This window comes from Phaeobacter sp. JH204B (genome assembly GCF_048055755.1).
Taxonomy (GTDB): domain Bacteria; phylum Pseudomonadota; class Alphaproteobacteria; order Rhodobacterales; family Rhodobacteraceae; genus Phaeobacter; species Phaeobacter bryozoorum.
This window is the reverse complement of the sequence record NZ_JAYMXF010000012.1, coordinates 170,630-228,300: the sequence shown is the minus strand read 5'-3', so window position 1 is coordinate 228,300 and position 57,671 is coordinate 170,630. Positions and strand designations below refer to the sequence as shown.

The window sequence follows — 57,671 nt, the reverse complement described above, 5'->3', positions numbered from 1 at the left end:
GCCGCTGGCGGAGATTACCCGCGACATGGGCAAGACCGGTGGACCGATCTCGGGCCATTTCGAGGCGACGCCCGAAGGGGCCGGCGTCTCCTTTGCCACCCATATCGTCGATGCGGAGGTGGATCCCGAAACCGGCAAGACCGCTGTGACGCGCTATACGGTCATTCAGGATGCGGGCAAGGCGATCCATCCCACCTATGTCGAAGGTCAGTTTCAGGGCGGTGCCGCACAGGGCATCGGCTGGGCGCTGAATGAGGAATATATCTACGGCGAGGACGGGCGGTTGCAGAATGCGGTGTTCCTCGACTATCGGATCCCCGTCGCCTCGGACCTGCCAATGATCGACACGGTGATTGTCGAGGTGCCGAACCCCGGTCATCCCTTTGGCGTGCGCGGTGTCGGCGAAACCTCGATCTGTCCGCCTCTCGCGGCCATCGCCAATGCAGTCTCTGCGGCGGCGGGGGTGCGGTTGCATGCGCTGCCGATGTCGCCACCGCGCATTCTGGCCGCCCTGGATCAGCAGCGCGCCAAGACGGGCTGAGGCGCCGCAATGGCACCTGAGTACAGCACCACAGGTCAGGGCGCGGGCACACCGCGCCTGACCGTACACCTCTGGTCGGGCCTGCGACGGTTTGCAGATGGGCAGGACGCAGTGGAGGTTCAGGCCGCCACAATCGGCGGGATGATCGCAGCGCTCAAATCTGCCTATCCCGCACTTGCACCGGCTCTCGACGCAGGCGTATCCGTTGCCGTGGACGGCCGGATCATTGCTGCCAGTCTTGATGAACCGCTCCGGCCCCAGAATGAAATCTACCTCATGCAGAGGTTGCGCGGCGGCTAGCTGCGCAAGAGGATTGCACTTTACCGCCAATGCGCTAGGACGGCATCAGCGGCGGCGCTGGGCCAGCCATCAACGGAGGACACCGCAGTGAAGGTCAACGGCACACATTATCGCTCGCTCTGGTGGGACGAGGATCAATCGGTTCTGATGATTATCGACCAGCGTTGGCTGCCCCATGAGTTTCGCATTCAGCCGGTTGCAACACTGGATGATTTCGCGACCGCCATCGTCGAGATGCGGGTGCGTGGCGCGCCGCTGATCGGAGCCACCGCCGCCTATGGCATGGCGCTGGCGGCCGAGCTTGATCCTTCGGACGGTGCGCTGGAGGCCGCTTGGGAGCAGCTCAATGCGACCCGCCCCACTGCGATCAACCTGCGCTGGGCGCTAAACCGCTGCATGGAGGTCCTGAGTCCCCTGCCCGAGGATGAGCGTGCTGACGCCGCACTGAAACTGGCCCATGCAATCGCCGATGAGGATGTTGAAATCAACCGGCGCATCGGCACTTACGGGCTGACCCTGATCCGTGAGATCGCACAGAAGAAACCCGCAGGTGAGCCGGTGCGGCTGCTCACCCATTGCAATGCAGGCTGGATCGCCACGGTTGACTGGGGCACCGCCACCAGCCCGATGTATCAGGCCCATGATGCCGGAATTCCGATCCATGTCTGGGTCGATGAGACCCGCCCGCGCAATCAGGGCGCGCTGACCGCCTGGGAACTGGGCAGCCATGGTATTAGCCACAGCTACATCACCGACAATGCCGGCGGTCATCTGATGCAGCACGGACAGGTCGACCTGGTGATCACCGGCACCGACCGCACCACGCGTCAGGGTGATGTCTGCAACAAGATCGGCACCTATCTGAAGGCACTGGCAGCCCATGACAACGGGGTGCCCTTCTATGTCGCCCTGCCCTCGCCGACCATCGACTGGACGGTGACCGATGGCGTTGCCGAGATCCCGATCGAGGACCGCGACAGCCGCGAGGTAAGCCATGTTCAGGGCGTGCTTGATAGCGGCGACATCGGGCTTGCGCGTGTGACACCGGACGGCACGGTCTGCGGCAACCCGGCCTTTGACGTGACCCCCAATCGGCTGGTCACCGGGCTGATCACAGAGCGCGGCATCTGCGATGCCTCTGCCGAGGGGCTGGCGGCGCTGTTCCCCGATCTTATCCGCAAGGCCGGGTGACTGCGCCATGACCAGACCCGCCCCGGATGACAGCCGCGCCCTGCGCCAGTCGATCATTGATGCCTGTCTGGAGATGAACCGGACCGGCATCAATCAGGGCACCTCCGGCAATATCTCCCTGCGGATCGCCGGGGGTGACATGCTGATCACCCCGTCCGGCATCCCTTATGAGGCGATGAGCCCGGAGATGATCGTCCGAATGCCGCTTGCGGGCGGGCCTGATCCCGAGGATGCACAGCCGGCCCCGTCGTCGGAGTGGCAGTTTCATCAGGCGCTGCTTGCGGCGAAGCCGGAGGCGATGGCGGTCGTCCATGCCCATCCGGCGCATTGCTGCGCTCTCGCCGTGAACCACATGACGATCCCGGCCTGCCACTATATGGTCGCGGCCTTTGGCGGAGATGACGTGCCGCTGGCGGATTACGCGCTGTTCGGTACGGCTGAATTGTCGGATCATGTCGTCCACGCCATGGCCGACCGCCACGCCTGCCTGATGGCAAACCATGGGGCCCTTGTGACCGGTGATACGCTGGCGCGGGCGATGTGGCGCATGGTGGAGCTGGAGAGTTTGGCGCGGACGTACATACTGGCCCGCAGCATCGGCACACCAAAACTGCTAAGCACGGCGCAGATGGAGGAGGCGCTTGCTGCCTTCGCCACCTACGGGCTGAAACAGGCCTGACCAGCCGAGTCGCCATTGCGCGATAATCGAACATCTTCCCGGCCCGGTCGAACGACCAGCGGGCAAGATGACCGCTGTCACGCCATTCCTCCCAGTTAGATGGCAGTTTTTGGGCCTTCGTCCGTCTTATCCCGGAAACGGGCGTAAATTCCCTTGCGTTAGCGCAAAAGATACGACCTCATATCAGGGAATTAGGAAGAAATATGACTGACCCTCTGATTTTCGACGGCCACAACGATGTTTTGCTGCGATTGCACAATCGCGATATTTCATCCGGCGTGGACGGGTTCCAAGGCAACGGCGGGCGCCAGATTGATCTGGCCAAAGCGCGCACGGGCGGCTTTGGCGGCGGCTTCTTTGCGATCTATATTCCGGATGGCCACAGTCTGGATAGCGAAGACGAGATGATGGCAGACAGCTATGATATGCCGCTGTCGGCGGCGATCAGCTGGCCCGATGCCGCCCCTGTCGCGCTGTCGCAGGCGTCCCTGCTGTTTCAGCTGGAAAGCGACGGCGCGCTGAAGGTCTGCCGCACAACCGAAGATATTCGCGACTGCCTCTCGACCGGGATGATGGCGGCGGTGCTGCATATGGAGGGCGCGGAGGCAATTGATCCGGATTTCCACATGCTCGACCTGCTTTATCAGGCCGGGCTTCGCTCAATCGGTCCGGTGTGGAGCCGCCCGACAAGGTTCGGCCATGGCGTGCCCTTCCGGTTTCCGGGATCACCCGATACCGGTCCGGGGCTGAGGGAAGATGGCAAACGGCTGATCCGGCGCTGCAATGATCTGGGTGTTATGATCGACCTGTCGCATCTGAACGAGGCCGGTTTCTGGGATGTGGCCAGGCTGAGCGCAGCGCCGCTGGTGGCCACCCATTCCAATGCCCATGCGCTGACGCCGCACAGCCGCAACCTCACCGACCGCCAGCTGCACGCGATCCGCGACAGTGACGGGATGGTCGGCCTGAACTTTGCGGTCGCCTTTCTGCGCGAAGATGGTCGGATGGACGAAAACACCCCGATTGACCGGATGCTGCGCCATATCGACCACCTGATCAGCCAGCTCGGCGAGGATCGGGTTGGTTTCGGCTCGGATTTCGACGGGGCCACCGTGCCGCGGGAGATCAGGACCGTTGCAGGCCTGCCCGCGCTTCGCGCCGCTCTGCGTCACCACGGTGTGGATGAGACGTTGATGAAAAAACTATGTCACGACAACTGGCTGCGGGTTCTGGATGCCACCTGGCGCAGCCCGAAAACGGAGGCGTGCAGCTGACCGGTGCGCACCCCGGTTCAGACCCACACAACAACAAGACGCTGACAACAGCGCGATATTCCAAGATCAAAAACACAATAGGGAGTTAAAGATGAAAACCATTCATACCCTTCTTGGCACCGCCGCGCTGGGGCTGGCGATTGGCCTCACTCCAATGGCGACCATGGCTGAGACGCCCGCCAATATGCTGGTTATTGCCAACCGCATTGACGATATCACCACGCTGGATCCGGCGCAGAGCTTTGAATTTGCGGGTGCCGATGTGATCCGCAACATCTATGGCAAGCTGGTCAACTTTGACCCCTCCGATCTGGACGCAGGCTATCAGCCCGATCTGGCCGAAAGCTGGACCGTCTCCGAGGATGGCCGCACCATCACCTTTACCATGCGCGAAGGCGTGACCTTCCAGTCCGGCAACCCGGTCCGGGCCGAGGATGCGGCGTTTTCGCTGAAGCGCGCGGTCATTCTGAACAAGACGCCCTCCTTCATCATCACGCAGTTTGGCTTTACGCCCGAAAACGTCGATGAAACCATCAAGGTTGATGGCAATACGCTGTCTATCACCACCGACAAACGCTATGCGACCTCCTTTGTTCTGAACTGCCTTACGGCGACCATCGGCGCCATCGTCGACAAGGAACTGGTCATGGCCAATGAGGTCGATGGCGATATGGGCAACAATTGGCTGACCACCAATTCGGCAGGCTCCGGCCCCTACAGCCTGGCCAGCTGGAAGCCGAAGGAAAGTGTCACCCTGACCGCAAACCCCTCGTATTATGGCGGTGAGCCAGAAATGAAGCGCGTCATCGTGCGCCACGTTCAGGAAAGCGCAACCCAGCGCCTGATGCTGGAACGCGGTGATATCGACGTGGCCCGCGATCTGACGCCCTCGGATGTGGACGGTCTGGCCGGTGTTGAGGGTGTCGAGGTGCTGCGCGAAATGCGCGGCCGCCTGATGTATGTCTCCTTCAACCAGAAACACCCGGAACTGTCGAAGCCGCAGGTCCGTCAGGCGCTGAAATATCTCATCGACTATGACGGGATGGAAAACAGCTTCCTGAAGAACTGGTATGTCGGTCACCAGAACTTCCTGCCGAAGACCTATCTGGGCGCTGTGGACGAAAACCCCTTCTCGCTCGATGTGGAAAAGGCCAAGGCGCTGCTGGCAGAGGCCGGTGTCGAGAATCTGGAGCTGACGGTCGGTGTGCGCGAGGCGCAGGAACGGCTGGAAATTGCACAGTCGCTGCAAAACACCTTTGCACAGGCCGGGATCACGCTGAACCTTGAGGTTGGCACTGGCAAACAGATCTTGGGCAAATACCGCGCGCGGGAACTGGATATCTATCTGGGCGCATGGGGCCCGGACTATCCTGATCCGCATACCAATGCGGGGACCTTTGCCTATAACCCGGATAACTCGGACGAAGCCAATGCAACCGGTCTTCTGGCCTGGCGCAACGGCTGGGACACCGGCGGGCTGACGGAAAAGGTTGCCGCCGCCGTGGTCGAGGGCGACACCGACAAGCGCGCCGAGATGTACCACGAAATTCAGGCAGAGTTCCGCGACACAGCCCCCTTTGCCATCATGTTCCAGCTGATCGAACAGGCTGGCATGGCCGACAATGTCGAAGGGCTGAGCCTCGGCGGGGCGATCACCTCCGTCGCCTACTGGGACGTGACCAAGTAAAATGGCGAATTTCGCAACAGAAACGGAGCGGCGGCCCTGGCTGCCCCTCCCCCCCTGGGCGCGCGGCACACTGGTGACGCTGTCGTCCATCGCCGTCACCATGCTGGGCCTCTTGTTCGTGACCTTCCTGATCGGTCGGGTGATGCCCATCGATCCGGTGCTGGCCATCGTGGGCGAACGCGCCACCGAGGAGCAGTATAATGCCGCCTACCGTGAGCTGGGTCTGGACCGGTCGCTGGCTATTCAGTTTTTCTACTATGTCACCGATGTGCTGCGCGGTGATTTCGGAACCTCGCTGCTGACCGCGCGGGATGTCTCCTCTGATATCGCACGCGTGTTTCCGGCGACCTTTGAACTTGCCACTATTGGCATTCTCTTCGGCTGCATTCTGGGCGTGCCGCTGGGGGTCATCGCCGCCGTACGCCGGGGCAGCTGGATCGACCAGATTGCCCGCGTGATTGCACTTGTGGGCTATTCCATGCCGATCTTCTGGCTCGGCCTGATGGGGCTCTTGCTGTTCTACGGCATTCTGGGCTGGGTCGGAGGCCCCGGACGTCAGGGTATTTTCTACGAGGATATGATCCCGTCGGTCACAGGCATGATCCTGGTGGACTCGCTGATTGCAGGTGACTGGGGCGCGTTTCGCGACGCGTTTTCTCATATCGTGCTGCCCGCCGCGCTGCTCGGCTATTACAGCCTTGCCTATATCAGCCGCATGACGCGCTCGTTCATGCTCGAACAGCTCTCGGCGGAATATATCACCACCGCCCGCGTCAAAGGCATGAGTGAATGGGCCGTGGTCTGGACGCACGCATTTCGCAATATCCGCGTGCAGCTGATCACCGTGATCGCCCTCAGCTATGCCAATCTGCTTGAGGGATCGGTTCTGACCGAAATCATCTTTTCCTGGCCGGGGATCGGCAGCTATATCACCACCGCGCTTTTGTCGGCTGACATGAATGCGGTACTGGGCGGTACAGTTGTTGTGGGGCTCGTGTTCATCTGCCTCAATATCTTCTCCGATCTTCTCTACAAAGTCTTTGATCCGAGGTCGAAATGAGCCTGTCATCGCAAACCCCGGCCCCTCAGCAGGGCCTGCGCGCCTGGCTGCTGACCGACACGCCGAGATCGCGGCGTCAGGCCCGGCTGGCGGCGCTCTATCAGGGCTGGCTGTCGCTCAAGCAGAACCATATGGCGATGGTCGGGCTGGCCATCCTGATTTTGTTGATCTCCATCGCGCTGCTGGCGCCGGTGATGGCGCCCCATGACCCATATGTGCAGAATCTCGCCAATCGGCTGCAACCGTTGGGCAGCGAGGGGCATATTCTGGGCACGGATTCCCTTGGTCGTGATATCCTCAGCCGGTTGATCCATGGCGCCCGCATCACCCTCTATATCGTGGCGCTGGTGGCGCTGATTGCACCGGTTGCGGGCCTTCTGGTTGGCACCGTCTCCGGCTACGTCGGCGGCTGGGCCGATATTATTCTGATGCGGATCACCGATATTTTCCTGGCGTTTCCACGGCTGGTGCTGGCGCTGGCCTTTGTCGCTGCTCTTGGCGCCGGGATCGAAAACGCGGTGCTGGCGATCTCGCTCACTGCCTGGCCGCCCTATGCACGGATGGCGCGGGCCGAGACACTGACGATCCGCTCCTCCGACTATATCAGCGCGATCCGCCTGCAAGGCGCAGGCCCGCTCAGGATCATCATCAAACATATCTGGCCACTCTGCATCTCCTCGCTGATCGTTCGGGTGACGCTCGATATGGCAGGCATCATTCTGGCCGCCGCCGGTCTGGGATTCCTCGGCCTTGGCGCCCAGCCACCAAGCCCGGAATGGGGCGCGATGATCTCCGAAGGGCGCCGGTTCATCCTCGATCACTGGTGGGTGGCCACCATGCCCGGTCTTGCCATTTTTGCCGTTTCGCTGGCGTTCAACCTGCTCGGAGATGGCCTGCGCGACGTATTGGACCCAAAGGACAGCGCCTCATGAGCCCGCTTCTGGATATCGAAAACCTCTGGGTGCGGTTTCCCACCCGCAATGGCATCTTTGACGCAGTGCGCGGTGTGTCCTTCTCGCTCGGCCGTGAACGGCTCGGCATTGTTGGGGAAAGCGGCTCCGGCAAGTCAATGACCGGTCGCGCCATCCTACGACTGATCCGGCCTCCCGGCATCGTCGAAGCGGATCACATCAATCTGCACGGCGAGAACCTGCTGGCAAAATCGGAGCGCGAGATGCGCAAGGTTCGCGGCGAACAGATCTCCATGGTGATGCAGGATCCCAAATTCTCGCTCAACCCGGTGATGACCATCGGCGATCAACTGATCGAAGCCCACCGCCTGCACAGCAAATCCACCAAGACCGAGGCCTATGCCAAGGCCTTGGAAATGCTGGAGGCCGTGTCGATCCGCGACCCGGAGCGCGTGATGACCGCCTACCCGCATGAGATGTCGGGTGGCATGGGGCAACGGATCATGATTGCCATGATGCTGATCCCAAACCCGGAAATCCTGATCGCGGATGAGCCGACCTCGGCGCTGGATGTCTCGGTGCAGGGACAGGTGCTGTCGATCATGGATCGGCTGGTGAAGGAACGCGGCATGGGGCTGATCTTTATCAGCCACGATCTCAATCTGGTGTCGCAGTTCTGTGATCGGGTGCTGATCATGTATGCAGGCCGCATCGTCGAGGTCTGCGACGCCGATCAGCTGCACGAGGCGCAGCACCCTTATACACGAGGTCTGCTCGGCAGCCTGCCCCGATTTGATGCTCCGCGTCCTCGGCTTGAGGTGCTGCAACGTGATCCCGCCTGGCGGGATGCGCCCAGCGTGGAGGGTCGCAGATGACAACCGCCTTGGAAATCAACAATCTGAACGTCTATTTCGGCGACCGCGGCGCGCTGGTCCATGCCGTCAAAGCGGCCTCTCTCCGCGTTGAGACAGGTGCCAGCTTTGGCCTTGTCGGGGAGAGCGGGTCGGGAAAATCAACTATTCTGAAAGCCATCACCGGACTTGCGCCGCAATGGAACGGTGAAATCTCGGTCGAAGGCACCCGACTTGGCCCGACCCGCGACCGGGAGTTCTATAAGACCGTTCAGATGGTGTTTCAGGATCCCTATGCCTCGCTGCACCCGCGTCAATCCGTGGATCAGGTGCTGTCGGAGACGCTGCATCTGCACGGGTTCCGCGACATCGATGCACGGGTGGAACAGCTGCTGCAGGATGTTGGCCTTGGGCCGTCGTTCCGCTTTCGCTATCCGCACCAGCTGTCCGGTGGTCAGCGGCAGCGCGTCGCCATCGCCCGCGCGCTGGCCCCACGGCCGGATATCCTGCTGCTGGACGAGCCGACCTCGGCGCTGGATGTCTCGGTACAAGCGGAGATCCTGAACCTTCTCAGCGATTTACGTGCCGCGCATGGGCTGACCTTTGTGATGGTGTCGCATGACCTCGCGGTCGTTGCGCATATGTGTGATGCGGCGGCGGTGATGCAGCATGGCGAGATTGTAGAGGTGCTCAGCATTGATGCCATGCGCGCCGGGCAGACACAGCACCCCTATACGCAAACGCTGCTGCGGGCCTCGGCCAATCGGGTGGCCTGAGATGGGGCGTCAGGGGGCTGACAGAGAGCTGCCAAACGGGCGACGCCCCTCGTAATGCGCCGCGCACGGGGCGGTAACCTGAGATTAAGGCCAAGATAGTAGGCTTGACGCGCGTTTGAACAAGGATGCGCGTCATGGTGGCCACGCCGACCCCCTATTCGCTGTCCGGACCGGGTCCGGGGATGACGGTTGCGACCGTCTCCTCTGGTGTCCTGCATGGCGTGACCTACCCAAAGGTTGGCGGCCAGACCGTCCAGCTTGGCGAACTCCTCGGCGCGCTCAGCCATGCGCTTGATCTTACAGAAGGCCAGCCAGAGGGTCATTGCGTAAGATGCTGCTGGATCGGCATGCAGGTCGCCGATTACCTCGATCTGTCGCAGGAGGATCGCGCTGATCTCTACTTTACCCTGCTTCTGAAGGATCTTGGCTGTAGCTCTAACGCCGCCCGCATCTGCGCGCTCTACCGCACGGATGATCTGACCTTCAAACGCAATTTCAAATTCGTAGACGGAACCACCCGGCAGAAGCTCGAATTTGTCCTGCGCCATACCGGCCAGGGCGACAGCCGGTTGAAGCGGTTGAAAACAGTGACCGGCGTGATTGGCCGCAGCGGCAGTCTGGCGACTGAGCTGATCCAGACCCGCTGCGATCGTGGCGCGGAGATCGCCCGGCTGATGCGGTTCTCCGAACAGGTCGCAGAAGGGATCGCAGGGCTGGACGAGCATTGGAACGGCGGCGGCCACCCGGCCGGCATCAGCGGTGACGAGATTCCGCTGTTCTCGCGCATTGCGCTGATGGCTCAGGTCACCGATGTGTTCACGCTACAGATGGGCTCAAAAGCCGCCGCTACCGAGCTGGAGGAGCGTGCCGGAAGCTGGTTCGATCCCGATCTCGTTCCGGTGTTTACCCGGGTGATCCGGTCCCCCGGTTTCTATGACGCATTGACCAGCAGTCGACTGGAAGCGAGCGTGTTCTCGGATCGCTCCGCCCGGGCGACCCTCACGGTTGATGAAACCTATCTCGATGAAATTTCTTACGCTTTTTCAAAGGTTATCGACGCAAAAAGCCCCTTTACCTACGGCCATTCCGAACGGGTCGCCCATTACACGGACATGATCTGTGAACAGTTGGGCCATGATCTGGTGCATCGTCGCTGGATGGTGCGGGCCGGACTTCTGCATGATCTGGGAAAGCTGGGGGTATCCAATGCGATCCTCGACAAACCGGGCAAGCTTACCGAGGAAGAGTTCGCCTGCATGAAGCTGCATCCCGTGCTGGGACACGACGTTCTGCGGCGGATTTCGGTCTTTGAAGACGTGGCGGAGGTGGCAGCCGCCCATCATGAACGTCTCGATGGGAAAGGCTACCCGCATGGGCTTGCAGCCGCAGATCTCACCACCGACATGCGCGTGCTGACGGTTGCTGACATTTTTGACGCGCTGACCGCGGACCGGCCCTATCGCTCGGCACTGCCGCTGGAAACGGCCTTTGAGATAATGGATGATATGCAGGGAACGGCCATAGATCCGGCGATATATCAGGCCCTGAGGGATGCCATAGCCGCCAGCCCCTGGCCTGCCCGCGAAGAGCGGCCATTCTCACCAAAACTCTAGCACCCCAGATGCTTATCTGGCGTTTGTCAGCAGTCGACCGGATGCAGGCAAAACGGCGCTGGAGACAAAAAAGCAGAGAGGCAGCAATCGCGCTCTCTGCTTTTCATGGTACCCAAGGCCGGACTCGAACCGGCACGCCCGCAAAGGCGGGGGATTTTGAATCCCCTGCGTCTACCATTCCGCCACTTGGGCCTCTGCCCCGTTCCTACCCAAGCCAAAGGCCGAGGTCCATAGGCAAATCGCGCGGCTGGCGGCAAAAAAACATCTGCCTGCCGACGGCTGTGTAGCGGGCAACCATCGTGGTTGACCTGCTCATCCCGACGTGGCACCGCTCAGGGCGGATTGCCAGGGAGAGCTTCACAGGATGCTGCGTGCGCTATATCACCGAACGATGGCCTTGGCCGACCACCCAAAGGCGCTGTGGTGGCTGGCCGGCGTTGCCTTCATCGAAAGCTCGGTCTTTCCCATCCCGCCGGATGTTCTGATGATCCCGATGATCCTCGCGCGCCCATCACGTGCCTGGCTAGTTGCGCTGGTGGCTCTGGTCGCCTCCGTGGCTGGCGGAATGCTCGGCTACGCCATTGGCGCATTTTTCTACGACAGCATCGGCCAGCCGGTGCTGGCCGCGATGGGCAAGGCAGATGCCATGGTCGAATTCAACAGCCGCTTCAATGATTTTGGGTTCTGGGCGGTGCTGATCGCCGGGATCACGCCTTTTCCGTATAAGGTCATCACAATCATGTCAGGCTGGACCGGGATGCCAATCGCAACCTTCGTTGTGACCTCCATTCTGGCCCGTGCGCTGCGGTTTTTTATGGTTGCGGGCTTGCTGTGGCAGTTTGGCGCGCCGATCCGCGATTTCATCGAACGTCGGCTGGGGCTTGTCTTTACGGTCTTTGTGGTGTTGTTGTTCGGCGGGTTTCTTGCAGTGAAGGTATTGTAAACATGAGCCGAATTCTCATCCTGATTGCCAGTGCCGGATCTGCTGCACTGCTGCTTGGTGCCTTTGGATTTCAATACATCGGCGAGATGGCCCCCTGCAAACTGTGCATCTGGCAGCGCTATCCGCATGGCGCGGCTGTCGTCATCGGTGCTGTGGCGCTGGCGGTACCATTGCTGATCCTGCCCTACCTTGGCGCGCTGGCCGCGCTGGCGACTGCCGCCATCGGTGCCTATCATACCGGGGTTGAGCGTGGCTGGTGGGAAGGTCCGAACTCCTGCAGCTCCGGCCCGATCGGCAATCTGAGCTCCGAAGATCTGATGCAGCAGATCATGTCGGCACCGCTCGTGCGCTGCGACGAGGTCCCGTGGGAGCTGTTTAGCCTGTCGATGGCCAGCTGGAATGCGATTGCCTCGCTGCTGCTGGCGGTGATCTGGATTGCCGCAGCCAACCACATGCGCAAAAACCGGATCTGATCCCGACGCAGCCAGTCACCGGGAGCCGACGCACAGGGCCCCGGCCGCAGCTCTCCACGCGGCGATCTATCCTTTTTAGCTGTCTTTCTTGGTGGCGAGCAGAAGATTGGTCTCGCTGCTGACCACACCTTCAAAGGTACGGATCTTTGCCAGCGCGGCATCCAGCGTTTCCAGCGTTTCGGTGCCCAGCTCGACGATCAGGTCCCAGCGTCCGTTGGTGGTATGGATCGCCCGCACCTCGGGCAGCCCCTGAAGCTGGCGGGTGATTCGGCTGGTGCCGCGCCCCTCGATACCGATCATCATCAGACCGCGAACCGGGTCGCGCAGCACATCCTCTTTCAGCACTACGGAAAAGCCAAGGATATCGCCCTTGGTCTGCAGCCGCTCGATCCGTGCCCGGACGGTGGTCCGCGACAGGTTCAGCTGCAAGGCAAGATCGGAGAGTGAGGCGCGTGCGTTATGGCGCAGGGCGGCAATCAGCCGTTCATCCGTTTTGTCCAATCTGATCTCCATCTTGACGATTTGCCCTACTATATGAGCGAAATGATCGCTGGATTCCACCTCAAATCGGAGCTTTCTAAGAGTATTCACTTTTCGCAGAGGAGATATGCGCGTGACATCCAAGACCTGTATTCTGATCGGCGCTCCCGTAGACAGTGGCAAGCGGCGTGCAGGGTGCCTGATGGGGCCGGATGCCTATCGCACCGCCGGTCTGGGACGTGCCATCGAAAGCCTGGGTCACAAGGTGATTGATCAGGGCAACCTGCGTCCGGCCAGCCATGAGGCCGACCACAATGACGGTCTAGTCTTTGCCCGCAATGAAACCATTGGCTGGACCAACCGCCTGATCCGCGCTGCAGAAGAAGCGATGAAGGACGGCCTGCCGATTTTCCTGGGCGGAGACCATTCCCTGTCGCTCGGATCCGTTGTCGGTGTTGCCAACCACGCCGCCAAGGAAGGCCGTCCGCAATTCGTGCTGTGGCTCGACGCCCATACAGATTTCCACACGCCGGCCACCTCCGACAGTGGCAACCTGCATGGCACGCCGGTGGGGTATTTCACCGGCCGTCCGGATTTTGCGGGCTTTCCGAAGGTGCAGAACCCGGTGCCGCAGGAAAACGTCTGTATGATCGGTCTACGGTCGGTCGACACCCCGGAGCGGCTGGCGCTGGAGGCGAGCAACATTCATCGTCACGACATGCGCGAAATTGACGAGAACGGCATTGCAGGTCCGCTCTCGGCCTTTCTCAACCGCGTGGCCGAGGTCAACGGCATGTTGCATGTCTCGCTGGATGTCGATTTCCTCGACCCCTCCGTGGCGCCGGCTGTCGGCACCACCGTCCCCGGCGGCGCCACTGTCCGTGAGGGGCATCTGGTCTGCGAGATGCTGCATGATTCTGGGTTGATGACCTCGCTCGATCTGGTCGAGCTGAACCCGTTTCTGGACGAACGCGGGCGCACGGCCCATCTGATGGTCGATCTCTGTGCCTCAGCCCTGGGTCGGCGCGTGTTTGATCGTCCGACGCGAAGCTATCAATGAGCCAGCATCAGGCTGCGCCCGCCGAGTACGGCACGCCCCTGCGGCGCGCCATTCTAACAACTGAAACCGCTGGCGGGTCAATGCGCTGCATGCTGGCAGGCATCCACCTTAGCCCCCGTGAAAGGACCCGGTCATGACCCAACCTTCGGATAAGGCGCTTGTGCCTTTTGTAAGCGTCGACAACATGATGCGCCTCATTCACTCGATCGGTATCGACACCGTGATGAGGGACCTCGCCGATTACATCGAAGAGGATTTCAAACGCTGGGAGCTGTTTGACAAGACGCCGCGGGTTGCCAGCCATTCCGACGTCGGCGTGATCGAGCTGATGCCGACCTCTGATGGCGAAGCCTATGGCTTCAAATACGTCAACGGCCATCCGAAGAACACCTCAGAGGGGTTGCAGACGGTGACCGCCTTTGGCCTGCTCGCCGATGTCTACACAGGCTATCCCGTGCTGCTGACCGAGATGACCATCCTGACCGCGCTGCGTACTGCCGCGACCTCTGCGATGGTTGCAAAACATCTGGCCCCGAAGGGCGCCACAACAATGGCGATGATTGGCAATGGCGCGCAGTCGGAGTTCCAGTCGCTCGCCATGCAGGCAATCTGCGGGCTGAAATCGGTTCGCCTCTACGATATCGACCCGGCGGCGACCGCGAAATGTGCCGCCAACCTTGCTGGCAGCGGCCTCACCGTGGTGTCCTGCGCAACCCCCGAAGAAGCGATTGAAGGCGCGCAGATCCTGACCACCTGCACCGCTGACAAGCAATATGCCACCATCCTCACTGACAACATGGTCGGCAGCGGCGTCCATATCAACGCCATCGGCGGTGATTGCCCCGGCAAAACCGAATTGGCACCGGGTATCCTGACCCGCTCTGATGTCTTTGTGGAATTCCCGCCGCAAACCCGCGTCGAGGGCGAGATCCAGCAGATGCCGGAGGATTTTGAGGTGACGGAACTCTGGCAGGTGATCCTTGGCCAGAAACCCGGTCGCCGAGATGACAAGCAGATCACCCTGTTTGACAGTGTCGGCTTTGCAATCGAGGATTTCTCGGCCCTGCGCTACATCCGTGACCGGATCAAGGACACGGATTTCTTTTTGGAGCTGGACATGCTCGCCGACCCGGACGACCCGCGCGATCTCTTCGGCATGGTGCAGCGCGCCAAGGGCTGAGATCGGGATTGTCCCTCGCTGCTATTCTAAGGAAAAAGGCCCCGCCTGTCCGGTCGGGGCCTTAGTTTATTTTTGAACGACTGATGAGATTCAGCTGTCCAGTTCGCTATCCCAATAGAGAAAATCCATCCAGGTTTGATGCAATTCAGGCTTCGGACGGGGCAGACGGCGGGCGATGGCATCCAGCTCATGCGGACTGGGAGCAAAGGGTTTGCGGCGCAGTTTCAGTCCGACCTGCTGCGGTTTCAGATTGCCCTTGCGCAGATTATCGGCGCTGCAACAGGCCACGATATTGGTCCAGGACGAGGCCCCGCCCTTGCTGCGAGGGATCACGTGATCAAACGTCAGATCCTTCGCAGCAAAGCGCTTGCCACAGTATTGACAGCAGAATTCATCACGCAGAAAGACATTATAGCGGGTAAAGGCCACCTTCTTGCGCTTGCGATACCGCTTGAGGGCGACCACGGCGGGAACTTCAAAGGAGGCAGAGGCCGAATGAACCGCCACATCTTCGTAGGTTTTGACCTGTATGACCCGCTCCTGATGGACGGCGACAAAAGCATCCTGCCAATTGCAGACGGATAGCGGCGCCCAGCTGAGTGGCTGCATATCCGCGTTCAGAATCAATGTTCTGAGATTACCAACGGCGACGGTCATACTGCACCTCCTCGTTTCAACAGCGGTGGCCTGCGCCCGGACCAACGCCGTTGCCCAGGACGGCGCAGCAGTCTGTTTCCAGCCTGCCGGATCGTCCCGGTATTGAAAAAAACAAAAGCGCGTGGAGCCCACGCGCTTGTCTTCAAATCAGGTTTCTTGCTGCCAGTGCTCCGCAGGGATACCGACAGATGGCACGGGTAAGGCCAGACAGGTATTCGCAGCCCGGTCTGCGGCCGCGTCCTCACCCCGGTGTCATTCTGCGGCGCAACAGGACCACGGATTGCAGTCCACGCCGGAGGCGCGACATATGCTGTCATCTCTTGCTGATGGATCTGCATGTTCTGCAACGGCTCAACCGCCCTGTCTGCCTGCGTTTCGACACCAGAGCGGGGAGCCCGCCCCTGCTTTGATTTAACTATATATCGTGTCAGTCAGCTGGCAAGCCCCCATTATCAATGATCGCAACGGGGCACTGACCTCGCTTCGCCTCAAGCGGTAGGATGATTCCGTGACAGCGGCATGACAGCTGCCGGCGGGTCGGCGGTCGCGAAATCCCCTATGCGAAACCACTGTCGGCAACGCCGCTGCCCTTGCCAGCCTGCCGGGGGCTGCTTATTGCAGACTGATGACCAGATTGATCCGTTTCAACAAACCCTTCGATGTTTTGCCCCAGTTCACCGACCGCGGCAGCGAGGGCAGCCCGCGCGCCACGCTGAGCGACTGGATTGACCTGCCCGGTGTCTATCCCGCCGGGCGACTGGATCGCGACAGCGAGGGGTTGATGCTGCTGACCGACCAGGGACGCTTGCAGGCGTGGATCTCGGATCCGCAGCACAAGATGCCGAAAACCTATTGGGTGCAGGTCGAGGGGACACCGGATGCGGCCGCCATTCAGGCGCTTGCAGAGGGTGTTGAGCTGAAAGATGGGCTGACCCGACCAGCCAAGGCCGCATTGATCGACGAACCGGAGGGAATCTGGGCGCGGACCCCACCAATCCGGGTGCGCAAATCCGTACCCGACAGTTGGATCGCCCTCACCCTTCGCGAAGGCCGCAACCGGCAGGTACGGCGGATGACAGCGGCAGTGGGCCATCCGACACTGCGCCTGATCCGGGCGGCCATCGGCATCTGGACTCTTGACGGGCTCAGCCCCGGCACCTGGGAAGATCTGGAGGTGCCCAGCATCCCCGGTCCGCCAAAACCCAAACCCGCCCCGAACCGGCAGGCGATTGCCCGGCGCAAGGCGGTAGGCGCAAAAACAACCCCGTCAGACCCGCAAAAGCCGCCCCGCAAACCACGAAAGCCGCGCAAGCGCTAGGCTGCACGGCTTTCGACGGCGTTTTGTCTGGCAAACCGCTCCGGCGGATCAGAGGCTCAGCTTGTCGCGCATGAAGGCCAGCGCCACGCTCAGACCGTCGGGCGCGATGCCGTGGCCTGTGCCCTTCATGATATGGGCAAAGACGTCCTGAAATCCGGCCTCCCCCAGAGCTTCAGCTGCCTCTGGCAGAGATTGCGGCGGCACCACGTCATCGGCGTCGCCATGCACCAGCAATACCGGCATCTTCGAGACAACTTCGTCCTTCAGCGTTTCGGGCGACAGCAGCCGGCCGGAGAAGGCAACGATTCCAGCCACCGCATCTTCGCGACGCGGGGCCACATGCAGGCTCATCATGGTGCCCTGGGAGAATCCAAACAGCACCACCTGTTCCGGCAGCACATCCTCATCCACCATCAGCGCATCCAGAAAGGCATTCAGATCTTCGATAGAGGCCATCATGCCGCGCATCGATTCCTCTTCGGAGGAGCCGTCGATCCAAGGGATCGGGAACCACTGGAAACCAAAGGGCGTGCCTGCGCAGCGCTCCGGGGCGTCCGGGGCCACAAACAGCGTATCCGGCAGATGTTCCCCCAACGGGTCCGCCAGCCCCAGCAGATCGGCCCCATTGGCGCCATAGCCATGCAGAAACACCACCACAGATCGGGTCTGCCCCGACAGGGGCGCCTTGCGTTCAGCTGTCAATACTCGTGTCATCGGATCCCTTCCCTGTCCTTTGCCACCCGGTAATAGGCCCAGAGCACGCGCGCCGCAACCGACCGCCAGGGTGACCAGGCTTCAGCTATGCGGCGCATCTCGGCGGGTTTTGGCCGCTGCGGCAGATCGAGCAGGATCCGCGTACCCTCTTGCAGGGCCAGATCACCATGGGCAAAGACATCCGCCCGACCAAGCGAAAACATCGCATAGATCTCTGCGGTCCATGTGCCAATACCGGACACTTGCGTCAGGATTTTGATCACCTCGGCATCGGGGAGCTGGCGCAGCGCGTCAAAATCAAGTCCCGCTGCCGCAAGAGCATGGGCATAGCGGATCTTCTGACGGCTGAGGCCAACCGCGCGCAGGTCGTCCTCGCTGGCGGCGGAAACAGCAGGCGCAGTGTCCAACCCGGCTCCGACCATCCGGCCCCAGATCGCATTGGCGGAGGCAACGCTCACCTGCTGACTGACAATCGCGCTGAGCAGTTCGGCAAAACCCTCCGGTTTGCGGCGCAGCGGCAGGGGCCCGCAGAGGTCGATCGCGCGGGCAAAGCGCGGGTCGCTTGCGGCCAGCCATTGGGCGCCCTCACGCACACAGGCATCGCTGGTGATGATCCGCCCGATTGCGGCCGACCGGGCGTCACCCCCAAACTGACCGACCGGAGTTTGCGATCCTGTCATTGTACCGCTCCTTTGCGTCTTTTTCGCGCGCATAGCGCACCGATGCAGCATCAATCTTGCCCTGTCGGATTTTCGGGGATACGCATCTGCCATGACAGACAGCCTCCCCCTCCCCGACGACCGCATCGCCAAGCGCAATGTTGCCATTCTCGTGCTCGCGCAGGCCTTTCTGGGTGCGCAGATGCCGATGATCTTCACCATTGGTGGTCTCGCAGGTCAATCGCTTGCCAGCAATGCCTGTTTCGCAACGCTGCCGATTTCGCTGATTGTGGCCGGTTCCATGCTGGCGGCAACGCCGATTTCGGCGATCATGCAGCGCTACGGACGTAAGGCGGGGTTCTTTGTTGGCGCCGCTGGTGGCACATTGGGTGGTGTCATCGGGGCTTATGGGCTCTACCTCGGCTCGTTTCCGATCTTTCTCCTCGGCAGTTTCCTCACCGGCATCTACATGAGTGCACAGGGATTTTACCGTTTTGCCGCCACCGATACCGCCTCTGATGCGTTCCGGCCCAAGGCAATTTCCTATGTGATGGCTGGCGGTCTGCTCTCCGCGATCATCGGCCCGCAGATCGTGAAGGCGACAAGCCAGGCCTTTGTGATCCCTTTCCTTGGCACCTATATGGCCGTGGTCGCCGTCAATGTGCTGGGCGCAGTCCTGTTCCTGTTCCTGAAGATCCCGAAACCGCCGGTGCCCAGCGAAGATGCGCCCCGGGGCCGCAGCCGGATGGAGCTGTTGCGCAACCCCACCATCGCGGTTGCAGTGATCTGCGCCATGGTGTCCTACGCGCTGATGAACCTGGTGATGACCTCGACACCGCTGGCCGTTGTTGGCTGCGGCTTCAGCGAAGGCAGCGCGGCGGATGTCGTCACCGCCCATGTACTGGCGATGTATGTACCGTCCTTCTTTACCGGGCATCTGATCGCGCGTTTCGGTGTCGAAAAAATCGTCGGCGCGGGCCTTGTGATCCTGGGCGGGGCTGGCGCTGTTGCCCTGCAAGGCGTTGATCTGGAAAATTTCTTTGTCGCGCTTGTCCTGCTGGGTATCGGTTGGAACTTTGGCTTCATCGGCGCAACCACGATGCTGGCGGGTGCTCATGAAAGCTATGAGCGCGGCCGGATGCAGGGGCTCAACGATCTGCTGGTCTTTGGCGGTGTCACCTTTGCCTCGCTGGCTTCGGGCGGGTTGATGAATTGCTCTGGCGGCAGCCCGGTCGAAGGCTGGACCGCAGTCAATATGGCGATGGCACCCTTCTTGGTGCTGGCGGGCGGCGCGCTGTTGTGGTTGGTGCTGAAACCGCGTCCTGTTCACGGTCACTGATCTCCGGCGAGCCGAGGCCGCACGACATGAAAAGACGCCTGACGGGGAGCCGCAGGCGTCTTTCTTATCTGGTCCTATCCGGCGTTTGATGCCTTACCAGCGCCCGGTGGAGACCCGGTAGATCAGGCTGGCACGGCGGCGGAACTCACTGGTGCCCAGGGTCCCGTCGGCCACCCGCCGAGGCTCCGCCACCGCCTGTTGCAGGATCGCGCTGGCCTGCCAGCCCGGCAGCAGTGCGGGCAAGGCGGATTTTGCGATTGCAGCACGATTGGAGCGAGCGTCCTTCAGCGCTGCAAGACCGCTCTCCGCCAGCGCGCGCACCCCCTCCGGCGTGCCATCCAGCAGCGGGACGCGTTTCTCGGCAACCAGCTTCGGAATTGCCCGCAGCCAGTTGGCGACGCCCACGCCATAGGCGAAGCGGCGCACAAGCGTCTCATCCCGCGCGCCCAGTGTCGCCGCTGCCATCCACATGAGCGCGCCCGTCGTCTTGTCGATGTGATCCGCCAGCGCAGCCTCATCCTCGAAGGGGTCGCGGTAGATGTCCCAGCGCCGCGCCTCTGCCATCGCATCAATATGCACCGCAAGGTCAGGTCGCAGCACCGCCCCCAGTGGCGTTGCGACGTAATGCCGTCGCACCGGGCCACCGGCCGCAATCTCTGTCCCGACATCGCGCCACCACTGCACGCGCATCTCGGCAATCATCGACTCCGCCGAGGCCCAGGGCGCCCGCGCCAGCTCAAGGTTGAAGGCGTAGAGCGTAAACAGCGCCGCCCGCGCTTCAACCGGCGCAGCCATCACCGTGGCAAAGCGATCCGGGTCGCCCTTCTGCACCAGATCGGCGCAGGCGGTCACATCATCGTCAAATGCAAGCATCAAGCCGCGCCGCCCGCCGTGTCGGTGTCCCGCAGCAGCTTCCAGCGGATCGCATCCAGCAGCGCTTCAAAGGAGGCGTCGATTATGTTGGCACTGACGCCGACCGTCGACCAGCGCCGCCCCTTGCTGTCTTCGCTGTCGATAATGACCCGCGTGACAGCCTCGGTGCCGCCCTGGGTGATCCGCACCTTGAAATCGACCAGCCGCATGTCATCCAGCGCCTTGGAATACTGGCCGAGATCCTTGGTCAGCGCTTTTGCCAGCGCGTTGACCGGCCCGCGGTCGCTGCCTGTCTCATCGAGGGATTCACTGACCGACAACAGCTTCTGGCCGTCCACTTTCACAACAACAACCGCCTCCGAGAGCGACACCATGCGGTTGTATTTGTTCTTGCGCCGCTCGACCGTCACCTTGTAGCGCTTCACCTCAAAGAAACTGGGCAATTGCCCCAGTTCCTCGCGCGCCAGGATCTCAAACGAGGCCTGCGCGGTATCATAGGAATAGCCCTCGGCCTCACGGGTTTTGATCCGCTCCAGAATACGCGCGAGGGCCGGGTTGCCGGTCTCGACGCTCAGGCCCGCCTCGGACAGGCGCCGGCGCAGGTTCGACTGACCTGCCTGATTGGACATCGGGATGATGCGCGTATTGCCGACCAGCGCCGGGTCGATATGCTCATAGGTGCTTGGATCTTTCAGGATCGCGCTGGCATGCAGCCCCGCCTTATGCGCAAAGGCCGACGCCCCGACATAGGCGGCCTGTTTCGTCGGCACCCGGTTCAGGATCTCGTCCAGCATCCGGCTGAGCGCCGTCAGAGTGCTCAGGGCCTCCCGGCTGACACCGATGTCATAGCGATCGGCATAGGGCTGCTTCAACAACAGCGTCGGGATCAGCGTTGTCAGATTGGCATTGCCGCAGCGCTCGCCCAGACCGTTGAGCGTGCCCTGAATCTGCCGCGCCCCGGCGTCGACTGCCGCAAGCGAACAGGCCACCGCATTTTCGGTGTCATTATGGGTGTGGATCCCCAGACGCTCCCCCGGCAACCCTGCCGCGATCACCTCCTTGACGATGCGGCCCACATCCGCCGGAAGGGTGCCGCCGTTGGTGTCACAGAGCACAACCCAACGCGCGCCGGCCTCAAGCGCTGTGCGACAGGCCGCAAGCGCATAGTCCGGATTGTCCCGGTATCCGTCAAAGAAATGTTCGGCATCAAACAGCGCCTCGCGCCCCTCGGCCACCAGATGGGCGACGGAGGCGCGGATATTGTCGAGGTTTTCCTCAAGATCGATCCCCAGCGCATGGGTCACGTGGTAATCATGGCTCTTGCCGACCAGACAGACCGCGGCGGTGTCGGCGTTCAGTACCGCTGCCAGCACATCATCATTTGCCGCCGAACGCCCGGACCGTTTGGTCATGCCAAAAGCGGTCATGGTGGCCCGCGTTCTGGGGGCGGTTTCAAAGAAGCCGCTGTCCGTCGGATTGGCCCCCGGCCAGCCGCCTTCGATGTAATCCACCCCAAGCCCATCCAGTGCGGTTGCGATCCGAACTTTCTCAGCGGTGGAAAACTGCACGCCCTGCGTCTGCTGCCCGTCCCGCAAGGTGGTGTCATAAAGGTAAAGACGGTCTTTGGTCATGGCTGGCCTCATGGCTTGGCAAAGTATAGTCGTTGCCCCGTCATGAGGGCCTCTGCTGTCTGTTGGATCTGCCGCAGGCGGGCCCGGCGCCCACCTGCGAGGATCCGTATCGGGGGCTAGATCGCGCCGAGTTTTTCGGGGTCGAAATCCGGCCCCGGCACCAGCTGGACCCCCTCCTTGGACATCCGCACCTCGACGCCTGCGGTAAGATAGGCGGTCTTCAACCGGTCGACCTCGGCGAAATCCTTGGTTTTCATTGCGATCTCTCGAGCCTCGAAAAGCGCTTTTTCATAGGCGCTTAAATCAATATCTTCACCTGCCGCCCAGGCCCCCATCTCATCACTCAGCAAGCCCATCAGTTTGGCCGATGCAAGTAGATCCGCCGCGGCACCAGCCGAGGCCAGCCTGTGCAACTCCGCAAGCGCACCTGCTGTATTCAGATCGTCCGACAGCGCCTCCAGAACCGCGGCAGCAGCGGTGGGTGCGGGCTCGATGCCCGCGGTCAGCGCCCGCCATTTGCGCAGCGTTGCCTCCGCTTCCTTTGCCTTTTTGTCGGTCCAATCCATCGGTTTTCGATAATGGGTTTGCAGGAATACAAGGCGGATCACCTCGCCCGGATAGCCCTGATCCAACAGGTCGCGCACGGTGAAGAAGTTGCCCAGTGATTTGGACATCTTCTTGCCCTCGACCTGCAACATCTCATTGTGCAGCCAGATTCTTGCAAAATCGCCCTCGGGATGGGCGCAGCAGCTTTGCGCAATTTCATTCTCATGATGCGGGAACATCAGATCATTGCCGCCACCGTGAATGTCGAAACTCGCGCCAAACAGCTCGTGGCTCATGGCGGAGCATTCGATATGCCAACCCGGGCGCCCCCGCCCCCAGGGACTGTCCCAGCCCGGCAGCTCATCGGTGGAGGGCTTCCACAATACGAAATCCATCGGATCGCGCTTGTTATCCGCCACTTCAACCCGGGCGCCTGCGATCATGTCATCCACTGAGCGACCGGAGAGCGCGCCGTAGTACTTGTAGCTCTTGACCGAGAACAACACATGGCCTGCCCCGTCGGCATAGGCATGGCCCTTGGCAATCAGCGCTTCGATCATGTCAATCATCTGCGGGATATAGGCGGTTGCCCGCGGCATGTGATCCGGTTCAAGCGCCCCGAGTTCAGCCATATCGGCCAGATACCAGCTGATGGTTTCCTCGGTCCGCTGCTGCACCAATTCCTCAAGCGTGCCGGGGGCGCCAGCCTCCTTGCGCGCCAGAGCGGTTGCGTTGATCTTGTCGTCCACATCAGTGAAGTTGCGCGCGTAACTCACGTGGTTTGCGCCATAGACATGACGCAACAGACGATAGAGTACATCGAACACCACGACAGGGCGCGCATTGCCCAGGTGGGCGCGGTCATAGACTGTCGGCCCGCAGAGATAGAGGCGTACATCGTCGGGATTGATCGGGTTCAGCACCTCTTTGCCGCGGGTGCGTGTGTTGTGCAGCTTGATCGTCGTCATCACAAATCCTTCGTCTGACCGGAACGCAAGGGCGCCTCAGGCCAATCTCCCAACGGGTGCCGCAGATCAGCGGCGCGCAGCGCGGGCTTAGCAACTTGTTCAAAAGAAGGGAACGACAGAAACCAGCCCGCTGAGTTTTTCAGCAGGTAATGCAGCAGGTAATAATGTTGCACAGCCGGTTCATGGGATTTGCATAACACAAGGCAGTAGCTCCGCCAAGCCTGCAAATCGACCACAGGAGGACACCGCGGGTATGGGTGGATCCTGGCGGGGTATCTGCACATGAAAACGGCGCGCCCACCGAAATGGACGCGCCGCTATCATCCCCGAGGGGATAACATCAGAACTGGTAAGAGGCGCGCAGCGACACGGTGGTCGCATCGGCGCTGATGCCGGTGCTGCCCAGGTTGTCGAAGTCATGCTCCAGAACTTCACCGCCGACGGTCCATTGATCGGTGACACGATAGGCCACGCCAATGCCGTAGAATTCACCGGTTTCATCACCGACGGAGGTATCAACCTGCGCCACACCGCCGGTCACATAGGCCAGCACCGGGCCGAAATCATAGCCGGCCTTGACCTTGCCGCGCATCACCGAGTCCACAGTGGCAGCGCCGCCGCCCAGATCCACATCGGTGGCGTCATAGTCGATTTCCCCACCCAGCACGAAGCGGCCGAAGTCATAGTTGTAACCGGCGTGAACACCGTAAGAGACATCATCTCCCGACAGGCCATTGCTGGTGTCTGCGTCCAGCTGCCCAATTTGGCCACCGATATAGGCACCGGTCCAGTCACCACCGTCATTGGCAACCACAACGGGCGGTGCGGCAGGTGCTGGTGCCACGACGGGCTCTTCCAGATTGCCGGCAAAGGCCGGAGTGCTCAGTGCGGCGGCGATAGCGGCCATGGATACGATACGAGTCATCTCGACTTCTCCTTGTCTGTCTTTCGACATCTGTCTTTGCTTGGACGCGCTACTCTCGCGTCTGCCTCACCTAAAGAAGATTGCCGGCCGCTTTGTTCCAGCCCCCTGCGGATTTTTTGGAGATCTTGCGCGCCTATTGGCCCAAAATCAGGGCTCAGGGCAGGTTCCTGCCGATAGGATTGAGGCGCGGATCTGCCGACTGGCAAGACTGCGCCCGCCCAACCGCCAACGGGCCAATTGCCGCTCATGCCCGAAAAGGCGTCATTCTGATCGGCAAGGGTGGATTTTGCCGCGCCGAACCTGACGAGATCAGGAAACGCCGCGGCGCGGAAACACGATGGGCGTGGTGCGGCGGGTGTCAGCCGCTAGAATTGAAATGACGCGCGGATCGACAGGATATCACGCGCTGGTGCCTGAAGCGCCGCGCCGTCATTGGCGTCCTGATGCAGGTATTCGCCGCTCAACCGCAGCGCCCGGTTGAGAGAATAGCTGACGCCCAGCCCGTAGACCGCGCCATTGTCGCTGTCTGTCGCTGTTTCGCGACGTGCCGATCCGATGGTGACATAGCCCAGTGTTTCGCCCATGTCATATCCGGCCCGCAGCTTGATCCGGTGTGTCTGATCCTCTGCCTGGCTGTCGCCTGCCCCGCCGCTGCGATCAACCTCGACCTCTCCCCCCAGGATGACGCGGCCGAAATCGTGATCATACCCCAGATGCAGACCGGGCGCGCTGGCGGTGCCGCCGTCAGATGCGGCACCGGTCACCCGAGCCATGGAGGCACCCAGAAAGAACCCGCTCCAATCGCCAGCGCCAACCGGCCCCGCCACCCCGATGCTCAGCACCAGACCAGCGGCTGCCCCACGCCACAGATGGCCAGAACCATCCGACCGGCGTGCCGGACCCGCTGACAGGCGGTTCTTCAACGTGGTGCGTAATATGGCCGGTATCATCGGCGCTGCCCTTTTCTGGCTGCGCGCTGGTTCAGCGCGCGTGACGACCCATCTACGACCAGTATCCTCCAGAATGTTTAACACTCGGTTCAGTATGATCCTGTCCTGAGATTGCCCGAAATCGCGCCTTTGGTGCAGATGAAAACCGCATCGCAATCTCATTGATTAATTAGATTTTTTCCAAACCCGCCCGCAGCTGCCAGCGGTCGGGAATTCCAGACCTGCGTGAAATTTCTGTCGCAAATTTCACATTGGTCGCAAATGGAACAGAATCGCCCCCCTTCTGTGCAACGATGTCCAGAGTGAAGCGGAGTGTCGACATGACAGGCATCCAGATGGAACCACAGTCAGGCGAGCGATGGATCATCAGCCTGATCGGCCGCACGATCGGGGCGGCTCGCGGACGTGCGGCACGGGGGCGGCCACAGCGGATCTGAACCCATCAGATCGGACCCCAAAACCTGAGAGACCCCAATGACAGATCAATCGAACTCCCCTCGTGCGGCCCGTAGCGGCGGACGCGCTGCCCGTCGTGCCGCCCGTGCCGCACCGCTTGCCGATCACCTGCGCCCGGTCCGCCCCGGACTGGAAGGCGGGCAGTACCGCCCCCTCAGCGATGCCGGCGTCGAACGCATTCATCAGGCGGCCCTGGACGCGCTGGAACAGATCGGGCTGGCAGATGCACCACCAACCGGTGTGGCCTATCTGACTGCCGCAGGATGTATCCAGGGCGAGGACGGCCGCATCCGGTTTCCGCGCGCTCTGGTGGAAGATACAATTCGCAACGCCAATCGCAGCGTGACCCTCTATGGTCGCGACCCGAAGAACGACCTGCATCTCTCTGGCAACAAAGTACATTATGGCACTGCGGGTGCGGCGGTCCATCTGGTCGAGATCGACGGGCGAAACTACCGCGAATGCACCGTTCAGGATCTGCACGATGCCGCCCGTATCTGCGACAGGATGGACAATATCCACTTCCTGCAACGGCCCATGGTGGCGCGCGATATCACCGATAACCTCGAGATGGATCTGAACACCATCTACGCCTGCTGCTCCGGCACGACCAAACATGTGGGGACGTCGTTCTCGGATCCCGCCTTTGTTGCGCCGGCGATGGAGATGCTGCACATGATCGCGGGCGGAGAGGCGGCCTGGCGCGAACGGCCTTTTGTCTCCAATTCCAACTGCTTTGTTGTGCCGCCAATGAAATTCGCCACCGAAAGCTGTCAGGCGATGGAGGCCGTGATCCTTGCAGGTATGCCGGTTCTGCTGCTGTCTGCCGGACAGGCCGGCGCCACCGCGCCTGCGCCGATTGCCGGCGCCATTGTTCAGGCGGTTGCCGAATGCCTCGCCGGGCTGGTTTACGTCAACGCGGTAAAGCCCGGCGCGCCCGCGATTTTCGGAACCTGGCCCTTTGTCTCCGACCTGCGCACCGGCGCGATGTCCGGCGGCTCCGGCGAACAGGCACTGCTATCGGCGGGCTGTGCACAGATGCACGCCTTCTACGGGCTGCCCGGTGGCGCAGCAGCGGGTATTGCCGATGCCAAGATGCCGGACATGCAGGCCGGCTGGGAGCAGATGTGCTCCAACGTTCTGGCCGGATTGTCAGGACTGAACATGGTTTACGAGGCCGCCGGAATGCACGCCTCACTGCTCGGCTTCTGTCTGGAGTCGCTGATCCTCGGGGATGATCTGATCGGGCAGGCCCTGCGCTGCGTGCGCGGCATCGAGGTTGACGAAGATTCGGTCAGCCTGGAGACAATCCGCGCCACCTGTATCGGCGGGCCGGGGCATTATCTGGGGTCGGACCAGACATTGGGACGTATGCAGACCGACTATATCTACCCGGCTCTGGCTGATCGCACATCGCCAAAGGAATGGGTGGAGATCGACAAACCTGATCTCGTGGCCAAGGCCATTGCGCGCAAGCTTGAGATCCTCGCGGAGCCATCGCAGGCACAGTTCGATCCGGTTCTGGACAAGGCGATACGTGAGCAGTTCAACATTCATCTTCCCCGCTAAGCCATTGAGATAATTGACGGGCAAAGGCCGATTTGCCCGTCACCCAATGCCTTGGATTACAGCGCCTTCAGACGCTGCCGCAGATACTCAAGCCAGCCGCGCAGCGTGGTGCTGCGGGCAAATTTCCGGGCGACGTAGCGCAGTTCCTTCTGTCGCAGCGCCTTGCTGACAGAGGCACTGACCTGCCCCTCGTGCATGCGATTGGCAATGATGGTCCCCTGCACAATGACCGGGTCGCCGTAGGTGTCCCACAACCGTTTATACAGGTCGACATCCATCAGCCAGATCAGCTGTTCGTCAAACTCCAGCGCCGAAGCGCGGCGCATTGCGAGCACCGAGGGGCTTGAGACGGTATTTTTGCCAAAATGCAAACGCGCGCTCAGACGGGGCACCATCGGGCGCAGGATGCTGCTGCCATCCCGCGTCACACCAGAGCCGCAAAGACACCAGTCAGCGCCCTGCCCCATTGCATCATGAATATGGGACAATCCATTGGGATCAATAATCAAATCATCCTGAAACAACACTTTGATCACCTCACCCGTGGCATGGGCCATAGCGTTGTTCACATTGGCGGAGGCCTGCCGCAACCCCTCGCGGTTCCACAGATGCGTGATCGACAGACGATCCTCGTAGGATCGACAAACATCCTCTACCGCGGTGTCATCGGATTGATCGGAGACGACGATATCAAAGTCGGTAAAACTCTGATTGCAAAGGTGCTCAAAGGAGTCCTGAAGGTATCGCGCACCGTCGCCGCCCATTGCGTAGGCCGGAATGCAGAGGGTAATGGCGGGCATGTCAGGCTCCTTGGCCGGGGATTTTGCCCTGCCTAGCAAAGCCAGATCACAAGTCCAAGCCGCGGCAGCGCCTAGACGCCCAGATAGCGGTCTTTCAAGTCGGGCGTCAGCGCGGCCATGCCGCCGGTCCAGACGGTCACCCCCTTGTTCAGGATCACCGCGCGATCCGCCACGGCCGCCAGTTCGCGCAGGGTCTTGTCCACCACCAGGATTGCAAGGCCGCTATCGCGTTTCAGTCGGGCAATGGCAGCCCAGATCTCCTGACGGACCACCGGGGCCAGACCTTCGGTTGCCTCATCCAGTATCAATAGTCTTGGGTTGATCATCAGCGCGCGTCCGATGGCCAGCATCTGCTGCTCTCCGCCCGACAGGGAGGAAGCCGTCTGATCGCGACGCTCCGCCAAACGGGGGAAAAGATCCGCAACCATGGAAAAATCCCATGGGCCCGGACGCGCCGCGGCGGTGAGGTTCTCCTCCACTGTCAGCGGTGCAAAGCATCGCCGCCCCTCCGGCACCAGACCGACGCCGAGCCTTGCAATTTTGTGCGATGGCAGTTTGCGCAGGTTCTGTCCGGCGAAGGACAGCGTCCCGTCGCTTGCGGGCAACATTCCACAGATGGTCTTGATCGTGGTTGATTTGCCCATCCCATTGCGCCCCATCAGCGCGACAACCTCACCTTCGCCGATCTCCAGATCGACCCCAAACAAGGCCTGAGACGGACCATAAGAGGCCGTGACGTTCTTAAGCGATAACAGCGTCATACCGCCTCCTCCTCACCCAGATATGCGCGGCGGACTTCGGGGTGGTTGCGGATCTCATCGGTGGTGCCGGTTGCGATCACCTCGCCGTAGACCAGAACGCTGATCCGATCAGCAAGCGCAAAAACCGCATCCATATCGTGTTCCACCAACAGGATTGGCGCCTCCTGTCGCAGCTGGTCGAGAAACCCGGTAAGCGCCTGTGATCCGCCAGCCCCAAGCCCGGCCATGGGTTCATCCATCAAAAACAGCTTAGGCGCCATGGTGAGCGCAACGGCCACCTCCAGCTGGCGGCGCTGCCCATGAGAGAGATCTGCCGTGCGCCGCGCTGCCTCATTGCTCAGTCCGACACGGTCCAATGCGTGCTCTGCCTGTGCCACCAGCGCCTTGTCTTTCATGACATTGCCCAGGAACCGGAACACGCCGCCCCGCGCGCCCAATGCGCCAAGCACCGCGTTTTGCAGCACCGTGAACTCCATCGCGAGGGCCGAAATCTGAAAGGTCCGGCCCAGCCCCATCCGCGCCCGCGCCACGCGATCCAGTTCGTCAACCGGCTGGCCTAGCAGGGAGATTGATCCGCTATCCGGTCGAAGTTCACCGGATATCTGTTTGATAAGTGTGGATTTCCCTGCTCCATTTGGACCGATCAGCGCATGAATTTCCCCCGCCCGAAGATCAAGCGATATGTTCTTGCTCGCCTGCAATGCGCCGAAGTATTTGCTGAGATTGCTGACCTTCAGAACCTGCTCTGACCTCTGCACCTCAGTCATGGGCGACCTCCCGTCCGCTGATTGCGCCGATCACGCCGCCGCGGGCATATAGCACGATGATGAGCAACAGACCGCCAAGGTAGATCTGCCAATAATCGCTGATCCCGCCGAGGAAGTGTTCAAGCAGGATGAACAGCGCCGCGCCGATGACCGGCCCAAACAGGCGGCCAACCCCGCCGATGATGACAAAGATCATGATCTCGCCGCTGGTGTGCCAGCTGAGCATGGTCGGGCTGACAAAGCGGTTCAGATCCGCAAATAGCGCCCCCGCCAGACCGGTGATCGCGCCAGAGATGACAAAAGCCGTCAGCCGCAGTTTGTAGGGCGTAATCCCGACCGTCTCCACCCGCGCCTCGCATTGCCGCGCAGCTGCCAGCGCCAGACCAAAAGGCGCCCGCGCCAGACGCGACGCAAACCACAGCGCAGCACATAAGATCACATAGCAGACCAGAAAGAACTGCAATGGAACCAATGTGTTGAGGCCAGGGAATTCATTGCGCACCCAGATCGACAGACCATCCTCGCCACCATAGGCGGTCCAGCTGATGGCGAAGTAATACAGCATCTGACCAAAGGCCAAGGTGATCATAATGAAATAGACACCCGATGTGCGCAGGCTAAGCGCACCAATGACCAATGCAGCAAAGGCACTGACAAGAACCGCGACCAGCCAAATGACCGGCATCTGGTTGGTGCCTTCTATCAGCATCGGCCAGTGTGCCAGCGGCTCGTAGTTCTGCGCATGGGCGGCAAGGATCCCCATCGCATAGCCGCCAATTCCAAAGAACGCCGCGTGGCCCAGGCTGACCAGCCCGCCGATGCCAAGTGCGATGTTCAACCCGACGCCTGCCAGCGCCAGGATTGCCACCTTGGTGGCGAGCGTGATCACAAAGGGGTCGCCGACGAAATGCGCCCAGAGCGGAATTCCCAACAGCAGCAGGATCACCGCCGCGTTCAACAGTTTTTCGTGCGCCATCAATGCTGTCCCCCATATAGACCGGATGGGCGCACCAACAGGATTGCAGCCATCAGGATGTAGATCAGCATCGACGCAAGCGATGCTCCGATGGATGTCGCGCTTGCAGGTTCCATGAACAGGCCAAAGAACTGCGGCAGGAAAACCCCGCCAAGTGTATCCGTCAGCCCGACGAGAAGCGCGCCGACCAGCGCCCCCTTGATCGAGCCGATGCCGCCAATGACAATCACCACAAAGGCCAGGATCAGCACGGGCTCTCCCATGCCGACCTGAACCGACTGGATGGCCCCGACCAATGCGCCGGCGAGGCCCGCAAGCGCTGCCCCAAGCGCGAAGACCAGCGTGTAGAGCTTTGAAATATCTACACCAAGTGCGGCGATCATCTCGCGATCATTCTCACCTGCACGGATCTGAATGCCGATGCGCGTGCGCGCGATCAGCCAGAACAGACCAGCCGCCACCACCAGCCCGATCAGGATGATCGTCAGCCGGTAGAGTGGATATTGAATACCGCCCGGCAGGGTGACGGGCCCCGACAGGTAGCTCGGCACATCGAGGAACAGTGGAAAGGAGCCAAAGACCCAGCGTGTGCCTTCGGAAAATATGAGGATCAGCGCAAAGGTCGCCAGCACCTGATCCAGATGATCCCGATCATAAAGCTTGCGGATCACCAGAAGTTCGACCAGCGCGCCGGCGGCTGCGGCGGCAGCGAGACTGGCCACCAGCGCAAGCACAAAGGAACCGGTCCAGCCCGCGACAATGGCAGCGGCAAAGGCGCCAACCATATAAAGCGCACCATGCGCCAGATTGATCAGCCCCATGACGCCGAAGACCAGCGTCAGGCCAGCCGCCATGAGGAAGAGCATCACCCCGAACTGCAATCCGTTCAGGATCTGCTCCAATATTAGAATGAGGGACATGTGACAGTTCCACCAAGGCAGAGGCAGCGCGCCTCCGCAACAACTGGGTTTGTGATATGCGGGCCGGTGTCATCCACTGGCCCGCATCACTCAGATGGTTTTACATCTTGCAGTCTGCCGCATAGGCGTCGGCGTGATTTTTCAGACCTGTTGCGATGATCTTGTTGGTGTAGACATCGCCTTCCTGAATGACTTCACGAACATAAATGTTCTGGATCGGGTGATGGTTGTCGCCGAATTTGAAATCTCCCCGGACGGAGTCGAACTCTGCCGCCTTCAGCGCGGCGCGGAAGGCGTCTTTGTCATCGACACTTGCCTTGTCCAGCGCGCTCAGGATGAGGTTGGCAGTGTCATAGCCCTGGCTTGCATAGAGCGACGGCAGACGCTCGTATTTCTGCTGAAAGGCCGCAACAAAGGCCGTGTTGGCCGGGTTGTCGAGATCCTTGTTCCACTGCGAGGTGTTCTTGATCCCAAGCGCGGCGCCGCCGACTGCCTGCAGGATCCCCTGATCAAAGCTGAAGGCCGGACCTACAACGGGCAGATCGACACCGCTGTCGGCGTATTGCTTGAGGAATGAAATCCCCATGCCACCGGGCAGGAAGAAATAGACGCTGTCGGCACCGGATGCGCGGATCTGGGCAATCTCTGCGGCATAGTCGGTCTGGCCAAGCTTGGTGTAGGTCTCGCCCGCCAATTCGCCTTTATACATGCGCTTGTAGCCGGTCAGCGCGTCCTGACCTGCGGGGTAATTCGGGGCGAGGATGTAGCTGTTTTTCAGGCCCGCGTCATTGGCATAGGCACCTGCTGCCTCGTGCAGGTTGTCATTCTGCCAGGCGACGTTGAAATAATTCTCATGGCAGCGCTTGCCCGCCAATGCGGAGGGGCCTGCATTGGGCGACAGGTAGAACACGCCCTGAGCCGTCGCCGCGGGCACCACTGCCATTGCGAGGTTGGACCAGATGATCCCGGTCATGATGTCAACCTTTTCGGACTGGATCATGCGGTCGGCGATCTGTACGGCGCTTTCTGGTTTGCGCTGATCATCCTCGATAACCACCTCGATGTCGTCGCGGCCGGCCTGTTCCATTGCCAGCATGAAGCCGTCGCGCACGTCGACACCCAGTCCTGCACCACCGCCGGATAGCGTTGTGATCATGCCAATCTTTGTCTCGGCGCCGGCGGCCAAGGCCAGCGTCGAAACCGCTGCGGCAAGCGCCATGGTCTTAAGTGTCGTCATTGGTCCATCTCCCTGATCTATCTGAGCAATGAAGGTCACTTCTGTGGTGACTCTTCGCTGCTTACTCTTTCCGATTGGACCGCGCGGCGCCAGCATTTTGCGGGGATGTATGGCATTGCCACGATGACAGCGGTCAGCATATGGCTGCCGTCCAGATCCCCGCACACCCATCGGGCTGCGCTCCGTCCACCGGCCGTTGCACCGGCCGCTTTGGCAAGCCTAGGCCGAAGTGGATATTTATTTCAAGATTAAAATATCTAACCTTAAAACTTACCGGAGCTGACGCGCCTCCTGACGTGGCACGACTATGCAAGCGAGGCATTCGCTCCGCCCTTGGCGAGAAGGCCTGTGGTCAGTGCAGGCGCCCCGCCCCCGCATTGCCATGAAAACAGGCTGTTGAACCGCCCGATAAGAACGGCTGAATACAACCCTGTCAGGCAATTCACTCAACCGGCCTTGCGTCTCCGCCCGTTTGGTAAGGCATTATATTCAGCGGTGGAATCCATTGCACCTAGATCCGCAAGCAGAGCAGCCACCATGACGATTGACGCCAGGTATCAGAAGATGTGGAGCCATCATTTGCAGCGACATTGCGGGATTAACGCCCCTTGCGGTGCAAGTGTCAGCCGGAGCTGAGCTGACGCAGTTGCTTTGGCGCGGGTTCTGGGGCGGTGCAGCTGTTGCGCTGCCGTTCCAACCCGTCTGTATAGCGCTTCACCAGTTCGATCTGGAAGCGAATCTCATGGACACGATCCGCAAGCTGCCGACTGAGCGAGCCGATTGCGGTTTCGGCATCGACCAGACCCGCCTCGGTCGCCGAAAGGACATTCAGCAATGGCAGCGCAAGATCGGTGAGCACCTGTGCGCTCACCTCACGCGTCAGATCTTCAAGCCCGGCACCAAAGCCCACGTCGGGGCGGAACGCATAGCCAATACCGCCAAGGCTGATCCGGAACCTGATAATAATGGACTGGCTGCCGTCATCGTCGACCGTTGTCAGGATATGCGCCCCGGCAAGGACGAGCCCCGGAACTTCAAGTATCAGCGAGGGCAGCGAAATAACCTGTGTCTCGCCCGACAGCATCTTAACGCAGTCGCTCAACCCCTCGGCGATGGAGTCGCAAAACACCTCCTCCAGCGCCAGTGATTTGACGAAGGATGTGCGATTGCGGAATGTCGGGCTGACCACCTCGCAAGAGCGGACAAAGGGCAGCTGCCCCTTCTGAGCCATAAGGTTCACGATGAACCTGCGCTGATCCTCTCCAGCATCCATATTGTCAGTCATGGCAACAACGTTCATTACACCCAACCTGTATAACTGGAGATGTCTTTAATATGTAGTTAGGAGTAGTTTACAAACCGTTTAAGCAGCGTAGTTTGGAGTAACATTCCGCGTCAAGCTTTATACAACCCCTAATTGCATTATATTCCCATGTTTGCTTGATCTTCCGTTACGGCAGGCGCTCGTTCTGTGAAACCCAGCTCCGATCAGGATTTGCCATGGACCTGACATCGATCTAGAGGATAAGAGGTTTACATATGGTAGACGATAGGCACGCATATGACAACGCAAACGAAGAATGACCTGACAATCATCGGAATCGGGTCGTCCGCTGGTGGACTGGAAGCCATCCGAGAGCTCGTCGCGACTCTCCCGGTGGATGCGCCTGCCGCCTATGTTGTTGTGCAACACATGTCACCCCACCACAAAAGCCTGATGACCGAGCTGGTCGCGCGGCAGACCCAGCTGAAAGTTGGCACCATCGAAAACGGCACCGTGCCGGAAGCGAATGTCGTGTATATCACGCCGCCCAAAAGCGATGTCATCTTCTCCGAAGGCCGTCTGCATCTCTTGCAGGATCCGAATGCCGAACCCGGCACCCCGCGCCCGTCGGTCGACCGCTTTCTGGTCAGCCTGGCGGAGCAGAACGGCGACAACTCTATGGCGATCATCCTGTCCGGCACCGGCAGCGATGGGGCCTATGGTGTGCAGGCCATCCGCGAGGCTGGCGGCATCACCATTGCACAGGACGCCGAAAGCGCGAAATACGACGGCATGCCGGTAGCAGCGGTGCAGACCGGCTGCGTTGATCTGGTGCTGCGGCCGCAGGATATTGGCACCAATCTACAGAAGATCCTTTCCTCACCGCGTGACTTTTCCTCGTTTCGCCACGAAAACAGTCTGAGGGATTCACCGGTTTCGGATCTGTTGCAGATCCTTCTTGCGCGCACCCGTGTCGATTTCCGCGACTACAAGCAGACAACAATCAGCCGTCGTATCGAGCGGCGGATGATCGCCCTGGGGATCGAAACCCAGGAGGAATACACGCAGTTCTGCCGCAACAACCCCCATGCGGTGGATGCGCTGTTCAAGGATCTCCTGATCTCCGTCACCCGGTTCTTTCGTGATCGCGAGGAATTCGAGCTTCTGAAGACTCTGCTGCCGCAGTTGATCAAGGATCGCGGCCCCGGCCCCCTGCGGATCTGGGTTGCGGGTTGCGCCACCGGCGAGGAAGCCTATTCCATCGCCATGGTCGTGTCAGAGGCGCTCGGCAATCCGACCAACCAGCTGAAGTCACGGGTCCAGATCTTTGCCACGGATATCGACAAGGACGCGCTGAAGACGGCCCGCAAGGGAGTCTATAGCCTCGCCGCACTCAACGATATCCCCTCGGAGCTGGCTGACAAATACCTTATCCGGCAGACCGATGGTGTCCGGGTGGTCGATAATCTGCGCAATGCGGTTTTGTTTTCGGACCACAACGTCTGCCAGGACCCGCCATTTCAGAAGGTGGACCTGATCTGCTGTCGGAACCTACTGATCTATTTTGGCAATCCGCTTCAGCAAAAGGTCATGTCGCGCTTCCACTACGCGATGTCACCGCATGGTCTGCTGTTCCTCGGCACCGCAGAAAGCGTCGCCGGATCGGATGAGCTGTTTGTGCAGGACCGCTCAGCCAGTCATGTCTATCGCAAACGCTCCCTGCGTGCCCATCAGTCGCAGCAGCCCTATAACATGCCGTCGATCCCGATGATGGTGCAGCGTCCAACCATCAAGCCGCCATCGCAGCAGGCGCCATCAACCGATCGCCAGCTGTTCGAGGCGCTGGCGCAGTCGCTGGGCAAGAATTCCCTGCTGGTGACCGAAGATTTCTCCATCGCGCGTGTCTATGGCTCGGTCAGCCAGTTCATTGAGGTGAACGAGACCAGTTCGCTGCGGATGCACCTTGATCTGTTGCGCAGCCCGCTGCGCGAAGAAGCCCGCAGCCTGATTACCATCGCGTTGAAGAACGGCTCCCATAAGGGCGGTGTCCGCCACCTTCTTGCCGAGACTGACGATGAGGAAATCCGGCTCGACGTCTACCCGATCGTGGCCAAGGAGATCAGCGAACGTGCAGCGCTGGTGGTGTTCACCCCGGTGACCGTAGACCGGTCCAAGATCGATCAGGCTCCGTTCGTCGGCGAGGAAGGTGACGCGACATTTGAGCGGATCCGCAATCTGGAGAATGAGGTTGCAACCACCCGCGAAGCACTGCAGCAGACCATCGAGGAGCTTGAAACCTCGAATGAGGAGCTGCAATCGCTGAACGAAGAACTGCAATCCACCAATGAAGAGTTGCAGGCCACCAACGAAGAGTTGGAAACCTCCAACGAGGAGCTCCAGTCCACCAACGAGGAGCTGATCACCGTCAACGAGGAATTGCAGGTGACGGCGTCCGAGCTGAGCGGACGCACCGGCGAGCTGATTTCGGTGCTCGAAAGCACGCCCTTGGCGATTGTTGTGGCCGACAGCGCGCTTCAGATCACTCAGGCGACTTTGGCGGCGACCCGGATGTTCAACATCCGGCGGCCCATCTCCAGCCCGCACATCAGCCAATGCGCCCTGCCGGAAGGATTCCCGATCCTGGCGCCGATCTGTAGCGAGGCGCTGCGCCTTGGCCAGACCGTCACCGAGGAATTCACTTCGCGCGGCACCCGTATCCGGCTGACCTGCTCGCCCTACTTCGATGTCAACGGGCAGATCCTTGGCGTCACCATGGTGGTGTCGGAATTCCCCGGCATGGCGCATGAGATGGAGATGATCCTCGACAATTCGAAACTGCTGTTGCTGAACCGGACCCGCAGCGGTGAAATCCTGCGCATCAGTGAGGCCTATGCTGAGCTGCTGGGCCTCAGCCGTGACAAGGCATTGTCGAAAAATGTGTTTTCACTCATGAAAGACAATGACGCGGGCAAGGAGATGTTCGAGCAGGACGACGCGGTCCTGGACGAGCCCGAAGGCTTTGACAGTGAATTGCGTCAGGTGACACTGGCCGATGGCGGCGAAGAGCGCTGGATCAACATGGACCGGCATCGCTTCCCGCACCATATCACCGGAGAGCCGACGGTTTTCACCATCGGCACCGATGTCACCGAAACCGTCGAGGCCCGCCAGCGCGCCGAGGCGCTGCTGGCACAGGCCGAACTGGTACAGGAGATGGTCGGGATCGGTTTCTGGTCCATCGATTCCGGTTCTCAGGCCCCTTATTGGTCACCGAAGGTCTATGAGATCCACGGTGTGACGCCAGAGAACTATGTGCCGGATATCGACAGCGCGATTGCCTTCTTCCATCCCGATGATCGCGAGGACGTCAAACGCAATGTCGCCGAAGCCATCGAAAGCGGTGAAGGCTTCCGCTTTGTCAAACGCCTGATCCGCAAGGACGGCGTCGAGATTCGCGTCGAAAGCAAAGGCATGGCGATCCGCGATGACAACGGGGACGTCACCAAACTGGTCGGCATCTTTCGCGAGGTCGATGCCGACGCCAGCTGACGGCAGTTCATGACACGCCCGCAGAGCCAATCACCGGCTCTTGGCGTCGTGGCCACACCATCTGCGACGAAAAGATCAAAAGCCCGGAGCGCATCTTGCGGTCCGGGCTTTGTGTTATCCAAATCAACACCGGCTTTTCGTGAAGGATGCTGCGTATTCCTCAGCGGCGGTTGTGGGCCCGTTTGACCGTTTCTGCGCTCCGTCCCAAAGCCCATTATCCGGCAGAACCCTGTCGTTCATCAGGCAACCGGTGTAAAGTCCATCGTCCAGTTGGTTTCCCATGTGGTTCCATCGTCGGTTGAAAACGCCTGCTCCCATCGCGGCACCGGCCCTTTTTTCCAAAGAAATCGGACTATTATAGGCTGCCCATTCAACACGTCATTCGCGCGAAATTCGCCGATATCTCCTGTGAATGTACCTTTTACCGGTGTATCAAGCATGTGGGGTGATCTACCGTCGAGCCACCAGATTGCCCACACCCCTGAACCAGGATCGAAGCTTCGCAACGCAATCGCGCGATAAGGCTGCCCAGGAAACCCGACAAAGTTGTCTTCAATATTTCCATTGCCTGCAAGAATTGGCTGAGTTTGCGAAAGGCCATCGAAAACCTCCCAATCATCGCAGCCGGTTAGCCGCTCCTTCAAGCGTCTGTGCTTTACAGTCCAAGACCCGAACATGAAGTCAAAATCATTCTCAACAGCGGTTGTCGCCGTGGGGGCGCGATCGGTGTGCATGGTGTCTCCCTTATCTTTCGTGACAAGAGTGCTTATGAACGACATAACATGACACTTCGTGTCATGTTTTTGAGAGAGCAGATGAAATCTTCTCGTTTACTGTCAATTTTGTTGCTTCTCCAAACCCGCGGCCTGATGACGGCACAGCAATTGGCCGATGAGTTTGAGGTCAGCTTGCGCACGATCCACAGGGACATCGATCAGCTGAGCTATGCAGGTGTCCCGGTTTTCGCCGAGCGGGGACGAGGCGGCGGGTATCGGTTGATGGATGGATACCAGACCCGTTTGACAGGCCTTGATGCGGATGAAGCACGCAGCCTGCTGCTGGCTGGGCTTGGTTCTGCATTGGATGATCTGGGTTTGCTGAAAGCTGCGAGCCAAACAGAGCTAAAAGTCATGGCTTCGCTCTCTGGTCCCGCGCGCGATCAGGCCATTGTTGTTTCCGAGCGGTTTTTGTTGGATCCGCAGGGTTGGTATCGAAAGAAGGACACTGCTCCATTTGTGTCTGAGGTTGCCTCTGCGGTGTGGAATGAACGGCGACTGTCGATAGAATACGAGAGCTGGAAAGGCGTCGTGGACCGCGTTGTATCGCCCCTGGCGATTGTCCTGAAAGCCGGTAACTGGTATCTCGTTGCGCTCGTCGAAACCCCACGTGTCTACAAGATTGCAAATATCCGGAGCATCAAGGTTCTTGACGACACGTTCTCACGCCCGACGACTTTTGATGTCAGCGCCTTTTGGAACAGCTGGATCGCAGATTTCGAGCACCGGCTGAAGTCTCAATCCGTTGCACTTCATGTCAGTTCAACAGGCCTGCGCATGTTGAACGAAATGGGTTTTGCAACGCAGTCCCCTGCTCTGATCCCAAAACGAAAAGGATGGTTCTGCGTAAACGTACAAATGGAGGTTGGCGTAAAGGCCATCCGTGACGTTCTATCTCTGGGCGCTGAGGCCGAGGTCCATGGGCCAGCCGCATTTCGCGAAGAGGTGATCGCTGAGGCCCGCAAAGTTATCGATCTATACGTATCGTGATTTCGCCGAGGCCCACGTAGTGCAGATAGGGGCACCCTATGCGACGGCAACGAACTCCCGCTTGGCCCGCCTGCCGACCTTCAGCACATACGGCTCCCGAAGATCACTTCGGGAGCCGTTATTATATTGGCCTCTCAATCCCTGCGGGCGGTGGCGGGGCCTGCGCGACGGGATGCGCGGGGGCGCACGGATGCCTGCCGCTTTCCTACCTTTGCCAATCGGTCAGGGCTGGCGCTGCATTGGGTCGAGGTTGCTATACGACCTTCAGCCGTCTGCCTGCGGTCAGCCCATCGGCCGCTTCGGTGATCGCCTGCGCATCAATGCCGAAGTGGCGATAGAGATCGGCGATGGTGCCGGTCTGACCGAAATGCTCGACCCCCAGCGGAATGCTCTGATGGCCCTGCACACTGCCCAGCCAGCTCAGCGTCGCCGGGTGGCCGTCGATCACCGTGATCAGTTTACAGTGACGCGGCAGCTCCGCCAGCAATGCCTCGATATGGCTTTGTGCCTGCGGCACACCGCGCGCCCGGGCCCGCTGCGCAGCAGTCCAGCCTGCGTTCAGCCGGTCGGCCGAGGTCACCGCCAGAACGCCGACATCGCGGCGTCCCTCGCCGATGGCGGCAGCGGCCTTGATCGCCTCCGGCGCAACCGCCCCCTGATAGGCAATCACCACATCGCAGTTCGGCCCCGGCTGCTTCAGCCAATAGGCGCCATCAATCGCGCCCTGACGGAAGGCGTCATCAACCCGCTTGCCCGGCTGTTCAATCGGGTTGGTGGTCAGGCGCAGATAGACGGAACCGCCGGTCTCATCCCGGAGCCAGGTGCGTTCATCCGGATCGCCCTCGCCGTCGCGCTGAAGATAATCAAAGGCCCATTCCATGATCACCGCCAGCTCATCCACAAAAGCCGGCTCAAAGGCGGCCAGCCCGTCCTGGCTCATCCCGATGAGAGGTGAGCCGATGGATTGATGCGCACCGCCTTCCGGCGCCAGGGTCACGCCGGAAGGCGTGCCCACGATCATGAAGCGGGCATCCTGATAACAGGCGTAGTTCAGCGCATCGAGGCCACGCGCCACAAAGGGATCATAGACCGTGCCGATAGGGATCAGCCGCTTGCCAAACAGCGATTGCGACAGGCCGGCAGCCCCCAGCAGCAGGAACAGGTTCATTTCGGCGATGCCCAGCTCGATATGCTGGCCTTCTGGCGTGAACTCCCACTTCGCGGTTGAGGGGATCTTGTGTTCGATAAAGGCATCCGCCTGCGCCTTACGTGCAAAGAGCTTGCGCCGGTTCACCCAGGGGCCAAGGTTCGTGGTCCCCGTCACATCCGGCGACATGGTCACAATGCGCGCGGCAAGGTCGCTGTCACCTTTGGAGAGATCATCGAGGATCTTGCCAAAGCCCATCTGGGTCGACATCTCGCGGTCGGTTTTCACTTCAACTGTCGGCACCGGCAGGCGGGCATCGTGATAACGCCGCGCCCCTTTTGCAAAAAACGGCACCTGATCCAGAAAACTCTGCAATGCAGCGGGGTTCTGCACGGTCGCAAAGGGCTCCCACTCCTGCCCCTCGGCAACCCCCATATAGCGCTGCCATTCGGCCATCTGGGTCTTGTTCATCAGCCCGCCGTGATTGTCCTTGTGGCCGGCAATGGGTGTGCCCCAGCCCTTGACCGTATAGGCGAGGAAACAGACCGGGCGGTCATGGTGGATGGCGGCAAATGTCTCGGCCATGGTCGCAACGCAGTTGCCGCCGAGGTTCTCCATCAAGGCTGCCAGCTCTGCATCGGAGCGGCGCTCGATCAGTGCGCTGACGTCGCCCTGATCGCCCAGATCATCCAGCAGATGCTGACGCCAGACAGCACCACCCATGAAGGTCAGCGCCGAATAGGTCTGATTGGGACAGTCATCAATCCACTGGCGCAGCTTGTCACCGCCCGGCTCCTCAAAGGCGGCGCGCTGCAAGGCGCCGTATTTCACCTTCACCACATCCCAGCCGAAGGCGTCGAAGATCTTCTCGATCCGCTGAAACAGCCCTTCGCGCACGATCCCATCCAGCGACTGGCGATTATAGTCGATGATCCACCAGGTGTTGCGCAGGTCGTTCTTCCATCCCTCCTGAAGGCATTCGTAAACATTGCCCTCGTCCAGTTCGGCATCGCCGACAAGCGCGACCATCCGCCCCTTTGGCGCATCGGATCCCCAGGATTTCGCGGTAACATAATCCTGGACCATCGACGCAAAGGAAGTGATCGCCACCCCAAGCCCCACGGAGCCGGTTGAGAAATCCACGTCATCAATATCCTTCGTGCGGCTCGGATAGCTCTGCACGCCACCAAAGCCGCGGAAGTTTTCCATCTTCTCGCGGGTCTGGTTGCCCATCAGATACTGGATCGCATGAAAGATCGGCGAGGCATGGGGTTTCACCGCCACCCGGTCCTCTGGCCGCAGCGCGCTGAAGTAGAGCGCGGTCATGATCGACACCATCGAAGCCGAGCTGGCCTGATGACCACCAACCTTGATGCCGTCCGCCTTGGGGCGCAGGTGGTTGGCGTTGTGGATCATCCAGTGGGACAGCCACAATAGCCGCTGCTCGATCGTCTTGAGCGTTTCGGAGTAAGGTATCGGCGCGGCCACTGAAGAGGTCATGGGTCAACTCATTGATTAGGTGAAGATACTCTCCCTCCCGCACGAATGCGGAGGGGACCTGTCAAATCTGGCGGAATGAAACACCCCACCAGGGGCCGCCATACTCAGGCGGCGGCGTAAGCGTTATGCGAGGACAGCGCCTGCATCAGATCGTCGATGATATCATCGACACCTTCAAGCCCAACTGACATCCGCAGCAGCCCCTCGGCGATGCCATGTTCTGCACGCTCTTCGGGTGTATAGGTCGAATGGGTCATGCTGGCCGGGTGCTGGATCAGCGTTTCGGCGTCGCCCAGCGACACCGCGCGCTGGACCAGCTCCAGCCGGTTCATCATGGCGATACCGCCAGCCTTGCCACCAACAACCTCAAAGGGGATCATCCCGCCAAAGCCCGACATCTGCCGCGCGGCCAGTTCATTCTGTGCAAAGCCGTCAAGGCCCGGGTAATAGACCCGCTCCACCGCCGGGTGGGATTGCAGCGCCTCAGCCACCTTGCGGGCGGATTTGCAGTGACGCTCCATCCGCAGTTCAAGCGTCTTCAAACCGCGCATCAACAGCATCGCACTAAAGGGTGACATCACCGCACCGGTCATATCCTTCAGCCCGACAAGGCGGATCTGGGTGACGTCCTCCTTTGAGCCGACAACCAGACCGGCGATCACATCGCCATGGCCGCTGATGAATTTCGTTGCCGAATGCACCACAATATCGGCGCCCAGTTCGATCGGGCGTGTGATCACTGGCGTGGCAAAGGTGTTGTCGACAACCACCTTTGCACCAGCTTTATGCGCGATCTCGGAAATCGCCGCGATGTCGATCAGGCGATTGTTGGGATTTGCCGGGGTTTCGAAATAGACCAGTTTGGTTTTCGGGCTGATCGCCTCTGCCAGATTTGAGGGATCTGTCATATCGACCAGACGCACATTGACGCCAAATCGTGGCAGCCCGTGGGTCATGAAGGAAAACGTGCAGCCATATAGTGTCTTGTCTAGGATGATTTCATCCCCGGCCGCTAGAAACGACCATAGGGTCGAGGTGATTGCGCCCATGCCGGAAGCGGTCGCAAGCCCGGCTTCGCCGCCCTCAAGATTGGCGATGCGCTGCTCCAGATGGTCCAGTGTCGGGTTGGAAATGCGGCTGTAGAAATGCCCCTCGCGCTCACCGGTGAACATCTCGCCGCCCGCCTCGGCGGAGTCGAAGGTAAAGGTCGAGGTCAGATAGAGCGGCGGGTTCAACGCCCCCTGCTGCGACTGCGAGTCATAGCCATGGTGGATTGCACGTGTCGAAAAGCTGGAGTCGGTCTTTTTCATGAAAATCACCCTAATGTGTTTCCAGCATCTTAGGATGGTCAGCTGGGCGATTAGTTGCTAATTTACCTTCAGACAGCATAAGGATTGGCATAATATGCCAGAGAAGCCAAAATTGGACGCGACGGACAGACGCATCATACGGGCCTTGCAACGCAATGGGCGGATGACGAATCTCGATCTCGCGGCGGAGGTCAACCTCTCGCCCTCTCCCTGCCTGCGCCGGCTGCGCATTCTTGAAAGCAGCAATGTCATTCAAGGCTATAGCATCGACGTTGATGCCAAGGTCTATGGCCTGCCGGTCACGGTCTTTGTGCGGGTCAGCCTGGAGAACCATACCGAAAGCGTGGTGGCCAACTTTGAACGCCAGATCCGTGGCACGCCTGAGGTTCTGGAATGTTTCGTGATGACTGGCCTTGCCGATTATCTGCTGCGTGTGGTGGTGGCCGATCTGGAAGATTACGAACGCTTCGTACGCGCGCGCCTGCATCCCATCGGCGGCATCAGTTCGATTGACACCAGTTTCGTCTACGGAGTGGTGAAAAAGACCGCCGTCTACCCTGAGGTTGATAGCTCTCAAAGCTGATCATCCGGCAGGGTGCCCATTTCGCAGATAGCTGGCAAAGATGCGCAAACCGCCGGTCTACATTCTTTAAAAATCGCGACCGTTCGATATACTGCCCCCCTACTGGCGGCAGGACATCATCCATGCAAAGGCCCATCCCAACAACGTTTCCAAAGATCTCGACGCGACTGACAGCTTTCGCCTTTGCCGATGTGGCAGACTACACACGGCATATGGAGATCAGCACAACTGAGACTGTCCGTCGCTGGTGCGAGCTGCGCGACACCGTGCTGCTGGATGAGCTGAAACGCTATGGCGGCGTGCGTCGGTCGGATGCCGGGGATGCGCTGCTGGTCGAATTCACCAGCGCCACGGATGCCGTGCTCTGGGCGATGGCTGTTCAGGATCGGTTGCGCCAGCAGGTCGCCGAAGAGAACCCGATGGAAATCCGTATCGGTGTCAATATCGACGATGTGATCGACGATGAAGGGACAGTGCAGTCCGACGGTGTTGTCATCGCCTCGCGCATTCATCAGCTCGCCAATCCGGGCACCGTGGTGGTCACCAAAATGGTCCGCGATATCGTCCGCGGGAAGCTGTCGCTCAGGTTTCACGACCTCGGCGCGCCGCTGTTGAAGAATATTGACCGGCCCGTCCACGTCTATCAGGTCCTCAGCAGCAGCGGCGACAGTGTTCTGCTACATCCTCATGCTGACTGGAAAAACCGTCCGACGCTGGCGGTCCTGCCGTTTCAGGATCGCGGTGCGCAGGCCGAGGAACAGTATTTCGGCGATGGCATCACCGAGGAGATCATCTCCGGCGTCTCCCGCAGCCGCACCATGTTCGTCATGGCGCGCACCTCGACGCTGCAATTCCGCAGTAGCAAGGAAAACCCTGCCAAGATCGGCCGCAATCTGGGCGTTGCCTATCTGCTGACCGGCTCCGTCGACCAGCATGGCGACCAGCTCCGCATCTTTGTCGAATTGATGGATGTTCTGCGCAACCGGGCGATCTGGGCCCAGACCTATCGCGGTGACCTGCAGGATCTTTTTGCCTTTCAGGATGAAATCGCCTCCAGCATTCTGGCCATGCTGGAACCCAAGGTGCTGTCGACCGAGGCGGAGCATATCAGCGCACGCAGCACAGAGAGCCTGGACGCCTATAAATGTGTCCTGCGGGCGCTGGCGCGGCTCTATCAGCTGGATGACTACAGCTATGAAGAGGCCATCGCTCTGTTGAAGCGTGCCGTGTCTCTCGACCCTAATTACCCCCAGGCTCACGCCTATCTGGCCTGGTGCATGAATTTCTTTCTGGCAGAAGGGTATTCCCACAACCCGCGCGACGATATTCTGACCATGATCAACCATTCCCGCCGCGCGGTCGAGCTGGACCCCGATGACGCGCTGACCCTGTCGATCCGCGCCCATGTGCTCAGCCTGCATGAGAACAGCCCCGAGGATGCGCTGGAACTCTTCGAGGATGCGCTGGCCCATAACATGAACCTGCCGCTGGCCTGGGGGCTGAGTGCGACGACATATGCCTATCTTGGCGACGGCGCCGAGGCCCGTGAACGGTTGCTCAATGTCTGGCGACTGGCACCCTATGATCCGTTGAGCTTCTTCTTCCTGACTGCTGCGGGCCTTGCTGAATTTGTCGATGGCAACATGCCTGAAGCGATCCGGTTCCTGAAGAACGCCCGCCGCAACAAACCGCGGTTCATGGCCAGCCTCCGGCTGCTCGCCGCCGCCTTTGCGCTCAGCGGGCAGACCGAGAGCGCCCGCAAGGTGGGCCGAGAAATAATCGAACTGGATCCGGGATTTTCGGTATCGAAATTTGCGACCTGGTATCCGCTGAAATCAAAGGAAGCCCTGGGTCGTCTGACCGATGGTCTGACACGCGCAGGGCTGCCTGATTAGGATTTGGAACAACAATGATCGGGGCAACCCGACAAGCAGGAAGGACATCAAGAGGCAGACCGGCAGAGCACCGACACGCGCAGTCACACAGTTTGTTTTTAACACGTATTCAACGGTTTAAGGGGGATTACTGATGGCTGGACATGGCAACTCGCAAGCGTCGTCGAACGGGCTTGGTCTGGGACTTGGGCTCGGTCTTGGTTTGGGCAATGGTCTTGGGCTTGGCAACGGCCTCGGCTTGGGCAATGGTCTGGGGCTGGGTAACGGTCTGGGATTAGGGCTTGGTAACGGTCTGGGTTTGGGCGCAGGTCAAGGACTTGGCCTGGGTCTCGGCAATGGTCTGGGCCTCGGCAACGGTCTGGGGCTTGGCGCGGGTCTGGGATTAGGGATTGAGGATAACGGCTATCTTATGGGCAATGGCGCAGACGCCGGCATCGGCATTCTGCGCAGCTACTACGCAACGCCCAAAGAACTGGGACTTCTGCCCTGGACGCTGGATTTCAGCCCGGACAACAACGGTGGCGATCCCTTCCCGCTGTCGATGATCATCACACCCTATCAGATCCCAAAGGACAAAGGCACACCGCCGCAACCGCAATACCCTATCGCGCTGGAATGGATCACCGAGGACTGGGATCCTGCTCTGCGGTTCTGGGCGCTGCCATTTGACCCGAACCTTGGGGAATGGCTGCGTGCGGCGGACAGGTCCGAACCCGGCACCATGGCAGCACTGGAATTCGCATCGCAATACCAGAACTGGCATCCCGCCCATGTCGGCGACCGCTGGCTGGAACAAAACGATCTGCGCTGGCGCTATGTCCAAACCGGAACCCCATCGCAATCTCAGGACGCCGCCAAGGAGGCCTTTGAGATCATCGTCGCCGAGCTGGAAGTGCTCAAGATGTATATGGAGGATGACCGTCAGCAATATATGGTCGAATGCGACATTCAGGCCGATGGCCTGCCGGCCTATCTGATCCATTTTTTGGGGGCCAACAGCTTTGATCACCCCTTCACGCTGAAGCTTATTGATCTGGGACTGGCGGTCGGCAATGTCGCCTATATGAGCTACAAAGCCCATTACAAGCGGGTCCGCCCCTCAATTCTGCGTCCGGGGCTAACGGTGCCATTTGGTCCGCCTGCCCATCCTGCCTTTCCCAGCGGCCACGCCTTTCTCGCCCATTTCCTGTCGCTGCTACTGCTGGAGATTCCGGGCATCGCACAGCGATTTGGCGTGGTGAGGGGCTATGAGTCCGATGGCACGGGAACCAATATCCAGATCCCGGCAGGCACTCTGCTGCGCAAGCCGACCTATGACGATCTGCTTGGCACCAACGTTATCGCCTCGCCGCTGCTGACCATGGCCAACCGGATCGCGGTGAACCGCGAGCGGATCGGCGTGCACTACCCGTCGGATTCAACCGCGGGCCGCCATATCGCGGCGGGGATCTGGTATTGCATGATGGACCGCGCGCCGGTTGGTCCGAACGCCGGGCCAGTCCCCTGGGCACATCTCAATGTTCCGACGCTGCACCGTATCCTTGACAAGGCCAAGACAGAATGGCCGACACCGTGGATTTCGAGCGAAATCGCCTGAGCTCCGGGACCTCTTGGCTCCCGACTCTAGCCGATCATGTGCAGGCCCAGATTGTTGTCACAGGCGACCAGATCGACAAGGGCCTGCACCGTCTGTGGCGGGGTTTCGCCTGCGCCGATCTGCGGCGCCAGTCCCGCTGCGGGGTCGGTATTGGCGCGGTCATTCACATGGGTCAGCTCATAGAAAAACACCAGCTGCAGCCCTGCGGGTGCTGCATTGCGCGTATCTTTACAGAGCTGCGTGATCTGCTGCGCGTCATTCTGCGTCAGATCCGATGCCGCCTGCTGATCCGGGCCGATGTCACAAGGCCCCAGCGCAAGCGGATGCGGACTCCAGAGGATGCTTCGGTCCATAATCTGCGAGATCGGTTTATCGTTCAGGACCCATCCGCCCCAGACGCGCAGCCCCGCACCCTGCGCCGCGACCGTTCCCCGGTTACCGAGATCCGGCACCAGTCCCGGCATCACCCAATCAGCATCCTGCGCCCAGTGCAGAGAGACCGGCAGATAGCTGCCGCGCCCCACTGTCACCGGGCCATCACCAGTTGGAAAAACATCGGCGCGGCGATCGCGGATGTAGATATCCACCACCGGGGCCGCTCCCGCCTTGCTGCTGATCTTCTCCGGGTTCGCCGGAAACATGCCCATGGTTTCAAAGGCCCATCGTGTCACCTTGTGCGAGGTTGCCGGCTGCCACTCTGCCCCGCCTCTGGGCAGCGGAACCAACGCCGGGGCACCCCAGCCTGCGGCTTCCATCCCAACCTCCAGCATTTCAGCGCGCGACGGCGATTGCGCCAGACCTGCCATTGCCTGCAGCAGCAGATACAGCGTCATATCGGAGGCGCGGGTGCGTTGCCCCCAATCGGCGTCGCTCCCTGCCAGCGTATCGCCGCCAAGCGCGCGGTAAAGCAGGAAACATGACGACGACAGGATCTGCTCCGTCAGATAGGCCTTATGCTCGGTGCCGGACTTGGGCGGATCCTCAACAACCGAGCGGTTCAGCAGACCGTACCAGCCCCAGCCCATGGCCGGGGTGCGATCGTGCCGCCGTGGCGCAAAGACAAACGGGAAGGTCCATCCCCGCATCCGTGCATCGCCCGGATAGGCCGGGCTGGACAGATCCGACAACGGGTCAAAGAAAACCGCCGCCATGGAATCGCCGGCGCTATGGGCGAAATCGAACTCAAGCTGCCCGATCCGCGCCGCCAGCAGGTAATGACCGAATTCATGCAGCATCCAGCGCCCGCTGCTGGCGATGCCCAGCGGCTCCAGCTGGCTGTCTGGCGTCCCCGGCTTGACCCTGGCCCAGCGGTTGAGATTGGCCAGCGCCAGATGCATGTCGATGCTCGGCTTGCTCTGCTGGGCGGCATCCGGCGCCACGTCGTAACGCACCTGCGCGTTGATTGTCCGACCGCTTCTGCCGGGTCCGGGCACGATGCCCGAGCGGTAATGCACGGCCAGCGGTCCGTCCGCCGTCGCAACATAGGCATCCGGTGCCAAACCCAGCCCGCTCATGCTGTCAAAGAACACCGTGCTATGCCAATAGGCGCTGATTGCGGTGGACAGGTTGCGGCGTGGCGGCACATCTGACACATCCATCGGCGGCAGCGGCTTGGGCAGATCGCCGTGACCATCACCCGGCACAAAACGCGGGCAATTGCGCACCACATAGGCCGGTCGCTGCATCTTCATCCCCAGATCCAGCTTAATCGCGCGATTTTCGCGGAACAGGTCAAGGATCTTGTCCGGCCGCGTGGGGCGCCGCCAGGACAAGGGCGGCGCCGGGTGCCCGCGCCAATCCGGTGGCGGCACCGGGAACACCCGCACAAATGGCTCCAGCTCCGGCACCCGGGGGCCACCACCTGCCACTGCATGGCTCACCAGCGGCACCCGCGTCACCGACACAACTTCGACGCTGTTCTGAGCGAGGTCCTGTAACCGCAGACGCACCGTCAGCCGATAGCTGAGCGGCGCGCCGCGCGTTGTCTCCTGCCCGCGCGCCAGCAGGACCAGCGTCATCTCCCAGGCCCCCGCAGCGACATTGTCCTGTTCTGCCGAAAACTGGATATCCTGCAACAACAGCGACCGCGCCTCCACCCCCGCCTGTTTGGCGATAGTTTCCTCAAGCATCGACATCATGCGCGGCGCTGATACGACCGGGGGCGCCTCGCCGCCCGTGTCGCTGTCCGCAGCATCATCGGTGGTCGACGCCGTCGGCAAATCGCCGGTATCCGTGGCGGCCTGCGGTTCGGCCGTTGCAGGATCATCTGCCGCCTGAAACCCGATCGGAACGCTTGACAACGGCTGCGCCAACCGGCTCAGAATGGACTGTTTTTCGTCAGCACTGCTGTTGGCCAGGATCGCCGACAGCGCGCGATTTGCACCGCCCGGGAATTCAGCTGTCAGACCACGGATGATCAGATCAAAGCCGCGTGTTGTCTGGCGCACCTCAACCGGCACCCGAAATCCTGCTGAGGGAAACCGCATCAGGAACGACGAGAGCAATGGGTTCTCGATCCCCTCGGTCGCGACCAGGATCACGGTGCCCGGCATCGCACCCTTCGGATTGCGTGACATGTTCCAACTGGCAATCTGCCCTTTCAACCTGGTCGACGGCCCATCAATTTCCGGCCAGATATCGCACCAGTGAAGCAGGCTTCCAGCGGAGGCGACACCTGCAATCAGGTCCAGCATCGGGTCCGCCGCGCCCAGAGGCGGAGTTGTCGCATTCACATAGGCTCTCAGGTGTTTCAGATAGTCGGCCGCCGCGCCGGTCAGCGCAGCCAGATTGATCGGCCCGTCAGCCGCCCCGGCGGTGGCCTCTGCGACATAAGGGGCCGTCGGATGTGAAATCAGCCGCGACGGGCGGCGCGAACCCGGATACTGGCGCTCGTACCGCAGCCAGGCCTTCACCGTGCTGCTGGCAAGATTTGCCGACGGCGGCCAACGTCCCGGAAATGTCACTTTCGCCATGTCGTCCCCCTTCGAGCACACGCCCTTGGCGATGCTCTGTCTGTGTCAAAATTATCGCTCGACACCCTCGGGGATGGCCCATTAGCGGGGGAACACCGCCGCACTCAGTCGCGCGGTCCCGCCTCTTCGGCTCTGGTATTTTCGATCTCGTCTCTCCTGCCGAGATTGGCTTGTCCAGCCGCGTCTCCCGACACCCGCCGCGCCGGTCGCTTTGCAAGATCGAAAGATCCCCATCCGGTAAGCCTACCACAGTTTCTATGCGGAAAGTAGCCGCGCGGCAGCACGCCCCGTATCGCCGGACGACGGAATATTGCTGGACATCACGCGGCGCAGACCGCCAATTGCCCCAGCCCTGCCACGGCCCAAAACCCTGCGCGATCGAGCTGTCAAAAAAATGCAGCCGAGGGCATTTTTTCTCTGGACGCGCCAGAATGCACGCCATATATCAGCCCCACATTCCGGCGTAGCTCAGCGGTAGAGCAGTTGACTGTTAATCAATTGGTCGTAGGTTCGATCCCTACCGCCGGAGCCAAAGTTTCCAAGGGCTTAGCGTTCATTCGCTAAGCCCTTATTTGGTTGATGTCGGGATTTTTTACGGTGTCATCGCGTCGATATTTCGCGATAATGTCGGCCGCCCTGCTCGGCCCGGCGCAGGTGCCGTCCGGGTCGAGCGGGGCTCACCAATGTCCGGGCCAAAGCGCTGCACTAGCGGCAGATGGATGGGTGATCGGACCGGTTTTTTTCAGGTGCGCACCGTGCTCAGGACAACAGCGGTGTCGGCAATTGTTTCAACCCTGACACATGGCCAAACTGCAAGGCGCCCATTGGCAAAAGACAGGCCTGAAGCGCGTGGTAGATATCCGGCTTGCCGGTAAAAATCGTCTGCGTCACCTGCCCCGCCTGGTCAATCTCGGGATACCAGCCACCGCGCTCTTCATCAATGAAATGGGCCTGTGCAAAGCTCCAGAGGCGGCGATACCACAGCTCGTCCTCGGCCCGGGCGTCCAGCCTGATCAAAGCGGCAACCGCGCCGATGGCCTCGGTTACCGGCCACCAGAAGCGGTTGGTCATCGCAACCTTACCCTCAAAGTCAAGCGTATAGGCAAATCCGCCATCCGGCAGCCAGGCGTCCGCCAGGGCCCGCTCGATCAGCTTCCGGGCGCGGCATGGAACGCCTGGATCCTGCCGTCCGGCCAGATCCCAGTGCTGCAACAGCAGCCGTCCCATCTCAAAGGAATGGCCCGGCGTGGTGCCCGCAGGCCGAAACATCGGATCACCGGCATAGGGGCGATCAATCTTCCACTCGTCGGTATAATGCTCTGGCAGTCTCCAGCCGTCCTGCCCGGCGATATCACCGACAAAAAACGCCAGAATATGCCCCGCTCGCTCCAGGAACATCGACTCGCCGGTGGCTTCGTAGGCTGTCAGCAGCGCCTCGACCCCGTGCATATTGGCGTTCATGCCGCGATAGGATGAAAACGGCGTCCAGTCCCGGTTCCATTCATCAGCAAAGCGCTGCGCCTGCGGTTCCCAGAATCTGTGGTCCAGCACCTCGGCGACATCCGACAGCAACGCATCCGCACCTGGATGCCCGGCCAGCTTGGCAGTGGAGGCCGCCAGCAGCACGAAGACATGCCCATAGGCCAGTTTGCGATCATCAGCGACCGTGTCGCCCTTCATCGCCCAAAGATACCCGCCATGGACGCGATCGCGATGATGACTGTTGAGATAGGCGATGCCATGGTCAATGATCCGGTCAGCACCGGCATAGCCACAGATATGCGCCAGCCCGTAGGAATGCACCATACGCGTGGTTGTGTGCAGCTCCTGTGTGTTGTCCGGCAATGGCTGACCGGCGGCATCAAGGGTATGGAAGCCCGGTCCCTTGCCGAGACTCGCAGAAAAGAAACCCAGTTGCCGACGAGCATCCGCTATCAGAAAAGCGCGGTGATCCGGGTCGTCCAGCCAGAAACCGGCTGCATCCAGCGCTCCGGCAGGGTTCGGCGTGACCATGGCTACTCTCCTTTGTGTCGCACGTCAGGCAGCGGGCCGGATGGCCCTGCCATTTGCGTTGAAGATATGAGCATTCTGCCGCTGCACCCGCAATCCCAGCCGATCCCCGTTTCGGACCGGGATATTGCCATGTTTGCGCACGAGAAGCGGCCCCAGCCCATCGACATTGGCATAGATGTTTGTGTCCGATCCCAGACGTTCAACCACATCTGCAACCGCAGTCAGATCCCCCTCACCCGGTGCCACCACATCCAGATGCTCCGGTCGGATTCCCAGATCCACAGCTGCGGCGGTGTCGCGCAGATGATCAAGCGTCAGCATCATGCCATTGCGGGCCATCACCCCGCTATCGGCCCCGGATACCGGCAATATGTTCATCGTGGGAGAGCCGATGAACTGCGCCACGAACTTATTGGCGGGCCGCTCATAGAGATCGAGCGGCGATCCGACCTGCTGAATATCGCCTCCATTCAACACCACAATGCGGTCCGCCAGCGTCAGCGCCTCGACCTGATCATGGGTCACATAGATCATCGTAGCGCCCAGTTGCTTGTGCAGCCGAGCAATCTCCAGCCGCATCTCCACACGCAGCGCCGCGTCCAGATTGGACAGCGGCTCATCAAACAGGAACGCGCGCGGATCGCGGATGATGGCGCGCCCCATGGCAACGCGCTGGCGCTGCCCGCCCGATAGCGCCTTGGGCAAGCGATCCACCAGTTTCGACAGGCCTAGGGTTTCAGCGGCCTTGGCGACGCGCGATCTGCGCTCCTCTGCCGGTTCCTTGCGGATCTCCATGGAAAACCCCATGTTCCGCGCCACATCCATATGCGGATAAAGCGCGTAGGACTGGAACACCATGGCAATGTCGCGATCCCGTGGCCGCACGTCATTCATGCGCTGCCCGTCGATCTCGAAATCGCCAGACGTGATCGGCTCCAGCCCTGCGATCATCCGCAGAAGGGTAGATTTGCCGCAGCCTGATGGCCCGACCAGAACGATGAATTCACCGTCCTGAATATCAAGATTGATATCGCGCAGCACCTCAACAGCGCCATAGCGTTTCGCAACATCTCTGAGTTCGATCCGTGCCATGATCCGGCCCCCTATCCTTTGACCGCGCCGGACGTGAGGCCCTGCACCAGGTAGCGTTGTATGAAAATGAAGAACAGGCAGCTTGGCACCAGCGCCAGCACGCCAGCCGCCATCATCTGCCCCCAGTCCACCGAGAATTTCGACACGAAGGTCAGCAGCCCGACCGGGAAGGTCATCGCGTCATTTTTTGAAATCAGCATCAGCGCAAACAGCAGCTCGGACCAGGCGGCGGTAAAGACAAACCCAAGCGTCGCCCCCAGCCCCGGCAGGGTCAGCGGAAACACCACCGTGCGCAGCGCCTGAAACCGGGTGCAGCCATCCATCATCGCGGCCTCTTCCAGATCCTTTGGGATCCCGTCAAAGAAGGATTGCATGAGGAAGGTCGCAAATGGGATGTTGAAGGCGGTGTAGACCACGATCAGCGAGGTGAGCGAGTTCAGCAGGCCCAGATCAGCCACGATCTTGTAGATCGGCGCGATGATCATTAGCAGCGGGAACATCTGGGTGATCAGCATCACACCGATGATGATCCGCTTGCCCGCAAAGACAAATCGCGAGAAGGCATAGCCCGCCCCGGCCGCAATCAGCGTGGTGAAGAACGCCGTGCCGAGCGAGACTGTCAGAGAGTTGCGGAAATAGGCCAGGAACTCGGTCTCAAACAGCACGGTGGCGAAATTCTCGAACGTCACTGCACTGGGCAGCATCCGCGTGCCCTCGGAAAAGATCAGCGCATCGGGCGTAACGGCGATTTTCATCAGCCAGTAGAGCGGAAACAGCGCAAAGCCGAGATAGAATGCGATGGCGGCATATTTCCCAAGCGCCAGCGCTGGATGACGTCTGGATGAACGCGCGATATTAGCCATGGTGATCCTCAGATCTTGACCAGCCGTCTGCGCATCCACAGCAGGATGACAGCATAGGCCAGAAGGATGATCAGCAGCGCCACCGCAATGGTCGAGGCATAGCCGAAGTCCAGTTTGCGGAACGCGGTGGTAAAGATGTAGGTGGACAGGATCTGCGTTGAATTGGCCGGACCACCCCCGGTCATCACAAAGATCAGATCGGCAAAATTGGCGATCCAGATGGTGCGCAGCATCACCGTGATGGCAATCATTGGCGCCAGGAACGGCAGGGTAATCTTGGTAAAGCTCTGCCACGCGCTGGCGCCGTCGATTTCGGCAGCCTCGTACAGCTCACCCGGAATGGACTGCAGCGCAGCCAGCAGCGTGATGGCGAAAAACGGCACGCCAAACCAGATATTGGCGGTGATCGGCCCCCAGATCGCCAGATCAGGATCACCCAGGATATTGTAGGGCTCCGACAGCACCCCAAGCGCGGCCAGCCAGTGCGGGATCGGTCCGATCACCGGGTTGAACAGCCAGGCCCATGTCAGGGCTGACAGAAAGGTCGGCACCGCCCAGGGCAGAAACACCAGCGCTTGAAACAGCTTCTTACCAAAGAACTGCGTGTTCAGCAGCATCGCCAGCCCCAGCCCGAGAAAGAACTGAAAGAAGATCGACCAGAACGTCCAGAAGAAGGTGTTCTCAAGCGCGATCCAGAATTTGCGATCCGTCCAGAGCTTTTGATAGTTTTCAAACCCGACCCAGCCAGTGTCGAAAGGATTCAGCAGTTCAATGGCCTGAAACGAGTAGGACACCCCGATCACCAGCGGCATCAGCATGACGCTGCCGATCAACAGGATCATCGGCGACAGGTAGAGAAACGGCTCAACCATATAGTGCCAGTAGAGCGAGCGCCGTGCCCCGGTTCCCCCGGGCACGACGTTTTTTTGGGCGCGCGCAATCACTGCTTTGCCTGCCATTTCGCATATTCGCCGGTCAGGAAATCCGCCCATTCATCGGCCAGATCCTGTGCGCTGCGCTGACCAAGAAGCGCTTCCTGGCTGGTTTCCAGAACCACGGTGCTTGCAAAATAGCCCCATTTCTCCAGAAAGGTCGGCATGGTGGTCGGCTCATACTGCTCACCGTTCAACTCCTTGAACCAGCCTGCAAATTGCTCGGTCTGGAAATAGGGGTCCTGATCGGCGCCCTTATGGACCGGGATCACACCAACTCGCTTGGCCCAGGTGCCATTGGCCTCAGGTGCAGACAGCGCCGCCACCAGATCAAAGGCCTCGTCCTCATGCTTGGTCGCATTGAAGATCGACCAGCCTGCAAAACCAATGGTCGGGAATGCCTTGCCGGAGGGGCCGACAGGCATCGGGATCACCGCAAAATCCTCGGCTGGCATCCGCTCCGAAATCGCGATCAGCGCGTCAGGATCCTGATCGAGGAAAGCGCAGGTGCCAGAATAGAAACCGGCGACGATCTCATTGAAGCCCCAGCTGACCGCATCCTTCGGGGCATAGCCCTTCTGGTAGAGATCAAGCATGAACTGGATGCCCTCGACCGAGCCTGGCTCATTCATGCGGCTCTTGCCATCATCGGTGAAGAAGTCATTGGTGCCGTTCATCGCAGCCGCCATCATCACCCAGCCGTTGGTGCCACCCGGACCACCGCGCAGGCAGTAGCCTGATTTGCCGTCCAGTTCCGATACCGCAGCCGATGCCGCCATGAAGTCTTCCATGGTTTCGGGCGGTTCGACACCGGCTTCGGCCAGCAGTTTCTTGTTGTAGAACATCGCGCGCAGGTAGAACCCGTAGGGGATCATGTAGAGATCACCCGCCTGGCTGCCCATTGCGATCGTCTTGTCTGTCAGCGTTGCGCCATGCTCCCAGTCGGCGACATGATCGGCGAGGCTTGCCAGCTGGCCGGAGCCTGCATAAAGCGCCTGCCAGGTGTCGGGCATTTCGACAACATCGGGGATATCGCCGCCGGCAACCATAGTCGCCAGCTTCTCAAACGCCTGCCCCCACGGCAGGCTGATGATTTCGACGGAAACATCGGGATGGGCGGCCTCGTAGCCGTCAACGATGCTCTGCAGCACCTTGGTGCGTTCCGGGCTGGTGATCACCTCAACCAGCTTGAGCGTCGTCTCCGCGTAGGCGGCGCTGCCCATCAGCATGGCCGCCGTCGTGATCCCTGTCAGAATTTTTTTCATGTTGTCCTTCCCCTTGTCGTGTGACGGTGCACACGGCCCTGTCAGACCGTGCTAGTCGCGAGGGCGGATGTTATATCCGCCCACAGGTCCTCGGCCTCCTCCAGCCCGAGGTTCAGCCGAACGAGGTTCGGCGAAACTCCAAAACGTTGCATCGAGTTCTCTTCGCCGATCTGCGCAAGCCCGACGCGGGCCGGCAGGATCAGGCTTTCAAATCCACCCCAGCTGACGCCCAGCCGGAAATGGGTCAGCGCGTTGGCAAATGCCGGGATATCCACGCTGTCATCAAATTCGACCGACATCAGACCGGACCGCCCGGTGAGACCCGGCACGTCGTTTGGGCCCGGAGAATGCACCCGGCGCACCTGCGGCAAGGCCGAAAGACGGTCGATAAAGAGCGTCGCCGTGGCCTCGTGCTGGCGCATCCGCACCGCCAGCGTGCGCAGGCCTCGGGTCAGCAGAAACGCCTCGAACGGCGCCAGCTTGCCACCCAGCAACGGCAACGTGAGATCACGGATCCGGTCGATATTCGCCTGCGAAGACACCACCACGCCCGCCACGGTATCGGAATGGCCGGAGATATATTTCGATGCTGAATGCAAAACGATATCAATGCCTTGGGTCAGGGGTTTTTGAAACACAGGGCTGGCCCAGGAATTGTCGATCATCGTCAGCACGCCATGCCGTTTTGCATGGGCTGCAACCTTCATGAGGTTCAGAGGCTGGAACACCACCGAGCTGGGGCTTTCCAGATAGGCCAGCCGCACGCCCTTGAGCAGGTCCGGCTCCTCTTCCAGCTGCCTCGGCGCGTAATAGTCGATTTCAACCCCAAAGGGCCGCA

49 protein-coding genes and 2 tRNA genes (2 of these 51 running past the window's edge) are annotated in these 57,671 nt (G+C 60.5%); 24 read left to right on the top strand and 27 right to left on the bottom strand.

The features are described from left to right. From VXL81_RS08345 to VXL81_RS08295, 11 genes are all read left to right on the top strand, one after another. Positions 1-541, top strand: the end of a protein-coding gene (locus VXL81_RS08345) for a xanthine dehydrogenase family protein molybdopterin-binding subunit (protein WP_416553758.1). It extends 1,730 nt beyond the left edge of the window; only the last 541 of its 2,271 coding nucleotides appear in the window; the start codon falls outside the window, past its left edge; the stop codon is at positions 539-541. Between the two features lie 9 nt (positions 542-550). Further along, positions 551-841 (top strand): MoaD/ThiS family protein, encoded by a 291-nt coding sequence (locus tag VXL81_RS08340; RefSeq protein WP_416542269.1) that lies wholly within the window; start codon positions 551-553, stop codon positions 839-841. An 87-nt stretch (positions 842-928) separates the two neighbouring features. After that, positions 929-2,032, top strand: coding sequence for an S-methyl-5-thioribose-1-phosphate isomerase (gene mtnA, locus VXL81_RS08335; RefSeq protein WP_416553756.1), 1,104 nt, complete (start codon positions 929-931; stop codon positions 2,030-2,032). 7 nt (positions 2,033-2,039) lie between these two features. Further along, positions 2,040-2,711, top strand: a complete 672-nt coding sequence (locus VXL81_RS08330; protein WP_416534908.1) for a class II aldolase/adducin family protein — start codon at positions 2,040-2,042, stop codon at positions 2,709-2,711. A 203-nt stretch (positions 2,712-2,914) separates the two neighbouring features. Next, positions 2,915-3,985 carry a dipeptidase gene (locus VXL81_RS08325; protein ID WP_416553754.1) on the top strand — a complete coding sequence of 357 codons (1,071 nt, stop codon included), beginning with the start codon at positions 2,915-2,917 and terminating at the stop codon, positions 3,983-3,985. A gap of 91 nt (positions 3,986-4,076) precedes the next feature. After that, positions 4,077-5,672 carry an ABC transporter substrate-binding protein gene (locus VXL81_RS08320; protein WP_416553752.1) on the top strand — a complete coding sequence of 532 codons (1,596 nt, stop codon included), beginning with the start codon at positions 4,077-4,079 and terminating at the stop codon, positions 5,670-5,672. A gap of 1 nt (position 5,673) precedes the next feature. Further along, the gene (locus VXL81_RS08315; protein ID WP_340545621.1) at positions 5,674-6,732 is read left to right on the top strand and encodes an ABC transporter permease; all 1,059 of its coding nucleotides are present in this window, start codon (positions 5,674-5,676) and stop codon (positions 6,730-6,732) included. Next, positions 6,729-7,664 carry a nickel transporter permease gene (gene nikC / locus VXL81_RS08310; RefSeq protein ID WP_416553750.1) on the top strand — a complete coding sequence of 312 codons (936 nt, stop codon included), beginning with the start codon at positions 6,729-6,731 and terminating at the stop codon, positions 7,662-7,664. Before VXL81_RS08315 ends, nikC begins: the two co-directional genes overlap by 4 nt. Beyond that, a complete protein-coding gene (locus VXL81_RS08305) occupies positions 7,661-8,518 on the top strand; it encodes an ABC transporter ATP-binding protein (RefSeq protein ID WP_340545623.1) in 858 nt (285 codons plus the stop codon). The genes nikC and VXL81_RS08305 overlap by 4 nt, the downstream gene beginning before the upstream one ends. Continuing rightward, the gene (locus VXL81_RS08300; protein WP_416553748.1) at positions 8,515-9,270 is read left to right on the top strand and encodes an ABC transporter ATP-binding protein; all 756 of its coding nucleotides are present in this window, start codon (positions 8,515-8,517) and stop codon (positions 9,268-9,270) included. The genes VXL81_RS08305 and VXL81_RS08300 overlap by 4 nt, the downstream gene beginning before the upstream one ends. Positions 9,271-9,404: 134 nt before the next feature. Further along, on the top strand, positions 9,405-10,883 hold the full coding sequence (locus VXL81_RS08295; protein WP_416553746.1) for an HD-GYP domain-containing protein: 1,479 nt from the start codon (positions 9,405-9,407) through the stop codon (positions 10,881-10,883). 106 nt (positions 10,884-10,989) lie between these two features. Here the strand turns inward: VXL81_RS08295 and VXL81_RS08290 are convergent. Continuing rightward, positions 10,990-11,075: transfer RNA gene (locus VXL81_RS08290), tRNA-Leu, on the bottom strand. 172 nt (positions 11,076-11,247) lie between these two features. Here VXL81_RS08290 and VXL81_RS08285 point away from each other — a divergent pair. Together VXL81_RS08285 and VXL81_RS08280 are read left to right on the top strand one after the other, a co-directional pair. Next, positions 11,248-11,826, top strand: coding sequence for a YqaA family protein (locus VXL81_RS08285; protein WP_416553744.1), 579 nt, complete (start codon positions 11,248-11,250; stop codon positions 11,824-11,826). A gap of 2 nt (positions 11,827-11,828) precedes the next feature. Beyond that, on the top strand, positions 11,829-12,299 hold the full coding sequence (locus VXL81_RS08280; protein ID WP_416553742.1) for a disulfide bond formation protein B: 471 nt from the start codon (positions 11,829-11,831) through the stop codon (positions 12,297-12,299). Positions 12,300-12,374: 75 nt separating this feature from the next. On the opposite strand, the gene VXL81_RS08275 is transcribed toward VXL81_RS08280, so the two are convergent. After that, positions 12,375-12,800, bottom strand: coding sequence for an Lrp/AsnC family transcriptional regulator (locus VXL81_RS08275; RefSeq protein ID WP_340545642.1), 426 nt, complete (start codon positions 12,798-12,800; stop codon positions 12,375-12,377). A gap of 112 nt (positions 12,801-12,912) precedes the next feature. Between VXL81_RS08275 and rocF the strand changes: the two genes are divergently transcribed. Both rocF and VXL81_RS08265 read left to right on the top strand, forming a co-directional pair. Beyond that, on the top strand, positions 12,913-13,839 hold the full coding sequence (gene rocF / locus VXL81_RS08270) for an arginase (RefSeq protein WP_416534902.1): 927 nt from the start codon (positions 12,913-12,915) through the stop codon (positions 13,837-13,839). A 133-nt stretch (positions 13,840-13,972) separates the two neighbouring features. Beyond that, positions 13,973-15,019: an ornithine cyclodeaminase gene (locus VXL81_RS08265; protein ID WP_416534901.1), complete on the top strand. Its 1,047-nt coding sequence runs from the start codon at positions 13,973-13,975 to the stop codon at positions 15,017-15,019. Between the two features lie 90 nt (positions 15,020-15,109). Here the strand turns inward: VXL81_RS08265 and VXL81_RS08260 are convergent, their stop codons facing one another. Then, on the bottom strand, positions 15,110-15,676 hold the full coding sequence (locus VXL81_RS08260; RefSeq protein ID WP_340545645.1) for an HNH endonuclease: 567 nt from the start codon (positions 15,674-15,676) through the stop codon (positions 15,110-15,112). A gap of 625 nt (positions 15,677-16,301) precedes the next feature. Here VXL81_RS08260 and VXL81_RS08255 point away from each other — a divergent pair. Continuing rightward, entirely contained in the window at positions 16,302-16,994 is a 693-nt protein-coding gene (locus VXL81_RS08255) for a pseudouridine synthase (protein WP_416545887.1), read from the top strand. A gap of 48 nt (positions 16,995-17,042) precedes the next feature. On the opposite strand, the gene VXL81_RS08250 is transcribed toward VXL81_RS08255, so the two are convergent. Together VXL81_RS08250 and VXL81_RS08245 are read right to left on the bottom strand one after the other, a co-directional pair. Then, positions 17,043-17,708: an alpha/beta hydrolase gene (locus tag VXL81_RS08250; RefSeq protein ID WP_340545647.1), complete on the bottom strand. Its 666-nt coding sequence runs from the start codon at positions 17,706-17,708 to the stop codon at positions 17,043-17,045. Next, a complete protein-coding gene (locus tag VXL81_RS08245; protein ID WP_416553740.1) occupies positions 17,705-18,388 on the bottom strand; it encodes a DNA-3-methyladenine glycosylase family protein in 684 nt (227 codons plus the stop codon). Before VXL81_RS08245 ends, VXL81_RS08250 begins: the two co-directional genes overlap by 4 nt. A 91-nt stretch (positions 18,389-18,479) precedes the next feature. Here VXL81_RS08245 and VXL81_RS08240 point away from each other — a divergent pair, with 91 nt between their 5' ends. Continuing rightward, positions 18,480-19,706 carry an MFS transporter gene (locus VXL81_RS08240; RefSeq protein WP_416553738.1) on the top strand — a complete coding sequence of 409 codons (1,227 nt, stop codon included), beginning with the start codon at positions 18,480-18,482 and terminating at the stop codon, positions 19,704-19,706. Positions 19,707-19,799: 93 nt separating this feature from the next. Here the strand turns inward: VXL81_RS08240 and VXL81_RS08235 are convergent, their stop codons facing one another. The 5 genes from VXL81_RS08235 to VXL81_RS08215 form a co-directional block, all read right to left on the bottom strand. Further along, positions 19,800-20,579, bottom strand: coding sequence for a squalene/phytoene synthase family protein (locus VXL81_RS08235; protein ID WP_340545650.1), 780 nt, complete (start codon positions 20,577-20,579; stop codon positions 19,800-19,802). Continuing rightward, positions 20,579-22,210 carry a citramalate synthase gene (cimA, locus tag VXL81_RS08230; protein WP_416553736.1) on the bottom strand — a complete coding sequence of 544 codons (1,632 nt, stop codon included), beginning with the start codon at positions 22,208-22,210 and terminating at the stop codon, positions 20,579-20,581. Before cimA ends, VXL81_RS08235 begins: the two co-directional genes overlap by 1 nt. A gap of 116 nt (positions 22,211-22,326) precedes the next feature. After that, entirely contained in the window at positions 22,327-23,724 is a 1,398-nt protein-coding gene (gene cysS, locus VXL81_RS08225; protein WP_416553734.1) for a cysteine--tRNA ligase, read from the bottom strand. Between the two features lie 340 nt (positions 23,725-24,064). Then, a complete protein-coding gene (locus tag VXL81_RS08220; RefSeq protein ID WP_340545653.1) occupies positions 24,065-24,649 on the bottom strand; it encodes an outer membrane protein in 585 nt (194 codons plus the stop codon). Positions 24,650-25,014: 365 nt separating this feature from the next. After that, entirely contained in the window at positions 25,015-25,599 is a 585-nt protein-coding gene (locus tag VXL81_RS08215; RefSeq protein ID WP_416553732.1) for an outer membrane protein, read from the bottom strand. A 474-nt stretch (positions 25,600-26,073) separates the two neighbouring features. Here VXL81_RS08215 and VXL81_RS08210 point away from each other — a divergent pair, with 474 nt between their 5' ends. Beyond that, the gene (locus tag VXL81_RS08210) at positions 26,074-27,624 is read left to right on the top strand and encodes a trimethylamine methyltransferase family protein (protein ID WP_416538785.1); all 1,551 of its coding nucleotides are present in this window, start codon (positions 26,074-26,076) and stop codon (positions 27,622-27,624) included. A 56-nt stretch (positions 27,625-27,680) separates the two neighbouring features. Here the strand turns inward: VXL81_RS08210 and VXL81_RS08205 are convergent, their stop codons facing one another. From VXL81_RS08205 to VXL81_RS08175, 7 genes are all read right to left on the bottom strand, one after another. Continuing rightward, positions 27,681-28,424 carry a glycosyltransferase family 2 protein gene (locus tag VXL81_RS08205; RefSeq protein WP_416553730.1) on the bottom strand — a complete coding sequence of 248 codons (744 nt, stop codon included), beginning with the start codon at positions 28,422-28,424 and terminating at the stop codon, positions 27,681-27,683. Positions 28,425-28,495: 71 nt separating this feature from the next. Then, positions 28,496-29,185: an ABC transporter ATP-binding protein gene (locus VXL81_RS08200; protein WP_340545657.1), complete on the bottom strand. Its 690-nt coding sequence runs from the start codon at positions 29,183-29,185 to the stop codon at positions 28,496-28,498. Beyond that, the gene (locus VXL81_RS08195; RefSeq protein WP_416553728.1) at positions 29,182-29,952 is read right to left on the bottom strand and encodes an ABC transporter ATP-binding protein; all 771 of its coding nucleotides are present in this window, start codon (positions 29,950-29,952) and stop codon (positions 29,182-29,184) included. Before VXL81_RS08195 ends, VXL81_RS08200 begins: the two co-directional genes overlap by 4 nt. Further along, positions 29,945-30,928: a branched-chain amino acid ABC transporter permease gene (locus VXL81_RS08190; RefSeq protein WP_416553726.1), complete on the bottom strand. Its 984-nt coding sequence runs from the start codon at positions 30,926-30,928 to the stop codon at positions 29,945-29,947. Before VXL81_RS08190 ends, VXL81_RS08195 begins: the two co-directional genes overlap by 8 nt. Next, on the bottom strand, positions 30,928-31,848 hold the full coding sequence (locus VXL81_RS08185) for a branched-chain amino acid ABC transporter permease (RefSeq protein ID WP_340545660.1): 921 nt from the start codon (positions 31,846-31,848) through the stop codon (positions 30,928-30,930). Before VXL81_RS08185 ends, VXL81_RS08190 begins: the two co-directional genes overlap by 1 nt. Before the next feature lie 100 nt (positions 31,849-31,948). Continuing rightward, on the bottom strand, positions 31,949-33,085 hold the full coding sequence (locus VXL81_RS08180; protein ID WP_416553724.1) for an ABC transporter substrate-binding protein: 1,137 nt from the start codon (positions 33,083-33,085) through the stop codon (positions 31,949-31,951). A 622-nt stretch (positions 33,086-33,707) separates the two neighbouring features. After that, complete coding sequence (locus tag VXL81_RS08175; RefSeq protein ID WP_416553722.1) at positions 33,708-34,385, bottom strand: hypothetical protein; 678 nt, start codon at positions 34,383-34,385, stop codon at positions 33,708-33,710. A gap of 261 nt (positions 34,386-34,646) precedes the next feature. On the opposite strand from VXL81_RS08175, the gene VXL81_RS08170 reads away from it, so the two are divergent. Then, positions 34,647-37,898, top strand: a complete 3,252-nt coding sequence (locus VXL81_RS08170) for a chemotaxis protein CheB (RefSeq protein ID WP_416553720.1) — start codon at positions 34,647-34,649, stop codon at positions 37,896-37,898. A gap of 239 nt (positions 37,899-38,137) precedes the next feature. Here the strand turns inward: VXL81_RS08170 and VXL81_RS08165 are convergent, their stop codons facing one another. Beyond that, a complete protein-coding gene (locus VXL81_RS08165; RefSeq protein ID WP_416553718.1) occupies positions 38,138-38,632 on the bottom strand; it encodes a DUF1579 domain-containing protein in 495 nt (164 codons plus the stop codon). Positions 38,633-38,680: 48 nt separating this feature from the next. Between VXL81_RS08165 and VXL81_RS08160 the strand changes: the two genes are divergently transcribed. Beyond that, positions 38,681-39,664 carry a helix-turn-helix transcriptional regulator gene (locus VXL81_RS08160; protein ID WP_416553716.1) on the top strand — a complete coding sequence of 328 codons (984 nt, stop codon included), beginning with the start codon at positions 38,681-38,683 and terminating at the stop codon, positions 39,662-39,664. Between the two features lie 253 nt (positions 39,665-39,917). Here the strand turns inward: VXL81_RS08160 and VXL81_RS08155 are convergent, their stop codons facing one another. Both VXL81_RS08155 and VXL81_RS08150 read right to left on the bottom strand, forming a co-directional pair. Continuing rightward, positions 39,918-42,311 carry a 1-deoxy-D-xylulose-5-phosphate synthase N-terminal domain-containing protein gene (locus tag VXL81_RS08155; protein WP_416553714.1) on the bottom strand — a complete coding sequence of 798 codons (2,394 nt, stop codon included), beginning with the start codon at positions 42,309-42,311 and terminating at the stop codon, positions 39,918-39,920. 104 nt (positions 42,312-42,415) lie between these two features. After that, positions 42,416-43,621: a methionine gamma-lyase gene (locus VXL81_RS08150; protein WP_416538794.1), complete on the bottom strand. Its 1,206-nt coding sequence runs from the start codon at positions 43,619-43,621 to the stop codon at positions 42,416-42,418. Positions 43,622-43,715: 94 nt separating this feature from the next. Here VXL81_RS08150 and VXL81_RS08145 point away from each other — a divergent pair, with 94 nt between their 5' ends. From VXL81_RS08145 to VXL81_RS08135, 3 genes are all read left to right on the top strand, one after another. Continuing rightward, on the top strand, positions 43,716-44,204 hold the full coding sequence (locus tag VXL81_RS08145; RefSeq protein ID WP_340545668.1) for an Lrp/AsnC family transcriptional regulator: 489 nt from the start codon (positions 43,716-43,718) through the stop codon (positions 44,202-44,204). 122 nt (positions 44,205-44,326) lie between these two features. Continuing rightward, the gene (locus VXL81_RS08140; RefSeq protein ID WP_416534885.1) at positions 44,327-46,099 is read left to right on the top strand and encodes an adenylate/guanylate cyclase domain-containing protein; all 1,773 of its coding nucleotides are present in this window, start codon (positions 44,327-44,329) and stop codon (positions 46,097-46,099) included. Between the two features lie 133 nt (positions 46,100-46,232). After that, complete coding sequence (locus VXL81_RS08135; protein WP_416553712.1) at positions 46,233-47,696, top strand: phosphatase PAP2 family protein; 1,464 nt, start codon at positions 46,233-46,235, stop codon at positions 47,694-47,696. 26 nt (positions 47,697-47,722) lie between these two features. On the opposite strand, the gene VXL81_RS08130 is transcribed toward VXL81_RS08135, so the two are convergent. Next, on the bottom strand, positions 47,723-50,668 hold the full coding sequence (locus tag VXL81_RS08130; protein WP_416553710.1) for a hypothetical protein: 2,946 nt from the start codon (positions 50,666-50,668) through the stop codon (positions 47,723-47,725). Between the two features lie 457 nt (positions 50,669-51,125). On the opposite strand from VXL81_RS08130, the gene VXL81_RS08125 reads away from it, so the two are divergent. Continuing rightward, positions 51,126-51,200 (top strand) — tRNA-Asn (locus tag VXL81_RS08125). A 227-nt stretch (positions 51,201-51,427) separates the two neighbouring features. Here the strand turns inward: VXL81_RS08125 and VXL81_RS08120 are convergent. The 6 genes in view from VXL81_RS08120 to VXL81_RS08095 are tightly spaced (at most 41 nt apart) and all read right to left on the bottom strand, a layout consistent with a single transcriptional unit that may run on beyond the window. Then, positions 51,428-52,681 (bottom strand): AGE family epimerase/isomerase, encoded by a 1,254-nt coding sequence (locus VXL81_RS08120; RefSeq protein ID WP_416553708.1) that lies wholly within the window; start codon positions 52,679-52,681, stop codon positions 51,428-51,430. 24 nt (positions 52,682-52,705) lie between these two features. Further along, entirely contained in the window at positions 52,706-53,773 is a 1,068-nt protein-coding gene (locus VXL81_RS08115; RefSeq protein ID WP_340545673.1) for an ABC transporter ATP-binding protein, read from the bottom strand. A gap of 11 nt (positions 53,774-53,784) precedes the next feature. Beyond that, entirely contained in the window at positions 53,785-54,636 is an 852-nt protein-coding gene (locus VXL81_RS08110) for a carbohydrate ABC transporter permease (RefSeq protein WP_416534881.1), read from the bottom strand. 8 nt (positions 54,637-54,644) lie between these two features. Then, positions 54,645-55,595: a carbohydrate ABC transporter permease gene (locus VXL81_RS08105; protein ID WP_340545675.1), complete on the bottom strand. Its 951-nt coding sequence runs from the start codon at positions 55,593-55,595 to the stop codon at positions 54,645-54,647. Then, a complete protein-coding gene (locus VXL81_RS08100; RefSeq protein WP_340545676.1) occupies positions 55,577-56,833 on the bottom strand; it encodes an ABC transporter substrate-binding protein in 1,257 nt (418 codons plus the stop codon). Before VXL81_RS08100 ends, VXL81_RS08105 begins: the two co-directional genes overlap by 19 nt. 41 nt (positions 56,834-56,874) lie before the next feature. Next, on the bottom strand, positions 56,875-57,671 hold the 3' portion of the coding sequence (locus VXL81_RS08095; RefSeq protein ID WP_340545677.1) for an aminotransferase class I/II-fold pyridoxal phosphate-dependent enzyme. It continues 355 nt past the right edge of the window; 797 of the gene's 1,152 nt are visible here — the last part of the coding sequence; its start codon lies beyond the right edge, outside the window — the gene reads right to left on this strand; it ends in the stop codon at positions 56,875-56,877.

Coding starts and splice junctions, on each gene's coding strand:
- VXL81_RS08145 (WP_340545668.1), top strand. CDS start 43,716: ATGCCAGAGAAGCCAAAATTGGACGCGACGGACAGACGCATCATACGG.
- VXL81_RS08135 (WP_416553712.1), top strand. CDS start 46,233: ATGGCTGGACATGGCAACTCGCAAGCGTCGTCGAACGGGCTTGGTCTG.
- VXL81_RS08340 (WP_416542269.1), top strand. CDS start 551: ATGGCACCTGAGTACAGCACCACAGGTCAGGGCGCGGGCACACCGCGC.
- cimA (WP_416553736.1), bottom strand. CDS start 22,210: ATGACCAAAGACCGTCTTTACCTTTATGACACCACCTTGCGGGACGGG.
- VXL81_RS08235 (WP_340545650.1), bottom strand. CDS start 20,579: ATGCTTGCATTTGACGATGATGTGACCGCCTGCGCCGATCTGGTGCAG.
- VXL81_RS08180 (WP_416553724.1), bottom strand. CDS start 33,085: ATGACGACACTTAAGACCATGGCGCTTGCCGCAGCGGTTTCGACGCTG.
- VXL81_RS08150 (WP_416538794.1), bottom strand. CDS start 43,621: ATGAAAAAGACCGACTCCAGCTTTTCGACACGTGCAATCCACCATGGC.
- VXL81_RS08265 (WP_416534901.1), top strand. CDS start 13,973: ATGACCCAACCTTCGGATAAGGCGCTTGTGCCTTTTGTAAGCGTCGAC.
- VXL81_RS08240 (WP_416553738.1), top strand. CDS start 18,480: ATGACAGACAGCCTCCCCCTCCCCGACGACCGCATCGCCAAGCGCAAT.
- VXL81_RS08120 (WP_416553708.1), bottom strand. CDS start 52,681: ATGGTCACGCCGAACCCTGCCGGAGCGCTGGATGCAGCCGGTTTCTGG.
- VXL81_RS08110 (WP_416534881.1), bottom strand. CDS start 54,636: ATGGCTAATATCGCGCGTTCATCCAGACGTCATCCAGCGCTGGCGCTT.
- VXL81_RS08105 (WP_340545675.1), bottom strand. CDS start 55,595: ATGGCAGGCAAAGCAGTGATTGCGCGCGCCCAAAAAAACGTCGTGCCC.
- VXL81_RS08185 (WP_340545660.1), bottom strand. CDS start 31,848: ATGTCCCTCATTCTAATATTGGAGCAGATCCTGAACGGATTGCAGTTC.
- VXL81_RS08140 (WP_416534885.1), top strand. CDS start 44,327: ATGCAAAGGCCCATCCCAACAACGTTTCCAAAGATCTCGACGCGACTG.
- VXL81_RS08250 (WP_340545647.1), bottom strand. CDS start 17,708: ATGACACGAGTATTGACAGCTGAACGCAAGGCGCCCCTGTCGGGGCAG.
- nikC (WP_416553750.1), top strand. CDS start 6,729: ATGAGCCTGTCATCGCAAACCCCGGCCCCTCAGCAGGGCCTGCGCGCC.
- VXL81_RS08130 (WP_416553710.1), bottom strand. CDS start 50,668: ATGGCGAAAGTGACATTTCCGGGACGTTGGCCGCCGTCGGCAAATCTT.
- VXL81_RS08330 (WP_416534908.1), top strand. CDS start 2,040: ATGACCAGACCCGCCCCGGATGACAGCCGCGCCCTGCGCCAGTCGATC.
- VXL81_RS08165 (WP_416553718.1), bottom strand. CDS start 38,632: ATGCACACCGATCGCGCCCCCACGGCGACAACCGCTGTTGAGAATGAT.
- VXL81_RS08190 (WP_416553726.1), bottom strand. CDS start 30,928: ATGGCGCACGAAAAACTGTTGAACGCGGCGGTGATCCTGCTGCTGTTG.
- VXL81_RS08295 (WP_416553746.1), top strand. CDS start 9,405: ATGGTGGCCACGCCGACCCCCTATTCGCTGTCCGGACCGGGTCCGGGG.
- VXL81_RS08285 (WP_416553744.1), top strand. CDS start 11,248: ATGCTGCGTGCGCTATATCACCGAACGATGGCCTTGGCCGACCACCCA.
- VXL81_RS08100 (WP_340545676.1), bottom strand. CDS start 56,833: ATGAAAAAAATTCTGACAGGGATCACGACGGCGGCCATGCTGATGGGC.
- VXL81_RS08300 (WP_416553748.1), top strand. CDS start 8,515: ATGACAACCGCCTTGGAAATCAACAATCTGAACGTCTATTTCGGCGAC.
- VXL81_RS08195 (WP_416553728.1), bottom strand. CDS start 29,952: ATGACTGAGGTGCAGAGGTCAGAGCAGGTTCTGAAGGTCAGCAATCTC.
- VXL81_RS08325 (WP_416553754.1), top strand. CDS start 2,915: ATGACTGACCCTCTGATTTTCGACGGCCACAACGATGTTTTGCTGCGA.
- VXL81_RS08215 (WP_416553732.1), bottom strand. CDS start 25,599: ATGATACCGGCCATATTACGCACCACGTTGAAGAACCGCCTGTCAGCG.
- cysS (WP_416553734.1), bottom strand. CDS start 23,724: ATGACGACGATCAAGCTGCACAACACACGCACCCGCGGCAAAGAGGTG.
- VXL81_RS08260 (WP_340545645.1), bottom strand. CDS start 15,676: ATGACCGTCGCCGTTGGTAATCTCAGAACATTGATTCTGAACGCGGAT.
- VXL81_RS08305 (WP_340545623.1), top strand. CDS start 7,661: ATGAGCCCGCTTCTGGATATCGAAAACCTCTGGGTGCGGTTTCCCACC.
- VXL81_RS08210 (WP_416538785.1), top strand. CDS start 26,074: ATGACAGATCAATCGAACTCCCCTCGTGCGGCCCGTAGCGGCGGACGC.
- VXL81_RS08320 (WP_416553752.1), top strand. CDS start 4,077: ATGAAAACCATTCATACCCTTCTTGGCACCGCCGCGCTGGGGCTGGCG.
- VXL81_RS08160 (WP_416553716.1), top strand. CDS start 38,681: ATGACACTTCGTGTCATGTTTTTGAGAGAGCAGATGAAATCTTCTCGT.
- VXL81_RS08170 (WP_416553720.1), top strand. CDS start 34,647: ATGACAACGCAAACGAAGAATGACCTGACAATCATCGGAATCGGGTCG.
- VXL81_RS08280 (WP_416553742.1), top strand. CDS start 11,829: ATGAGCCGAATTCTCATCCTGATTGCCAGTGCCGGATCTGCTGCACTG.
- VXL81_RS08175 (WP_416553722.1), bottom strand. CDS start 34,385: ATGAACGTTGTTGCCATGACTGACAATATGGATGCTGGAGAGGATCAG.
- VXL81_RS08115 (WP_340545673.1), bottom strand. CDS start 53,773: ATGGCACGGATCGAACTCAGAGATGTTGCGAAACGCTATGGCGCTGTT.
- VXL81_RS08255 (WP_416545887.1), top strand. CDS start 16,302: ATGACCAGATTGATCCGTTTCAACAAACCCTTCGATGTTTTGCCCCAG.
- VXL81_RS08200 (WP_340545657.1), bottom strand. CDS start 29,185: ATGACGCTGTTATCGCTTAAGAACGTCACGGCCTCTTATGGTCCGTCT.
- VXL81_RS08205 (WP_416553730.1), bottom strand. CDS start 28,424: ATGCCCGCCATTACCCTCTGCATTCCGGCCTACGCAATGGGCGGCGAC.
- VXL81_RS08155 (WP_416553714.1), bottom strand. CDS start 42,311: ATGACCTCTTCAGTGGCCGCGCCGATACCTTACTCCGAAACGCTCAAG.
- VXL81_RS08315 (WP_340545621.1), top strand. CDS start 5,674: ATGGCGAATTTCGCAACAGAAACGGAGCGGCGGCCCTGGCTGCCCCTC.
- VXL81_RS08245 (WP_416553740.1), bottom strand. CDS start 18,388: ATGACAGGATCGCAAACTCCGGTCGGTCAGTTTGGGGGTGACGCCCGG.
- VXL81_RS08220 (WP_340545653.1), bottom strand. CDS start 24,649: ATGACTCGTATCGTATCCATGGCCGCTATCGCCGCCGCACTGAGCACT.